The organism is Rhizobium sp. P2_G2, from assembly GCF_056403555.1.
This window is the reverse complement of record NZ_JBFUFF010000066.1, coordinates 1-40804: the sequence shown is the minus strand read 5'-3', so window position 1 is coordinate 40804 and position 40804 is coordinate 1. Positions and strand designations below refer to the sequence as shown.

Below are 40804 nucleotides of genomic sequence, written 5' to 3'. Positions count from 1 at the left end.
GTCTCTGCTTTACACCGAGATGATCGTCGCTGACGCAGCCATCCACGGCAAGCGCGACCGACTGCTCGGCTTCGATGCAGCAGAACATCCGGTGGCGTTGCAGCTCGGCGGCTCGGATCCGGCGAAACTCGCCCAAGCCGCACGCATCGGCGCCGATTTCGGCTATGACGAGATCAATCTCAATGTCGGTTGCCCCTCAGACCGCGTCCAGTCCGGCACGTTCGGCGCCTGCCTGATGCGCGATCCCGATCTTGTGGCGCGCGGCGTCGCGGCGATGAAGGCAGCCGTCTCCATTCCCGTCACCGTCAAGTGCCGGATCGGCGTCGACGAGCAGGATCCGGAAATCGCTCTCGACGACCTCGCCGCCCGCGTCCTCGATGCCGGCGCCGATGCGCTCTGGGTGCATGCCCGCAAAGCCTGGCTGCAGGGCCTGTCGCCGAAGGAAAACCGCGACATCCCTCCGCTCGATTACGACCGCGTCTATCGCCTGAAACAAAAATATCCGCATGTCTTCATCGGTATCAATGGCGGCATTGCCGACCTCGACCAGGCGCAAGCGCATCTTGGCCATGTCGACGGCGTCATGCTCGGCCGCGCCGCCTATCACGACACGGCGATCCTCGGCGAAGTCGATCACCGCTTCCACGGCGAGCCGGTCGCCGCGATCGACTGGCTTTTCATTCGCGATGCGATGATGGAGCACGCCGCCCGCCATATCTCCGCCGACGGCCGGCTGTCCAATGTCACGCGCCACATGATCGGCCTGTTCAGCGGTGTCGACGGTGCCCGCAAATACCGCCAGATCCTGTCATCCGACGCCACACGCCGAGACGCGGGACCGGAGGTGATTGCGCGTGCTTTCGCGGCGGTGGGGATCGGCGAGACCATCGTGCCCGCCTCTCCCGCTTTGGCGACGGCCTAACTCGCCTCCGCGCTATTCTTCTTTATTCAGATAGTCATAGAGTGCCCGCCGCTCCGTTTCGGAAAAATGCGAGAACTCGTTGCGTGCCGTCTCCGTCATCAGTCCGAGGTCGCGGCCGCCCTTACCTTTGCCTGTGGAGAACAGCGTCGAAAACTCATCGAATGTATAGCTCGATACCATCGTCCTGAGCGGCGGCGTCTTCATGCCAAAACCGTTGTCATGTTCGCTGTCGAGATTATGGCAATGCGAGCAGGTGACGCTGACCAGGTATTTACCGAGATCCGCCGGTCTGCTCTTGCCCTGTTCGAAGACACGGACATGGTCGGCCTCATAGGGGATCTGGTTGGTGGCCAGCGCGACGCGGCCGAGCGGACCCCATTCGCTTGCGCTCGGCTGGTGATCCGGCAACAGCTTGCGGCTTCGCATGAAGGTGATGATGGCGGCAATATCATCATCGGAGAGATTGGCGTAGGTGGCGGCCGGCATGGCGATGACGCCGGTGCCGTCCTTCTTGACGCCGCGGCGGATCAGCCGCTCCAATTCGCTGTCGGTATATTGCGGAATCATCCGCGTAAGATTGGGCGCCACCAGCCGGCCGACATTGTCGGCCTGGAAGATGACATTGCCCGCCTCGCCGTGGCAGCCAAGGCACATCATGCTGCGGGCCCGACGCTCTGCCTCGCCGGGCGCAAAGCTGAATTTCGTCGCATCGAAGGCGACGAGCGGCGCGTCATAGGTTCGGGTGCGCCTGAGCTCCGACATCACATAGACGCCGGAGACGGCAAGAAGCACGATCGCCGCGAGAGCCGTGGCAATTCGCAATAGCCATTTTCTCATCGATTCCCCCTCAAGCGACTTTCTGGGCCGACGCCTGCGCCAGCATGGATTCGAAGGTCGCATAGGCCGGCGCCCAGCCCTTGTGGTGGCGGAGTGTCCTCAACCAGCGACGAATGTTCGGATAGTCGGCGAAGTTCATGCCGGCGGCATAGCCGAGCGTCACGTTTGCAGCACCCACATAGTCCGCCAACGTGATCCGATCGCCACAGACATAGGCATTGGGACCGATCATGTGATCGTTGAGCACTTTCAGATATTTGTCGCTGCCGCTCTTGCCGATCGCCCGCACCGTGCCGAGCGTGGCTGGATCCATCGACAGGAAGGCCGGCAGGATGTGGGTATAGGAGAGCAGCGCGCAGTGATAGATATGGAAATTGGTCTTGAACCAGCTGACCGCCTCATCGACCTTGGCGCGATCACGAAGATTAGCCGAGTAAACATCCAGGCCACGCTGCTGCGCCAGATACTGGATGATGACCGTGCTCTGGGCGAGCCGGAAGCCGCAGTCCTCGACAAGAACCGGGACTTCGCGGTTCGGGTTGACGGCGCCGAAGCTGGCTTCATGGTGCTCGCCTTTGGCAAGCGAAATCTTCCTCCCCTCGAATTCGATGGCATGGTCATGGAGAAAGAAAGTGACGATGCGCGACGATGTCGACGCGGGATCGTAAATCAACTGCATTGTGAGCCTCATTTGTAAAACTTGTTTCGGAGCACTCTCCTGCTTTGCATTACGGATGAAATCAAAATTTCAATTTGCAAAATCATTCTGCAATAATGCATAACGACAGACATGGACTGGAACGATCTCAAATATTGCGCCCATGTCGTCCGCGAGGGCTCGACACTGGCGGCCGCCCAGGTGCTGAAAATCAGCCAGACGACGGTGATGCGCCGCATTGCCGCGCTCGAGAAAGTACTCGGCTACGAACTGTTCGAGAAGCGACGCACGGGTTACGTTCCCACCGATGCGTTGAAAGCGCTGCTGCCGCAGCTCGAAGCGATCGAGGCGGCGCATGCCGCCTTCGAAGATGAAGCGGCGCATACCGGGCGCAGTATGAAGGGTAAGGTGCGGCTGACGGCACCCGAATTGCTGATCACCCATTTCGTCGGCAGCGCGCTGGTCGCCTTTGCCCAGGAGCATCCGGAGATCGAGGTCGAGCTGTACACCAGCGACGCCCTTCTCAACCTGACGCGCGGCGAGGCGGATATTGCCATCCGCGCCAGCGATCCGCCGACCGAACCGTCGCTGTTCGGCCGCCGGATTGCCGGCGACGAATGGAGTATTTGCTGCAGCAGAGCCTACGCTGAGCGCAATGGAATTCCGCGTACGCTCGACGAGCTGCATCACCATCCGGTGATCGCAGTGATCGAGGGCCGCTTCGAAGGCCCGGTCAGCGAGTGGCTCAGATCGCATGTGCCAAAGGAAAGGTTCGCTTTCCGCCACAACAGCCTGATGACCATCTATTCCAACATGCGGGCCGGGCTGGGCGTCTCGCCCTGCCCCGATATGCTGTCCGCAGTTGATCCGGACATCGTCCGCTGCATGCCGCTGCCAGTGAGCAGCGGCAAGGAAGTCTGGGCGCTGGCGCCGCAGCGGCTGCGCAAGGCGCAACATGTGCGCATCCTCCTGGATTTCCTCGCCAGCCATTTGACGAACGCGTTGCGTCAGGGGGAAGCGCGGCTCACCACGCAGGCCGCGGTCTGGAGACATCCCGTCACCTCAACACAAGGCTGAACGTCTTTATTGAGCGGACCATGCCGCGATTCGTTCATTCAACCGCGGCCACYGACAGATATTTCTCGGGAACCGCCGATGCAGCTTTACCGACAAGCCCTCGATGCCTACCAGGCCGACGACCTCCCCTCCGTCTTCGCCCTGATCAACGAGGCGATGCAGTCCCCCGCCACCCGACACCCGGAAATCTTCGAACTGCTCGGCCACGCGCTGGTGAAATCCGAAATGCCCGCCGAGGCGGCGGAAGCCTATGAAATGGCCGCCGACCGGACCACGGACAGCGATGCCGGTTACCGCTATTTCAAACAGGCCATGCAGGCGGCCGACAGAGCCGGCAACGAGGAAAAAGCCTTCCTGCATGCCATGCAGGCCAACAAGCGCATCCCCGACGATCCGGACGTGATCTTCGTCCTCGTCAAGGCTTTTCGCGCCCGCGGCGAGGCGGAACTGCTGGAGCATTTCAAGAACCGGCTGACGGCCAGCGACAATCCGGAACATCTCAAACTCGCCGCCGAACTGATCAGCGCCGAAACCCGCAATCCCTTCAATCTCGGCCTGTTCAAAAAACTGATCGCCCACTATCCGGACGATCATTTCACCCATTTCAAGCTGATGTCGGTGGCGCGCGAATTCTGCGACTACGATACAGTCGCCGCCGAAGAGGCCTGGCTGGAACGTGAGATCAAAGCCGGCCGCGAATGGGTGTTCGAAGGCCAGACGCAATTCGCCAACTTGCTGCATTGCGAGGACGAGAGGCTCAACCGGCTGGCGCGCAACAATATCTGCATCAAGGGTGACCCCTCACCCCAGGCCACGGCCCGCCGTCGCACCATGCCGCATCGCTGGGATGAAAAACTCCGCATCGGCTATTTGTCCAACGATTTCGGTTCGACGCATGCCACGATGCGGCTGGTGCGCAACGTGCTCGAACTGCATGACCGCCAGCGTTTCGACGTGACGCTCTACTGCTACACGTCCGACAGTCTGATCGAGCGCGACGACGGCGGTCGCGCCGATTGGGGCAGGATCGTGCCAGTCCGGCCGCTCGGCGTCGAGGCGATCGCCGAGCGCGTTCGCGCCGACGGCATCGACATCCTCGTCGACCTCAAGGGACATACCGGTGATTCCCGCTGCCATGCGCTCAATCACAGCGCGGCACCGATCCAGGTCGCCTGGCTTGGCTTTCCCGGCTCGACCACGGGCGTCGATGTCGACTATGTCATCGGCGACCACGTCCTCCTGCCGGACAGTTCAAAGCCGTTCTACCACGAGAAATTCGTCCGCATGCCGGCGAGCTACCAGCCCAACGACCGCGGCCACCGTCCGCTGCCGCCGGCGGCGCCGCGCGCCGAACTCGGCCTGCCCGAAGACAAATTTGTCTTCGCCACCTTCAACTCCAACCGCAAGATTACGCGAAGCAATCTCGATCTCTGGGCCGAGATCCTGCGTCGGGCACCGGATTCAGTGCTCTGGGCGATGATCTATCACGATTTCGGCCGCACGAATTTTCGCGACTATCTCGCCAAACAAGGCGTCGCGCCCGATCGTGTCATCTTCTGCGACGCCACTGGTTATGAAGCGCATATTGCCCGCGCCCAGGCCGCCGATCTCTGCCTCGACAACTGGCCATACAATGGCCACACGACGACCTCGGACATGCTATGGGCCGGTCTGCCGGTGCTGACCAAGCGCGGCACGAATTTCGCTTCACGAGTCTCGGAAAGCCTTTTGAACGCCGTCGGCCTGCCGGAACTGGTGGCGCGCGACGAAAGACATTTCGCTGATTTCGCCGTCGAACTGGCGACGGGCCGCCAGCATCTCGGCAGCTTGCGGCGGCGTCTTGTCGCGGCTCGGCCGACGGCGCCGCTCTTCGATCCGCAGGCTTTCACCACGGCATTGGAAAGCGCCTACGCACAGATGGCCGAACGCGCAAAAAATGGCTTGCCGCCCGATCATTTCGATGTCTAATCGCGCGGTGTCCGTCGTCACAGACGCTCATAGGAAAACCGATCGAAATCGGCATATTGCGCCCTGCCGCTGGTGTCATAGGCGAACATGCCGACAAAGGCTCCCGTAAAGGAACCGTGCTCGCCAACGCCGCCTTCGTCCGACACCACGCCGCCATCCAGCACCGGGCCGAGCGACTGCCACGCCGTCTCGCCGTCGGCATGCCAGAAGAATTGCAAGTCGTTGTCTCGCACTTCTGCTGCGAGATGGATGCGGCCTGCCGGCAGCGCGATCCCATCTTCGACCGGAAAGGTGAGCCTGCCGGCCGGATAGTCTCCCGGGCATGACTGGATCGTCAATGACCGGCCAAGCTCCTCATGCCAGGTGACGGCAAGCGCGTGGAACTTGTAACGATTGTAGTAATAAGTCAGGCCGGCAGCCTGCTGGTAGGTGTCCGGCGCAAACTCGACCACCGTTTCGGCACGGAAGCAATGATCCTCCTGCCGGCGCGCGACAGCCGCGAATTCGCACCAGGAGCCGATGCTTTCCCGGCCATGCAGGCGCAGGTGCCCCGCGCGTTCACCGAGCGAAAACAACCGCTCCGGTTCCGGCGTCCGCAGCCATTGGAAATCCGCCGGCAGGTCCGGCGCATCGAAATCACTGACAACAATCCTGGGCTTTGCCTTGGTCTCCGCATTGCCCGGCGCAGGCACATCGACCGCGGGCACCAGCCCGCCATGCGCGAGCCGCAACCAACCATCCTCGCCCCAAACGCATTTCTGTAGGGCGGTCTCACGACCAAGCGTGCAGCGCCGCTGCGGCGGCAGCGGCCGGCCACAGAGATGGGTGACGTAGACCTCACCGTCGGGCGTCTCGACATATTGACCGTGGCCGGCGCGTTGCAGCGGCGCCTCCGGCGCATCCTTGGAGGTCAGCAGATATTTTTCCGGATGCGTTTCATAAGGTCCGGTGACGTCGCGCGAACGGCCCATGGCAATGGCATGCTCATAGCCGGTGCCACCCTCGGCGGCGGTGATGTAGTACCAGCCGTTCTTCTTGAACAGATGCGCGCCCTCGACAAGCCCAAGATCGGTGCCGCCGAAGATGTTGTGGGCCGGACCGACAAGCCGCTTCGTCTTCGCATCCCATTCCTGGCAAAGGATACCGTCAAAGGCCGGATGCCAGCCGGGCGTATTGAATGCCCTCTTACGATGGTTCCACTGCATCTGGATGAACCATTTGCGGCCATCGTCGTCATGGAAGAGCGACGGGTCGAAACCGGCGGAGTTCACATAGACCGGATCGGACCACGGCCCCTCGATCGACGCTGCGGTGACGATATAGTTATGCGTGTCCTTGAACGAGCCTTCGAAACGCTTGACGTCGGTATAGACCAGCCAGAACAGGCCGTCGGCATAGGACAGGCACGGCGCCCAGACGCCGCAGCTGTCGGGATTGCCGCGCATGTCGAGCTGCGCCTTGCGATTCAGCGGCCGGCTGACAAGCGTCCAGTTCGCCAGGTCGCGCGAATGGTGGATCTGCACGCCGGGAAACCATTCGAAGGTCGAAGTGGCGATGTAATAATCCTCGCCGACCCGCACGATCGACGGATCGGGATTGAAGCCCGGCAGAATGGGATTGCGGATCATCTTACCATCTCCTCCAACATGCGGTACGTACATCAGAATTCTGGCGAAATATGCCCGGACGTTTCCGCCCGGGCATTCGCGATTTATGCGCGTTCGGCCGACTTGGCCCAGAGATTGATATCTGCCTCCTTGGCGTAGACATCGATCTCTTTCAGCTCACCGGCGGTGAACTCGGTATTGTCAAGCGCTGCGACGCAATCGACGATCTGCGACGCGCGGCTGGCGCCGATCAGCGCCGAGGTGACGCGGCCGCCGCGCAGCACCCAGGCGATTGCCATCTGCGCCAAGGTCTGGCCACGCCGGCCGGCAATGTCGTTGAGCTTCTTGATATTGTCGATGATCTCGGGGCGGATGAATTCGCGCTTGAGGAAGTGGTTCAGTGCCGCGCGGCTATCGTCCGGAATACCGCTGAGATATTTGGTCGTCAGCATGCCCTGCGCCAAAGGCGAGAACACGATCGAGCCGGCGCCGACATCATCGAGCGTGTCGAGTAGCTTGTCATCCTCGACCCAGCGGTTGAGCATCGAATAGCTGGGCTGATGGATCAGCAGCGGCGTACCCATCTCCTTGAGGATTTTGGCCGCCTCGCGGGTGCGCTGCGAATTGTAGGAGGAGATGCCGACATAGAGCGCCCGGCCGGAGCGGACGATATAGTCGAGTGCGCCGCAGGTTTCTTCGAGCGGCGTCTCCGGGTCGAAGCGGTGCGAATAGAAGATATCGACATAGTCGAGGCCCATGCGCGCCAAGCTCTGGTCGCAGGAGGCGACGAGATATTTGCGGCTGCCCCATTCGCCATAGGGCCCGTCCCACATCTCGTAGCCGGCCTTGGAGGAAATGATCAGCTCGTCGCGCAAGCCGGCAAATTCGGTGCGCAGAATTTCGCCGAAGGCGGACTCGGCGGTGCCCGCAGGCGGGCCGTAATTGTTGGCGAGGTCGAAATGGGTGATGCCGAGATCGAAGGCGGTGCGGCACATGTCGAGCTTGCGCTCATGCGGCGTGTCGTCACCGAAATTGTGCCAGAGGCCAAGCGAGACCGCCGGCAGCTTCAGGCCGCTGCGGCCGACGCGGTTATATTTCATCTTGTCGTAGCGAGTGTCGGCGGGTTGCCAGGCGGCCATGAGTCTTCTCCAATTGTATGAGGAATGAGCCTGTTTAGCGCCATCGGGCTTTCCCCCACAAGAGGGAAAGCCGTTGTCACACAATTATCACCTGCTCAGCGCAGCAGCGCCTTGGCTTCGTCTATGCCGAAGGCTGCGGGCTGGCTACAGCTCGTCGCGATGTCGACTGCCCTGCCCTCGTCCGCCGATTTCAGGATCGAGGTCAGCACGTCGATCGTATGCAGCGACCGGTCGAGCGAGCAGCGATAGTCGCGGGCATCCTCCACGCCGGCCATCATGTCCGACAGGCCGACGCCGCGGTAATTGGCCTGCGTGCCCCAATCGAACTGATAGTTCTTGGCGGTCAACGGATGGTCCCAGACCTCGACTTCCTTGGGATCGCGATCCGTGCCGGCCACTTCGACCTTGCCGCCGAAGAAATTCGGATCGGGGACGAAGATCGCACCATCGGTGCCGTAGAGCTCCATGTTCTGGTGGCGGTGCGCCCAGACGTCCCAGCTCGCCATCAGCGCCACTTGCGCGCCGGAGACGAATTCCAGGATCGCATGCACATTGGTCATGACGATGACCGGCACCTTTTCGCCGCTGCGCGGGCCATTGGAGATGGTGCGCTCCTGCTTGGCCTTGTTGGCAAGGGCCGTGACGCGCTTCACCGGGCCGATCAGGTTCACCAGGTTGTTGACGTAATACGGGCCCATGTCTAGGACCGGACCACCGCCGGGCTTAAAGAAGAAGTCCGGGTTCGGGTGCCACATTTCCATGCCCGGTCCGAGCACATGCGCGGTGCCCGACATGATCTTGCCGACCCTGCCGCTATCGATCAGGTGGCGGCAGAACTGGTGCGAACCGCCGAGATAGGTATCCGGGGCCGAGCCGACGCGCAGGTTCCTGGCGGCGGCAATGTTGCGCAGATCCTCGCCCTGCTGCAGCGTCAGCACGAACGGCTTTTCCGAATAGACATGCTTGCCGGCTTCGAGCGCCTGCCGGGAGACCGGATAATGCGCCTCGGGAATCGTCAGGTTGACGACCACGTCGACATCCGGATTGGCGAGCAGGTCACTAATCTCCTGCGCCGGCACGCCGAACTCTTCCGAACGCGCCTTGGCGGCCGCCATGTTGATGTCGGTGCAGGCGACGATCTTGAGATTGTTGTAAAGCGGTATCAGCCGGAAATAAGCGGCAGAGATATTGCCGCAGCCGATGATGCCGACGCCATATTCCTTCGTCATGGGATGTTCCTCAGAATGTCTTGATGGTTTCGATCGAGCGGCTGGCGCAGCGCACCAGGTCGGACGGATTGTCATGCTCGACGACGAAATGCCGCGTCTTGGTCGCCTTGCAGGCGGACCACAGATCCTTCCAGTCGACGACACCATAACCGACATCGGCCCAGCCGCCCTCGTCGACATTCTCGCCAGCCGGCGCGATGTCCTTGACATGGATCGAGGTGATCCGGTCCTTGTAGTCATTGAGGAATTTCTTCGGATCGGCGCCACCGCGAATGACCCAGGCGACGTCGATCTCCCAGGAAAGTCCAGGAGCGGATTCAAACATGCGATCATGCGGCAAGGAGCCGTCCGGCAGTGCTACGAATTCGAAATCGTGGTTGTGCCAACCGAATTCGAAACCAGCATCCTTGAACGGTTTGCCCGCCTGGTGCAGCCGGACGCCCAACGCCTTCCAGCCATCCGCATCCTTCGGCCGGTCTTCAGGCATCAGGAAGGGCGCATAGATGGAATCCATGCCGAGCGTCTTCGCCAGTTGAATGACGCGCTGCGGCTCACTTTCGAGCTGGTCGATGCCGAAATGGCCGGTGGTCATCGTCAGGCCATTGGCATCGAGATCGGTCTTCAGCGCCTTGACACCATCGGCATCCAGCGACGCATAAATGCCGCCAAAGCCTTCGACTTCCTTGTAGCCGAGCGAGCCGAGCAGCGCCAGCGTGTCGGAAAGCGGCGGGTAGTTGCGGGCGCTATAGAGCTGGAAAGAGACGTCTGTCATAGGTTCGTTCCTTCTGATGCGGGCCGGGATTGCCCTGATGTTTATTCCGTTGCCTGGCAGGACTGCAGGTCGCGCACGATAAAGTTCGGCGTCATGCCTTCTTCCTGCGGCGTAAAGATGATTGTCCGGCTCTCGCCGGCGAGCATGTCGAAGGCATTGTCGGAGAAGCGGCCTTCGCAATCGGCCTCGATCATTATGAACAAGGACAGGCCAGCCGATGCCAGTGTGATCTCGTAGCGGCCATCAATCGCCACCACGGTATGGCTGAGCCCGGACTGCTCCAGGTCGAGCGCCTTATAGGTGTTCACCACATGGTGACCCCTGCTCCCGGCGCCCGACGAGGTATGGACATCCCAGAACAGCAGGTGGTTTTCCGGAATGGCCTGCAGCGGAAGCGAGGCCAGCGTCATCGCCTTGTCGGGACGGCAGGTGGCCTTGGCCGATTGCAGCGGCGACGCCTTGCCATCGAGCGAGACCGTATAGAAGGCCGCACCGATCTCGATATTGTCTTCAATATCATTAATCATCACCATATCGAGCACGTCACCACTCGGTGATGGGATGGCAAACAGCGCCACCGGCGCGAAGAAACGTCGCGCCTGGTAATGCATGGCCTTCCAGTTGCCGCCGTAGTCGAGGCTTGCCCAGGAGGCCACCGGCCAGGTGTCGTTGAGCTGCCAGATGATCGTGCCCATGCAATGCGGCTTCAGCGACCGCCAATATTCCACCGCCGTCTTGATCGCCAGGCCCTGCTGGATCTGGCTGAGATAAACGAAGTTGGAGAAATCCTTGGGGAAGCGGAAATAGCGGAACATCGTGCCCGCGATCCGCTCATTGCCGCCGGCATTCTTCTGGTGCACCTCCATCACGGGAGAGGCAATGTTGACGTCCTTCCTGTCGGCGAATTTCGAGATCAGCAGGTTCGACGTATAGGACTGGAAGCCGAATTCCGAGCAGAAGCGCGGCTTGACGGTGCGATAGTGATCGAAAGATTTATTCTCGTGCCAGACCGACCAGAAATGCATGTCGCCGGCACCATCGGCGTGCCAGGCATCGCCGAAATTCAGATAGCCGCAGGACGGGCTCGATGGCCACCAGATCGCTTCCGGATCGGCCTTGCGCATGGCCACTTCGATCGTCCGGTTCAGTCGGTCATAAGAGACGAGATAGCGATCGCGGTCCTTTTTCGACACGTCGAACCAGGTGAGCGCGCCGACCAGTTCGTTGTCGCCGCACCAGAGTGCGATCGAGGCATGGTGCTGCAGCCGTTTGACCTGATAATCGATCTCCTTTTCGACATTGGCCAAAAAATCCGGCGTCGAGGGATAGAGATTGCAGGCGAACATGAAGTCCTGCCAGATCAGCAAGCCGAGCCGGTCGCAGATATCGTAGAACCAGTCGTGCTCGTAGAAACCGCCGCCCCAGATGCGGATGATGTTCATGTTGGCATCGACAGCGGATTGCAGCAGCGCCTCGGTCTTTTCCGGGCTGGTGCGGGAGAAGAGCGCATCGGCCGGAATCCAATTGGCACCCTTACAGAACACTTCGCGGCCATTGATGCGGAAAGCGAAACGGTTGCCTGCCTCGTCCTTGTCCGTCAGATGCTCGATCTTGCGGAGACCGATCTGTCGGGTCACCGTGTCCCCCGGGATGCCCACCACCAGCGCGTAGAGATGCTGCTCGCCACTGCCCGCCGGCCACCAGAGTTTCGGCTTGGAGACGGAGAAGCTATGGCGGACGATCGTCTCGCCGATGCCGATATGGGCATTCAGGCTGGCCTTCTCGCCGCCGAAGTCGAGTTCCAGCGGCACGATCTCCGGCTCGACGGCAAACAGCGTGACGGCGACTTCGAGATCGACAGAGCCGTTTGGCTGATGAATTTGCCTTGTGGTGACATGCTCGATCCGGGCCGGATCGAGCTTGCGGAGCGCGATCGTGCCATAGAGGCCCGAGGGCGCCAGCGCGATGTTCCAGTCCCAGCCGAAATGACAGGCCGGCTTGCGCAGCATGTYGCCATAGGGGATCGGTGAGTTCGCGGCAATCCACGGCACTTCGAAGGGCTGTGCGTCATAGACTTTCTTGCCCTCGGAGATCGGCGAGTGCAGCGTCACTTCGATGACGTTCTCACCGGCTTTCAGCGTGCCCGAAACATCCGGCCGATAGCGCCGGAAGCAATTGTCCGCCTCGAGCACGACCACGCCATTGATCCGCACGGTCGCGACGGTATCGACGAAATCGAGGTCGAGATACCAGTGGCCGCCGATGTCGAAATCGGCAAGGCTGAAACTGCGCCCGACCGTCCATTGCCGCTCGGCCACCCATTGCACCGCGGTCTCGTTCTTGCCGAAATACGGGTCAGGAATAACGCCTTCGGCCTGCAGGGCGGAATAGATGTCACCGGGCAGTGCGATCGTCAGGTCCGGACGCTGGCCTTCCGCGGAAAGCGACCAGATGCCGGAAAGGTCGATGGGTGCGGTGTCGGGCATGGCATTCTCACGTCTCGGTTCACATCGTTCGGCGTCGTTAGATCATCGTCGGGAGGATGTGGCACCCCCCCTCTGCCCCGCCGGGCATCTCCCCCTCAAGGGGGGAGATTTGCAAGCGGCGCGCTCACCGCCCCATCGAAAACGTCGAGGTTGGCACGAGCGGCCGCCACGAGTCGATCTCCCCCCCTTGAGGGGGAGATGCCCGGCAGGGCAGAGGGGGGTAAACCCCACATTCCCCGCTAAATCCTCAACTCCGTCTCTGCATCGAACAATGACGCCAACCCCATATCAAAGGAAAGCTTAACCTTCGATTCAGCGGCATAGCGCCGGGCGCCGGCGATGCGGACGCCGACCTTGCTCAGCCCGGCGAATTCCATCCAAAGCAGGTTGTCGGCGCCCATCGGCTCCTCGATATTGACGACGGCGTCAAAGGTCTGCTTCGCCTGAACCTCGTCAACACCGATATGTTCCGGCCGTACCCCAAGAACAACCTTGCGGCCCGGCGTCAATTCGCTCTCGGCATGGTAACCGGAAAGCGGAATACGTACCCCGCCGGTGCTCACCACCGGTCCGCCCTCGCCCGTCTCGACGGTACCCTTGAGGAAGTTCATTGACGGCGAGCCGATAAAGCCGGCGACGAACAGGCTCTTCGGCTTGTTGTAGATCGTCGTCGGGTCTGCGAGCTGCTGGATGATGCCGCTCTTCATGATGGCGATGCGGTCGGCCAGGGTCAGCGCCTCGATCTGGTCGTGGGTGACATAGATCATGGTGTTCTCAAGCTGGCGGTGCAGGAGCTTGATTTCGACGCGCAGTTCCGAGCGCAGCTTGGCGTCGAGGTTGGAGAGCGGCTCGTCGAACAGGAAGACATCGACATCGCGCACCAGAGCGCGCCCGATCGCCACGCGCTGCCGTTGACCACCGGAAAGCGCTGCCGGCTTGCGGTCGAGCAGCGGCTGGATCTGCAGGATTTCCGCCGCTCGTGCGACGCGCTTGTCGATCTCGGCCTTCGGCAGGCCGGCGATCGAGAGGCCGAAGGACAGGTTCTTGCGCACCGACATCTGCGGATAGAGCGCGTAGGACTGGAACACCATGCCGATGCCACGGTCCTTCGGCTCTTCCCAGGTGACGTTCTTGCCCTTGATGAAGATCTGCCCTTCCGAGATCTCCAGGAGGCCGGCAATGCAATTGAGCAGCGTCGACTTGCCGCAGCCGGACGAGCCGAGCAGGACCAGGAATTCGCCGTCGTGGATCTCGAGGTTCAGGTCCTTGAGCACGCTGACGGCGCCGAAATTCAGCGACAGATCCTTGATGGAAACGCTGACACTGTTGGTGTTCATTCTCTCAACCTTTCACCGCGCCGGCGGCAATGCCGCGGACGAAGAGCCGTCCGGAAATGAAGTAGATGATCAGCGGCACAGCACCGGTGAGCAGCGTCGCCGCCATGTTGACGTTATATTCCTTCACGCCCTGGACGGAATTGACGATGTTGTTGAGCTGTACCGTCATCGGATAGGTGTCGGGATGGGTATAGACCACGCCGAACAAGAAGTCGTTCCAGATGCCGGTGATCTGGATGATCATCGAGACGACGAAGATCGGGATCGACATCGGCAGCATGATGCGGAAATAGATGCCCCAGAAGCCCGCGCCATCGACGCGCGCCGCCTTGAACAGTTCCGGCGGCAGCGACGAGAAGTAATTGCGGAAGAGCAGCGTATTGATCGGCATGCCGAAAATCGTGTGGACCACGATCAGGCCGGTCAGCGAGCCATAGAGGCCAAAAGTGCGCAGGATGATGACCACTGGGTAGAGCATGACCTGGTAGGGGATGAAGGCACCGATCAACAGCACCGAAAATACCGCTTCCGCGCCCCAGAAGCGCCAGTTCGCCAGCATGTAGCCATTGATCGAGGCGATCACGATCGACAGGATCACCGACGGCACGGTGATGCGCACCGAATTCCAGAAGCCTTTGCTGAGACCGGTGCAATCCAGCCCAGTACAGGCCTCCGCCCAGGCCTTTATCCACGGCTCGATGGTGAAATGCTGCGGCAGCGAGAAGATATTGCCGAGCCGGATTTCGTCCATGTCCTTGAGAGAGGTGGCGATCATCACGTAGATCGGCACGAGATAGTAGATCGAAACGATGATCAAGAGCCCGTAGACGAAGATATTGCGGCCCGAAATCAACGGCTTGGGCTTGGGGCCGGAGGGGCCTGAAAATGTCGCGTCCGTCATGCTTTCCTCCGGCGTCCGAATTCGAGATAGGCCCAGGGGGTCAGGATGATCGCCACCGACAGCAGCATCATCGTCGAAGCGGCGAAGCCCTGGCCGAGATTCTGGGCATGGAACATGTATTCATAGACATATTTTGCCGGCACTTCCGACGCGATGCCCGGCCCGCCTGATGTCTGCGCCACGACGAGGTCATAGACCTTGACGATGCCGGCAGCGATGATGACCAGCGTGGTGACCAGCACCGKGCGCATCATCGGCAGGATGATCGAAACATAGGTGCGCCACGTCGGAATGCCGTCGACGCGTGACGCCTTCCAGATATCTTCATCGATGCCGCGCAGGCCGGCAAGCATCAGGCACATGACAAGGCCCGTTCCCTGCCAGAGGGCCGCGATCAGGATGCCGAAAATGACGATGTCGGCATTATAGAGCGGATTGAAGTCGAAGCTCGTCCAGCCAAGCGAGCGCACGATGTGCTGCACGCCGAGGTCGGGGTTCAATATCCATTGCCAGACAAGGCCGGTAACGATAAAGGACAGCGCGAACGGATAGAGCAGAATGGTGCGGAACGTGTTCTCGAAACGGATCTTCTGGTCGAGCAGCACGGCGAGGACGAAGCCGATCAGCAGCGAGAAAACCAGCATGCAGGCGCCGTAGATGAACAGATTGCCGACTGCCACCGTCCACCGTGGCGTCGCCCACAGCCGCTCGTACTGCGCGAGCCCGACGAAATGCAGGCGCGGCAACAGCTTTGAATCGGTGAAGGAATAGACGACTGTCCATATCGTGCCGCCCAGGAAGACGACCAGGGCCGTGAAAATCAACGGTATAGCCGCGATCTTGGCGGAAAGATTGTGCAGGAGCCGGCTCGGGCGCCTGGCGGCTTTATCGGCCATGTGATGCCTCCGGAAACTCACCTCGGGAGGAAGCAGCCTCGCCGCCACCCGGAAAATGTCCCGGCAACCGCATGACGGCGCCGGGACCTTGGGAGGAGCTTGCGCTTACTGAGCGCTTGCGATGATGTCGGCGAAGCGCTTCTGCGCTGCTTCCGGCGTCAGTTCCGGCTTGGCGAAGAACTCGGCAAACAGGTCATTGATCTGCGTGTTGGTGTCTTCGGTCAGCATCTGGGGGGTATCGGGAATGATGTTGCCCTTGGCGAGGATGTCGAGACCCTTCTTCATGCAGTCATTGGCTGCATTGAGGTCGACGTCGCCGCGCACCGGCACCGAGCCCTTCTTCAGGTTGAAGGCAACCTGGGTCGCCGGGCTCAGCATGATGGAGGCAAGAAGTTCCTGCGCCTTGCTCTTTTCCGGGTCATTCAGCTTGGGGAAGTAGAAGGAGTCGCCGCCGGTCGAGATCAGCGCGTTGACGCCGAGACCCGGAAGGCAGGTATAATCCTTGCCGGCAACCTGCTTGGCCACCTGGAATTCACCCTGCGCCCAGTCACCCATGATCTGGCCGCCTGCCTGGGCGGTGATCACCATATTGGTCGCCTGGTTCCAATCCTGCACGTTGGATTTCGCTGCCATTTTGCGAGCATCGTCCGCCGCCTTGAACACTTTGGCAACTTCCGGGCCGGCCGCAAGCTTGGCGTCCTTGTCCTTGTAGACCTTCAGATAAATGTCCTTGCCGGCGATGGCGGGCATCAGCACGTTGAAGACACCGGAGGTCTGCCAGGACTGGCGGCCGAGCGCCAGCGGAACAATGCCGGCCTTTTCGAGCGCCGGAGCGTCGGCGACATATTCATCCCAGTTCTTCGGAACCGGCACGCCGGCCTTCTGGAAGGCGGCGTTGGAGAGCCACAGCCACTGCCAGGAATGGATGTTGACCGGCACGCAATAGACCTTGCCGTTGACCATGCATTCAGTGAGCAGGTTCTTCGGGCGGATGACGTCGGCCCAATGTTCCTTGTTGGCGAGATCGGTCAGGTCGCGCATCAGGCCGGCCTGCACCAGCTCTTCCGCCTGGCGGCCGTGGTTGAACATCGTCGCACCCATCGGATCGCCGCCGGTGATGCGGCTGATCATGATCGGGCGAGCCGTGTCGCCGCCGCCGGCAATAGCGCCGTCGACCCATTTATTCCCCGTCGCATCGAATGCCTTGGCAAATTCCTTCACCGCCGCGGATTCGCCAGCGGATGTCCACCAATGTGTCACTTCAAGATCGGTCGCATGCGCAGCGCCGGCAAGCGCCACCGAGGCCGCGAGCGCGGCTGCGAAATAACGGACTTTCATGAGTTTTCCTCCCTCACTGAAACGTTGCCGGAAAAACTTATGCGAAATGTCCGAACGCCGCAACAGGCTTCTGCAAAAAATTTTTCGCAGTCCGAAATAATACAACCAAAGGGTGATTAAACGGCAAGAATTTTCTTAAATCGTTTAAAATATGCGCATATTCCACAATACGAAAATGTGAATGAAACATCATAATATCAAATACTTATTTTGTACAAATGACAAATTTAAAATACATTTCCATCTCGCAAGCGCAAAATTTTTCCGCAATGCACGGCGGTGCAGCCTGGAATTGATTTTCTCTTCACGCCTAAAAAACCGCTCGACATTTCTCCTGTATCGTTACAGATTTTTGCCCGGGTGGAGGAAGGCATGGCGCAAATGTGCAAGTTCACCTAGACATCGCGGCATGCGTTCGGGAAGGCAAAAATGAAGCATAATCAGCACTTAGGTCACGGGCTGGCGCCGGGGGAACGGCCAACCCTGAAGACCATCGCCTATATGACCGGGCTGGGGGTCACCACTGTGTCGCGGGCGCTCAAGGATGCGCCTGACATCAGCCAGGAGACCAAGGAACGGGTGCGCCTGGTCGCTACCCAGATCGGCTATCATCCAAACCGCGCCGGCGTGCGCCTGCGCACCGGCAAGACCAATGTCATCAGCCTGATCCTCAGCATCAATGAAGAGCTGATGGGGCTCACCTCGCATATCGTCTACGGCATCACCGAAATTCTTGCGAGCACCAATTACCACCTGATCGTCACACCCTACGGCACCGACCGCGATCCGATGGCGCCGGTCCGCTACATCCTCGACACCGGTTCGGCCGACGGCGTCATCCTCTCCTCGACCGAACCCGACGACCCGCGCATCCGGCTGCTCACCGAACGCAATCTGCCCTTTGCCACCCATGGCCGAACGCAGATGGGCATCGTCCACCCCTATCACGATTTCGACAACGAAGCTTATGCTTATGAGGCGGTGCAGCGGCTGGCGGAAAGGGGCCGCAGCCGGATCGCCATCATCGAACCGCTGCCGCAATTCACTTTCTATCATCATATGCATGCCGGCTTCCTCAAGGGATTGCGCGAATTCGGCGGCACGCAGGTCGAACTGCCCGGCGCCAGTATTCACGATTCCTTGCAAACCATCTACGACGCCACACTCGCCATGCTCTCCGCCCATCCCGAGACCGACGCAATCATCTGCGGCTCCAGCGCCGGAGCAGTCGCGATCGCCTCGGCAATCGAGGCGAGCGGGCGCAAAGTCGGCACCGATATAGACATGGTCTCGAAACAGCCGGCCGACCTGCTGCGCTTCATGAAGCCGGAGATCATGACCGTGGCCGAGGACATAAGGCTGGCAGGCCGCGAACTCGCCAAGGCCGTCATCGGCCGGATCGAAGGCGTGCCGGCGGAGCGGCTGCAGAGCGTAAGCCTGCCGGATGGGAGGCTGGTCTATCCGAGTTGAGGTTATCCCCTCGCCTCTTCCCCACCTCGCCTGTGTCCCCGGATCGCGCTTGGTGGAAAACCGAACCGGCTGCGAAACCGCACCGCAAACCGGCTCTGCGATTCAAAGCCGGCGCTGGCCGCGATCATCGACACCGACATTGCGGAAGACTGCAACAGCCCCATCGCATGCGTCATGCGAATATCAGTGAGCACCTCGCGCAAACTCGTCCCCTCCTCCTGCAACCTTCGGCGCAGCGTTGCTTCGCTGACGCCGAGCGTGGAGGATATTTCGCCGGCGGACCAAGCGTGGTCCGGCCGCCGGCTGGCAAGCCTGCGGATGCGTGCCGCGTAGCTGTCGGGTGCGACGAGAGAGAATCGATGCCCCGATGCATTGAGCCAGGCGAGCAGTTCGGTGACCCGGTGCCGGATCACCAGATCGGGCAGATCGCCCTCGTCGAGCAGCGCAGCAACGGCGGTTTCAAACGCCTGGGACAGGCCGTCGCTCATCCGCCCGAGCAGATGCGCTGGAGAGATCGGCGCGGTGCCGTCCGGATCGCCGAAAGCGGCGATCAGGTCGGGATCGATGGTCAGCCAGCGCGCCTCGTAGTCACCGTCCCCGGCCGGGATATTTTCGAAATCGAAAACCTGCCCCTGGGCGATGGCGATCGCCTCGCCGGCCTGCAGCTCGAACTGATAGCCCGGCGACCGGATCACCTTGTGCCCGCGCCGAATGACGATGATCAGCGGCTCGCTCGTCGTCAGCGAGGTAAAGTTCAGCCGCGTCGCCTGGGTGATGTGGCCGGTGGCACCGATTCCCGGCTTTTGAGCGATCATGTGCCTGATTTGCTGATCCATGGATCATCGCTTTCATTCGTTGCAAGGCGCGCCGGCCAGCCTACCATCAGCGGCTGGCTTTAGCGACAACCGAGGCTTCCGCGAGCTTGTTCATGTTGGAAACGAAACCCACGAGAGCACCGGACGCATTGGCAGGCACCGGCAGCTTGTCGAGCGTCACGGCCTTTACGGTGATGCGGTATTCATGCGTCTGGCCGGGCGGCGGGCAGGCACCGAGGAAGGCGTTCATTCCGGCATCGTTCTGCGCCATGCGCGCACCCTTCGGCAGCTTGGACGGATCGCTACCCGCGCCCGCATCGAGCGAGGTCACGTCGGCAGGAATGTCGACGACTTCCCAGTGCCAGAAGCCGGAGCCCGTCGGCGCATCCTTGTCATAAAGCGACACGACAAAGCTCTTCGTGCCCTTCGGTGCACCCGACCAGCGGATGACAGGCGAGACATTGCCGCCGCTGCAGCCGAAAATGTTGGCATATTGTGCCTGCTTGAGCACGCCGCCGGCGAAATCGTCGCTCGCGACCTTGAACTCACCCGCTTGGGCGCCGCCAGCGACCAGCATGGCCGCAACGGCGTAAAAACCGAATTTCATCGTCATTCCTTTCTTCGGTGTCGATGAAGAAAGATTATCGGCCAGGCACCAGCCTCAATATGCCCGCTCCCGTCAGATTTGGTGCCGAAACGCTCACACCGGCGGCTGACCTTCTTCCGAATGCTCATCAGGGACAGGCATCCGCATGGACGCGAGATTCGTATATCCGCCTATCGGGCGAATGGCCTATAAGAAGAGGCGCGGGACCGACGAGGCAGGGCGGCATTCCATGCAGAAAACGGCGCAGACCACGGCCGACAACTCTTCCGGCATCAGGCTGGGCGAGGTCATCGCCGCATTGTCGCTCGCAACCGATCTTGCCATGGGCCAGCCGGTGGAATTCGCGCTCAGATCCTGCGTGCTGGCGACACGCATCGGCCGCATGCTGGCCATGGCTCCGGCGGAGCTCGATGAGATCTATTTCCAGTCGCTGTTACGCTATGTCGGCTGCAACGCCGAAACCCATGCGCTGACCGCACTCTTCGGCGACGAACTCGACTTCCGCCGCGATTTCGCGCTCATCGATCCGGGACGGGCCAGCGAGATGGCCGCACTGGTTTTCACCTATCTGCGCCGCGCCAATGCCGGCGCCGATATGTTCGGTTTCGTGGCAAGCGTCGCACGCGGCTTCCTCACCAGTCCTTCAACTGCGGCAAGCGCCATCGCCGGCCATTGCGAGGTGGCGCAACGGCTGGCCGAACGCCTGGGGCTCGGCGACACCGTCTGCCGCAATCTCGGTCAGATCTATGAGCGGTGGGATGGCCGCGGCCTGCCCGCCGGCCTCAAGGGCGACGCTATTGCGCCCGCCGTGCGCGTGGTCTCGTTTGCGCAGGATGTCATCGTGCTTCATGCCGCCTTCGGCGCCGACAAGGCGGTGGCGAAGATCGAGGCCCGGCGCGGCGGCGCCTACGAGCCACAGCTGGTCGACCGGTTCCTCAAGCGCGCCGACGAACTGATCGCCGGTCTCGACGACACCGGGTGGCAGGACGTGCTCGCGATCGAACCGCAGCCTTTGGCGATGATGACCAACAGTCAGTTCGACGAGGCTTGCCTTGCCATGGCGGATTTCGCTGACCTCAAGACACCTTACTCGGCCGGCCATTCCCGCGCCGTCGCCGCGCTCGCTCATGACGCGGCCAGACGCTACGGCCTGCCGGCCGAGGATGCGGTCGATCTACGCCGTGCCGGCCTGCTGCACGATATCGGCCAGGTGGCGATTGCCGCGCGTATCTGGCAGAAGCCGACCGGTTTCGCTGACGCCGAATGGGAACAGGTCCGCCTGCATCCCTATTACGCAGAGCGTGTGCTTGCCCGGCCGCCCGCGCTGGCGCGGCTCGGCGCCATCATCGCCCAGCATCACGAGCGTTGCGACGGCTCCGGCTATCATCGCGGTACCAATGCCGGTGCGTTGACGCCACAAGGCAAGCTGCTCGCCGCCGCCGAAGCCTATCAGAACAAGATCGAAGCACGGCCGCATCGCCCACCGCTTTCGCCGCAGGGAGCCGCTGATGCGCTCAGACGCGATGTCCGCGAGGGCAGGCTCGATGCCGACGCGGTCGCAGCGGTGCTTGCGGCTGCCGGGCATGCGGTGCCGATCAGAAAGCAGCAGATGGCCGGGCTGACGGAGCGCGAGATCGGCGTGCTGCGCGCCATCGCCCGTGGGCAGTCGATGAAGCAGATCGCCCACAGCCTCGGCATCCTGCCCAAGACCGTCGACAACCACATGCAGAACATCTACACCAAGATCGGCGTCAGGACGCGTGGCGGCGCCACCCTCTATGCTATCGAACACGGACTGGCGAGTGTGGAAATATAGGGAATCTTCCTCATGTCCGGCCCCGCAGGACTGCGTACGGTCCGGCTACGGCAATGGCCGCAACTGAGGAGGTTATCATGAGCAACGACAATATCGACGTCATCAAGGAATCCTACGCCGCGTTCAAGCGGCGCGACCTGCAGGCCGTGCTCGACAAACTGAGCGAGGATGTGACCTGGGGCATGATGGGCCGTCCCGAGGATGTGCCGATGGCTGGTGTGCGTCACGGCAAGGCCGGCGCTGCGGACTTCTTCCGCATCATGTCCGAAACAGTCGACATGACCTCTTTCGAGCCCCAGACCTTCCTGGCAGCCGAGGACAAGGTGTTCGTCTGGGGCCACTGGAGCTGGACGATGCGCAGCACCGGCATTTCCGGCGAGAACGAGTGGCTGCATGTCTTCACCTTCAAGGACGGCAAGTGCATATCCTGGCGCGGCCACAACGACACCGCATTGCTGGCCGCCGCCCTGCGCGGCGAGCCACAGGTGGCCACGAAAAAGGCCATGGCCGGCTGATCCCTGCCCGCCAGCGGCACGACGCTGCCTCCAGCACCTTCGTTGAAGGCAGCGAGCGCCATCGGCGGCGCAGATATCGACATGGTCCAAAACAGCCGGGTGGAGAGGCCGGCGCGACCATCACCCCACGATATTTTACTACATGATGATCTGGGCCGGGCAGGCTGCGTACCATTGGCGATGGATAAAGGCCGACATGTCCGGAGGAGGACGACTCGGCAGCGATGCCATCGCGCAGTCTATCGATGAGGAAAAACCCAAACCGGGAGGTAATCATGGTTAGCAGCAATATTGAAATTGTCCGCAGTCTCTATGACGCGTTCCTGCGCAGCGATACGGCAACGGTCATACAGGGCCTGTCGCCGGATTCGACCTGGGCATTCGTCGGCCGCGAGCAGGACCTGCCTTTTGCCGGCCTTCGCAAGGGTCGGGACGGCGCCGCCGAATATTTCCGCCAGCTGACGGACACGCTTGAGATAACGCTCTTCGAACCGCAGAAATTCCTCGCTGCCGAGGACAGGGTTTTCGTCTGGGGCAAGTGGCAGTGGCGCATGCGCCGCAGCGGGTTGGGCGGCGAGCAGGACTGGCTGAATATCTTCACGCTCGATGGCGGCCTGGTGACCGCCTGGCGAGGCCATGTCGACACGGCCCACCTTGCCGCGGCGTTCAACGCAGCTCCGGAAACCGTGATGCGAGCCGCGAGCTGAGCGCTTGTGCCGTCGAATGAGCCTATCGCCGGATGACAGCGCCGATCTGTTCGGCACTGTCATCATTGAAACAAGATTCGCAGATCAGAAATCGGCGAGCCCACTGCCCCACGGTCCGTGATGCTTGTCGACGCCGTCGACGCGATCGAAACCATGCGCGCCAAAGAAGTCGCGCTGCGCCTGGATCAGATTGGCAGTGCCGCGACCCCGGCGGTAGCTATCGAAATAGCCGAGCGCCGAAGCCAGCGCCGGCACGGCGAGGCCATTGAGGGCGGCCGTCGAGACGACGCGACGCAATGCGCCATCGGTTTCCTTGACCAGTGCGGCGAAGGCCGGTGTGATCACCAGATTGTCAGCGTCGGGCGCTGCGCGGAAGGCCGAGGTAATGTCGTCGAGGAATTGCGAGCGGATGATGCAGCCGGCGCGCCAGATTTGCGCGATGGTCGGCATCGGCAGCTTCCAGCCGAATTCCTTCGACGCTTCGGCCATGACCGCGAAACCCTGCGCATAGGCGCCGATCTTGCCGGCCAGCAGCGCCAGTTCGAGATCGGCGATCAGCTTGTCCTTGTCGGCGCCGGCGATCTTGCCGCTGCCCGGCAGGCCGAGGATCTTCTCGGCATTCTCGCGCTGCGTCTTGAACGACGACAGGCTGCGGGCGGCCACGGCTGCCTCGATGCCGGTCGCCGGCACGCCCATATTCTGCGCCTCGATCGCCGACCACTTGCCGGTGCCCTTCTGGCCCGCCTTGTCCACGATCATATCGACCATCGGCTTGCCGGTGATCGGATCGGTCTTGGAAAGTACAAGCTCGGAGATCTCGATCAGGTAGGACTCGAGCCGGCCCTTGTTCCACTTGCCGAAGATTTTTGAGCATTCCTCGGCCGAAAGGCCGAGACCATCGCGCAGGATGCCATAGATTTCGGCGATCATCTGCATGTCGGCATATTCGATGCCGTTATGGATGGTCTTGACGAAATGGCCCGCACCGTTCTCGCCGAGCCAGGCAACACAGGGCTCGTCCTTGAACTTGGCGGCGATGGAGGTCAGCACCTTCTCGACGCGTTTCCAGGAGTCTTCGGTGCCGCCGACCATGATCGACGGGCCGTGGCGCGCGCCCTCCTCGCCGCCCGACACGCCCATGCCGATAAAGGTCAGACCCGAATCCTTGAKGCCATCGAAGCGGCGGATCGTGTCGCGGAAATTGGCGTTGCCGGCATCGATGATGATGTCGCCAGGCGAGAGATAGTTGCGCAGCGTGGCGATCAGTTCGTCCACCGGCGCACCGGCCTGGACCATGATGATCACCGGCCGCGGCGGACGGATCGAGGCGACGAATTCTTCCAGGGTCTTGGACGGCACGATGCGGCCGGCGAGATCGCCCGCCTCTTCCATGAACGTGTCGGTTTTTGCCGGTGTGCGGTTGAAGACTGCGATCCGGTTGCCTTTTTCAGCGATGTTGAGCGCCAGATTGGAGCCCATGACCGCTAGTCCGATCAATCCGATTTCCGCCTGTTCCATGCCGGTCTCCCTTGCGATTTTGGCTGGATTGTTTGGCCCGGACTATAGCCGGGCCGACGCAAGAGGCAAGGCCGCGGAGGCGCCTTTCCGGCGGGAAAACAACAGTCTGCCAGCCGCAGGTCAGGCGGCTTTCGCCGTCTCGATCCTTTCGAAGAAAGTGTCGAGCATGAGCGCGCCATAGTCGGCATTCATATGGGCGAAGTCGGAATCTTCGTGCTCGACCACTTCCTGCCTGAGTCGCACCGAACCCTTGGCGAATTCCTGCCGTGTGAAGCAACCTTGCTCTATCGTCGAGGCGGGCTGTTTCAACACTGTGGCCGCAGGGCTGAAGGCGGCGGAGAGAATCTTGGAAACCCAATCCGCATAGACCCCGCCATCGACTTTTTTCAAGACCTTGCGCAGCAGGGCACTGCGCGGACGCTGCAGGACCGAAGGCGCCCAGAGCGGATCGGGCATCAGAAAGATCGGCTTGTTCGTCGCTGACGCCAGCATGTCGGCGATCCTGTAGGCGACCGTTTGCCGGTAGGCGCTGACGGCCATCGCATCCAGAAGCTGTTGCGACACAAACTGCCTGTCCGGCAGGTTGAAGGCATAGGTCGTTGTACCCTGCGTCACCATGGTGGCGGGCGAGAAATTGGTCCCGCAGGCCACGACACAGAAAATGTCGTAGGCCGCGAGGTCGATCTCCTCGCTGCCACCGGTGAAACGCAAGGCCTCGCGGACTTCGGAAGCGTCGGAAGTAAGCTTGCCGTCACGCAGTGCGAGACCCGAAAGCGTGCTCCGGATCGTACCGAATATGGTGACGTCACCGCGTCGGGCGGCAAACTTCTCGGACATCAAGGCAAGACGCAGTGCGGCGACATGCGAGTCGCCGATGAAACAGACGCGTTGACTCATTGGGCGAAAGCCTCGAGCAGAGCGTCTTCGCACACCACATCATCCTTGTTGCGACCTGCCTTTTGCTTCCGGCCAGCTTGGCGTGGCTTGTCCTCCCCGCCGCCCTTGCGCCGTTTGCCGGTGGCCGCAGGAGCCGCCTCGGGCGCGGCGAGGCCTGACTTTGGCGGATGTTCCGAGAAGAAGATCTTCATGACAGTCTCGACGCCGAAACTGCTCACCGAGCGCAAATTGCTCTCATAGAAGAAGGAACGCGCACTCGGCGAGGTGATGACTTCGTAAGAGGGGAAATAGTCGACATCGGCGAACTGGTCGGTCAGGGCGGAGCAGACGCTGCGCAGAATCGACTTGGAGCGCGTGGTGGCAACCAGGACATGATCCCCCGACGCTGTCGCCGTCAGCGGCACGGGCGAGACGGTGAACAGGAAGCGCATGTCCGGATTGATCTCCAGAAGCAGCCTGCGCGCTTCGACCATGTCATTATAGACATCGAAGAAATTGAAGTTGACGAAGCGGAACACCGACGGATCGAAGGTGCCGGCAATGACGCCCGGGCAGGTCGGGTAGACCGTGCCGCTGTCGATGCGTTCCCAGGCTTCGGTCAAGCCGAGCGTGAAAACGAAGACGTCGACGGCTTCGAGCATCGCCGACAGCTTGTCGAAATGGTTCCTGCGGTGCGCCAGTACCTCCTCGACGCTTTCAAGCCCGTTCGGCTCGACCGAGGGCCGCAGCGCATCGTAGAAACGGCCCTTCTTTTCCCACACATCGTCGGCTCTCACCGTACCGGAGCGGCAATCCTTGATCAGTTGCACGAGTTGCCGGGCGGTATAGATGTTGCCGTAGCGCGCCGAATAGATGCGGTAGCCATATTCCTTGGCCAGATCGTCGTCGATCCAGTTCGGCAGCGTTTCGACTTCGAGGATATTGTAGCCGTTCTTCTTCATGTTGGCGGCGACGTGCTGCGCGAAACAGGAACCGGCGGTAACGATATTGTCCTCGAAACCGATGTCGAATTTCTTCCGGTACATGCCCTGCATTGCGGTGGCATTGACGTCGGCGACGCCGGACCGCCAATAGTGCTCGGGCGGCAAATTGCTATAGGGATTGGACACGGCCGGTCCTCCTGATCATGATCTCGCTGAAGCTGGGTTTACAAACATATGCGCCCATCTTCAAGCACAGTGACGAGAGGTCGTGCGACTTGCTGTCGCGTCGGAAAACCGCGTTGGCAAATGCAAACCGGGACTGCGAGACGCGGCAACGCCGCTGTCATGGCAGTCCCGGCTTGGATATCGATATCGATCGATTACTTCACGTAGAAGATCCGCGAACCGTCGGCTGCATCCTTGGCAAGGATGACGTTCTTGATCGAAATGCCCTGAGCACGCAGCGCCTCCTGAGCGGCCGGGTTGCCGGCGATCTCATCCTGGGCGGCCTTGGCGTTGGCCTTGGTGCCGAAGGTCTTGATGAAAGCGGCGCAGGACATGCCGAGATCGCTGAGATAATAGATGCCAATGCCGCCGGCGGAAGCAGTGGAAGCGGTGAGGATGGCAGCGGCGAAAGCGCCCGCGGCGATGATCTTGTTGCGCATGGTGGACTCCAATTGTTCGAAATTTGTTGACGACAGGGCGACTCTTTCGTCCTTACGCCAAACAGCTAGGGAGCCCGTGGAAATGCTTCAAGTATACCAAAGTCTCAAAACTTCACGTAATCGTGAAAAGTAATGCTTTCTTATTGATTTTCCTCCGCTATTTTTGTCTGCGACAAAATACCCAATTATTTCAGTATATTGTAATAATTTCGTCATACGACTTGGTGGAATCAGCGCCCAAAAATTGACCATCCGGCTCGTTTGGCAAGGCTTTCCAAGGCTTTGGTGCCGGTTGCGGAATTGCCGTTCGCGTTAAGTCCGGGTGACCAGACCGCGATCGATGCTTTGCCCGGGGCGATCGCCAGGATTCCGCCGCCGACGCCGCTCTTGCCCGGCAGGCCGACCTTGAAGGCGAAATCGCCTGATGCATCATAGTGGCCGCAGGTCAGCATCAGCGCATTGATGCGCCGTGCACGCTCGGCCGACACCGCACTATGGCCGCTACGGGCGATGCGGCCGCTATTGGCGAGAAAGAGCCCGGCCTTGGCAAGCTGCACGCAGCTCATCGACAGCGCACATTGGTGATAGTAAACGCCGAGCGTCTTCTCGACGGGGTTTCGGATATTGTCGAAAGAGCGCATATAGTTGGCGAGAGCGGCGTTGCGGAAGCCGGTCATCTGTTCCGACCGCGCCACTTCTGCATCGATGATGATCTCGTCGTCATCGGCGAGATAGCGCACGAAGCTCAGGATCTCGCCGAGCGTCTCCTTCGGCTGGTGGCCTGACAGCAGCGTATCGGCAACAACAATGGCGCCGGCATTGATGAACGGATTGCGCGGAATTCCCTGCTCGTGCTCGAGCTGGACGATGGAATTGAACGCTGTTCCCGAGGGCTCCCGCCCTACCCGCTTCCACAGGCCCTCGCCGATGCGGCCAAGCGCCAAGGTCAGCGTGAACACCTTGGAAATGCTCTGAATGGAGAAGGCTTCGTCGGCATCGCCGATGCGGTGGATATCCCCGTCGACGGTGACAATCGCCATGCCGAATTTCTTCGGATCGATCTTGGCAAGCGCCGGGATATAGTCGGCCACCTTGCCCTCGCCGATAAGGGGCGCGATATCCGAATGCACGGCGGCCAGCAATTCATCCAACGGCACAGGCTACTCCATCGTTAAGCGTTGCGAGTCCTCTTAGCCGCATTTCGAGGCTGGATGAAGCGCCTCTTCACCGCGGCAGCAATACCGTGGAATCAAAGGCGCCGCCCGAACAACCGGGCGGCGCGATCGCAGTTGGTAATGCAGCCGATTATTCAGTCACGACGACCTTGGTATTGCCGAGGCCGTATTTCTGCGCCAGATCGAAGAAGATCGCGGCGTTTTCCGGAAGCAGCCGGATGCAGCCATGCGACGCGGGACGGCCGAGGCGCTTGACCTCATAGGTGGCGTGAATGGCATAGCCGCCGTTGAAGAAGATCGCATAGGGCATCGGCGCATTGTCATATTTGCGCGAGCGGTGGTGCAGCGAGGCGAGGTAAGCGCGCCACTGGCCGGTCGGCGTCACATAGCCTGGACGGGCGGTAGAGACCTTCCACTTGTATTTTTCCCAGCCGTTTTCCGTCACGGTCATGGTCTGGGTGGAAATATTCACCCTGGCAACGATCGTTCCGGCATGGGCGGCGGCCGCCGTAACACAGAACGCAAACAGGGCCGTAGCGGCCACGAGCATCTTACGCATAAAAGTCTCCCCTGAATGGCGCGAAATCCCCTACGCCTCAATCTGACAAGACCATGTTTAGCAGGAAGATGATGATATCCGTTTAAAAGGCTTGGTAAAGCAAGATTGAATCAAAGCAATCGAGCCCGGATTCATCTGCGCAGAACGGCAATACTTCCGTCCGTCAGAAGATCGCAATGAACAACATGGCGACGATCGCGGCAGCGACGTTGAACACGGTACTGGCCGAAGCATAGACGGCGATCGCAGCATCGATATCGTCCGGCACGACCGGGCGGCGTCCCGCGCCGTTCTGCAACGGCTCCTGTACCCGCTCGCCGGCATAGATGCGCGGGCCTGCCAACGCCACGTCGAGTGCGCCGGCCATGGCCGATTCCGGCCAGCCGGAATTGGGCGAACGATGCAGGCCATGGTCGGTGAGCGCCGTCGTCAGCGACCGATGTGCTGCGCAGCGGCCACGTTGGATGAAGGCGCCGGCGACGATCAAAAGTGCCGAAAGCCGTGCTGCCGGCCAATTGGCGAAATCATCGAGCCGCGCCGAAGCCCAACCAAAATGCCGGTAGCGCGGCGCTTTGTGACCTATCATCGAGTCGGCGGTGTTGAGCATCTTATAGGCAAAGATRCCCGGCAGCCCGAAGACGGCGTAATAGAGCGCCGGCGCCACGACGCCGTCCGAAAAGTTTTCCGCCAGCGTCTCGATCGCCGCACGGCAGACGGCCGCCTCGTCGAGATGCTCAGGATCGCGGCCAACGATCATAGACACGGCCCGCCGCCCGCCGGCAAGCCCACCACGCCTGATGCCGCGGGCGACCGCCGCGACATGGTCCGACAGGCTCTTCTGCGCCAGAAGCACCGCAACGATCAGAATCTCGACGATCGTGCCAAGCTTGCCGAGATGAGCAAGCAGGCTATGGATCAGCCAGCCGATCATCACGCTCGCCAGCAAAAGCGCGGCAATGGCGAGAATACCATAGGACCGGCGGGCACGATCATTGAGACCCTTGCCGTTGAAATTGCTCTCGAAGAAGGAAATCGCCTTGCCGAACAGCACCACCGGATGCGGCACTTTCGACCACATCCAGTCGGGATCGCCCACGACCCGGTCGATGACCAGCGCGATGGCAAGATTAATCAATGTCCGCATCTATGGCCTGAAGGACGCCAGCGCTGCCGCCAGCCTCCGGTCCCCCTGTTCATCCCCTGCAAGCCCGACCCTCAACCAATCCGAACGATAATCGAACTTGCGCACCAGTATATGGGAATGCGCGAGATGTTCAAAGAGGCGACCGGCATCGGAATGCTCGACAAGCGCAAACAGTTCGGTGCCGCCGGCGAGCTTGAGACCTGCACCCTTGAGGACGGCATCCAGGCCAGCCTTGCGCTCGAGGATTCGAGCGAGGATTTTGCTGCGGTCTGCGCGCATCCATTCGCGGGCGATGTAGAGCGCCGGGCCGGACACCGCCCAAGGACCAAGCTCGGCCTCGATGCGTTCCAGCATCGATGGCTCGGCGAAAACGAAGCCAAGCCGGAGACCGGCCATGCCGAAGAATTTGCCGAAAGAGCGGCTGACGGTGAGGCCTGTGAGTTCGGAGGCTTCGCGCGCGATGCTGAGTTCGGGGCGGGTATCGCCGAACGCTTCGTCGACGTGGAGGTGGCCGCCGCGGGAACGGAGTATCTTGTGCAGCAGAAGAAGTGTCTGCGGCGCATGCAGCAAACCGTTTGGATTGTTGGGATTGACGACGATCAGCGTCCCATGGTCGGGACGAAGATCGTCGGCCGACGCGAGATGATCGACGGCAAAACCGGCACCTTCGAAACAGTGGTGATATTCACCATAGGTAGGCGAAACGATGCCCACCAGCTTCCCTCGCTGCACCAGACGTGGGAGAATCTGGATCAGTGATTGGGTTCCCGGGATTGGAAGCGGGAGAGTGTTGGGGGTTCGGATCTTTGCAGGACCTGAGCCCGAAATACCCCCCTCTGCCCTGCCGGGCATCTCCCCCTCAAGGGGGGAGATTGGCAAGCAGCACGCTTCTTGCCCCAAATTACTGTTGAGTGCTGAACAGACGGAAGAAGATTGGGGCGAGGCAGCGCCCCATCCGATCTCCTCCCTTGAGGGGGAGATGCCCGGCAGGGCAGAGGGGGGCAATTCTTGCAGAAACCCTTCAGAAATCCACCCGGATGCAGCCCCCAGGTAAAACTCCCGCGCCGCCGCCCGCGCCTCCTCCACCAGCCCCTTGTCGGGCAGCCGGTTCCACACCTCCGCCGGGATCTCCGGCAAATCCGGCATATTCGGATTGATGCCGGTCGACAAATCCAGCCAGTCCTCGCGCGCGCCGCCATATTGGGCGATCGCCGCTGTCAGCCCACCACCATGGACGATGCCAGCCATCAGGCCGCAGCTCCGGCAAGATCGATCACATGCATATAGGATCCGGACACGTTCCCCCGGCAAAGCCCGGCCTGCCCGACCACCTCGCCAGCCGCGTCGACGGCATCGAACAGCCGCTCCGCCTGCCCTTCCTGCAGCACCGTTGAATAATGGAATTCATGCGCTGTCAGCGGCATGCCAGCAAATGGGCCGGCCAACCCTCTGACCTTGCGATAACCGAGATGCCGCTTGCGCGCCGCAAACGAGGTGCCGAGCGGCAGAAGCCCAAGCATCGGGTGGCTTTCACCCGCCGCGTCGACCAGAACCTCACCCAGAGTCATGTAGCCGCCGCATTCCCCGTAAATCACCGCACCATCCGCGGCACGCTCCAGCATGCCCTGACGGAAGTTCTCGCTACCACTCAGTCTGCCGGCATGCAGTTCCGGATAGCCGCCCGGCAGGAAGACGGCGTCAGCCGCGCTGTCCGGCGCCTCGTCACCAAGCGGCGAGAACCACGAAATCTCCGCCCCTTCCGCGCGCCAGCCATCGACCAGATGCGGATAGCTAAAGGCAAAGGCCTCGTCCCGCGCAATCGCGATCCGCTGGCCAATTGGCGGCACGCGGCAGAGGAGATTGCGCGGGTCGGATGCATGGCGCTCTGCCAGTTCGGCGAGCCGCGCGACATCGCAGGTCCTGGTAACCACATCCGCCGCATAGTCCATGAACGCTTCGATGCCGGCAATCTCGCCGGCCTGGACCAGGCCGAGATGCCGTTCGGGAAGGCCGAGTTGCTTGTCCTGGCCGATCACGCCGAGAATGGGAATGCCTGCGCCCGCAAGCCCGGCCCGCAGCATCGATTCGTGCCGCGCGCTGCCGACACGGTTGAGGATCAGCCCAGCGATTTCGACATCCGGGTCATAGGCCGCATAGCCGCGCACGACGGCACCCACCGAATGCGACATGCGCGCGCAATCGACCACCAGCACGACGGAGAGGCCTAGCATTTTCGCCAGGCTGGCCGGGGAACCGGTATGGTCGGCAGCGGCGTCGTAGAGGCCCATCATCGCCTCGACGATCATCGGTCCATCCGCTGCCGCCTGAGTAGCCAGCAGTTCGGGCCGCATCGCCCAGGGATCGAAATTCAGGCACGCGCGGCCACAAGCGATCTTGTGGAAGGCCGGATCGATATAATCGGGGCCTGCCTTGCCTGGCTTGACGGCGATGCCCTGGTTGCGAAGTGCCCTGAGCAGGCCGAGCGTCACGGTCGTCTTGCCCGAACCCGATGTCGGCGCCGCAATCAGGAGCCCGCTCATGCGGGATCCTTGAGCCCGCGCGATCCAAAGGGATCGCCGACCAGCACCTTGCCGGACAGCGCGCCGAGCCAGTCGAGCCCTTGTCGCAGCCGCACCACTTCGCCAACCACGACGATCGCCGGCGGTTCCAATCCGGAGGCTGCGATATCTTCCTCGGCGCGGCTGAGCGTCGTCTCCAGCACCCGCTGCGCCTCGGTCGCGGCATTGCAGACAAAAGCGACCGGCTCCGACAAGGAACGTCCGGCGGCAATCAGCTGTCGCGCGATCTCGCCCATATGCTTCATCGCCATATACATGACGATGACAGGCGAGCCGCGGCTCACCGCCTGCCAGTCGATACGATCCGGCATGAGGCCAGAGGAATCGTGGCCGGTGAGGAAAGTCACCGTGTGATTGATCTCGCGATGCGTCACGGGAATGCCGGCATAAGCGAGCCCGCCGATACCGGCCGTGATGCCGGGCACGATGCGGAAGGCAACGCCGTGATCGACCAGCGTCAATGCCTCTTCGCCGCCGCGCCCGAACACCAGCGGATCACCGCCTTTGAGCCGGAGGACACGTTTTCCCGCGCGCGCCAGTTCCACCAGCCTGAGCGAGATGTCGCGCTGCCGCGCCGACGGCTTGCCGCCACGCTTGCCCGCATATTCGAGGATCGCACCCTGGCGCGCCATTTTCAGGCAGGATTCGTCGACCAGCGCGTCATAGACGATAATGTCGGCTTCCCGCAAAGCCTTGACCGCGAGCAGCGTCAACAGGCCGGGATCGCCGGGACCTGCCCCCGTCAGCCACACGGTTCCGGGCAGGAATGCCGGAAGATCGGAAAAAATGTCGTCCATGCCCGTTCCTAAGCCGGCAAAGGGGAAAATGCAAACCAGGCTAAGGCATGCCGTCGCCTGGCCTGAGCCTCAAAACGGCATGACCTGATCCGCCGGCGAAGTCGGCATTCATTGCCGCAGCAATGTCTCCTCGACCAGCGCCATCAGCTTCTCTGCCTCGACGTCAACGCAGACCTCCTGGCTGGGTGCGTCGTCCCAGACGCTCTTGCCGAACACCATGCGATCCGGCTTCTGGATCGTCTTGCCCTCGCCCACACCTTCCGTCACCACACGGATCGAGCCGGAGCGTGTGGTGAACAGTTCGGGTGCCACGACATAGACGCAGGCGCAGGTGTCATGCACGACCATGCTGTCGGGTGCCTGGTTGTCGTAGAAGTCAATGTAGAACTGCGAGATCCGGTCAAGCAGTTGCATCTCCGGGCCGCCCTTGGCCGCGAGTTCCGCCAACTTCGAACGCGACATCGTGGTCTTGAGCGTGACGTCGAGGCCGATCATCACCACTTTCCACGGCGCGGTCATCACCACATCGGCGGCCAGTGCATCGCCATGGATATTGGCCTCCGCGGCCGGCGTGACGTTGCCGGGCACGTCGAAAGCGCCGCCCATGATCACCACTTCCTTGACGAGATCGGTGATCTCCGGCGCCTCATTCAGGGCATTGGCGAGATTGGTCATTCGACCGACGGCAACGATGGTGACCTCACCGGGATTTGCCCGAACCGTGTCGATGATGAACTGGTGGCCGGAACGGGGATCGAGCGGCACGCCATCGACCGTCGCCGGCAGGCCGATATTGCCAAGCCCGTCATCGCCATGGACATAGGTCGGATAGCGTTCGACTTCGTGGCCGAGCGAATATTTGTGGCCGTTGCCCTTGGCGATCGGTGCGGAAATGCGCCATTCGCGCTTCAGGAACTGGGCATTGCGTGTCGTGGTGTTGATTGAGGCATTGCCGAACGTCGTGGTGATGCCGATGAGATCAATGTCCGGATGACGTACCAGGAACAGAAGCGCCATCGCATCGTCAACGCCGGGGTCGGTATCGAAAATCACCTTATGCATTCGCTCAGCCTCTCTCTTCATCGGTAGCGGCGAGCATTGGCAAAGCCCGCAGGAAATTGCCAGAAATTTTTATCGGATGGTCAATGATTATGCGGTTTCGCGGCGATCGCTACCGTTACCTGACGACCAGTGGTCTTCTCGACGAGCAGCGCCGCCTGGGCGCCAGCTGCCGCTAGCGCCGCAGCCTCGGCAACGCCATGGCAGCCGATGCGGGCGAAAAGCGCTTCGGACGGGTTTTTCAGCCGCGGCGTTTCGTCTTCCAGCACAATCGCTTCGAACAAGGCCAGCGGCACCTGAAAACGAGAAGCAAGAGCGAGCAGCGCCGGATGGTGCCGCCGCGTTTCGATCGTGGCGATCTGCTGCAACTGTGCCGGATCGAGGCCAGCGTTGGCAATCACCGCTTCGGCCAGCATGATCACCTCCTCCCCGTCCGCACCCGCGGACAGGCCAACGCCGAGCCAGAAGCCATGAGCAAAGCTAGAAGGCATCGGCGCATCCGTAGCGAAAAAGATGAACGTCGCTGAGAAACATGTTTCGTTGATACCTTCCTATGCCGGCTGGTCAAGTGCGGCGATGCGTCTGCGATCCGGTGGAATGCTTGTCAGCTGCCCTTCGGTTTGCAATAAAGAAATCCACTGAATCGAGCCCCGCCTTGCCTGAACTCACCTTAGTCATGCTGATCCTGCTCTTCCTTGCGGCCTTCGTCGCGGGATTCATCGACTCGATCGCTGGCGGTGGCGGATTGGTGACGGTGCCGGCGCTGTTGCTTGCCGGCTTTTCGCCGATCCAGTCCCTTGGCACCAACAAAGTACAGTCATTGTTCGGCTCCGGCTCGGCGACGCTCGCCTATGCCAGCGGCGGTCAGGTCAATCTCAGGAGTCAATTGCCGATGGCGGTGATGTCGGCGCTCGGCTCGGCCATCGGCGCCGTGGCGACGACCTATATTCCCGGCTCGGTGCTGCAGGCCTGCATGCCGGTGCTGCTGATCGTCATCGCGCTCTATTTTCTGCTCAAACCCAATATCGGCGACGTCGACAAGCATCAGCGCATGTCAGCMTTCCTGTTCGGACTGACGCTGGTGCCGCTGATCGGTTTCTATGACGGTCTGTTCGGCCCCGGCACAGGCTCTTTCTTCATGCTGGCCTTCGTGACGCTGCTGGGATACGGTCTGCTCAAGGCCACGGCCCATACAAAACTTCTGAATTTCGGATCCAATGTCGGCGCCTTCGCCGTCTTCGCCTTCACCGGCGCCATCCATTGGCAAGCCGGCATTGCCATGGGTGTTGGCCAGTTCCTCGGCGCCCAGGCCGGCTCACGGCTGGCGATGAAGAATGGCGCCAAAATCATTCGGCCGCTGCTGGTCGTCGCCTGCATTGCACTGGCTATAAAGCTGCTTGCCAATCCTGCCAATCCGCTGAGGGTCTGGTTGGGGATTTGATTGTCACGCTCAGTCTCTGCCTCTAGGATTGTAAGGACGAAGGCGACAATGGCGACGACAGACCTGACCCTTGGTGCACATTGAGAAAACTTCATTGGCGAACAGATCGCCAAAGGCAGCTACAGTTCAGCAACCGAAGTCGTTCGCGCCGCATTCAGGGAAATGGAAATCCGCGAGGCCGAATTGCGGGTGCTTCGGGCTCACCTCGAAGAAGGATATCGGCAAGCCGGAGCCGGAGAGTTTGTCGATGATTTCTCTGTGGAAAAGCTGATCGAGGAACTCGACGCCGAATTACACGAAGACTCGCGCTGAGTGTCCCTGAGCGGCTCGACTAAAACTCCACCCCCTGCTGCCCTTTGATGCCCGATCGGAACGGATGCTTGATCAGTTCCATCTCGGTGACCAGATCGGCGATCTCGATCAGTTCATCCTTGGCGTTGCGACCGGTCAGCACGACATGCGTCATCGCCGGCTTCTCGGTCTGCAAAAATTCGATGACCTCGCCGACATCGATATAGTCATAGCGCAGTGCGATATTGATCTCGTCGAGCAGCACCATCGACCGGCCGGAGCGGATCAACTCCTTGGCTTTTTCCCAGGCGGCCTGCGCGGAGGCGACGTCGCGGGCGCGGTCCTGCGTCTCCCAGGTAAAGCCCTCGCCCATCGTGTGGAATTCGCAGAGATCGGAAAAATGCTTATCGATCAGCTCGCGCTCGCCGGTCGCCATCGCCCCCTTGATGAACTGCACCACCGCGCAGGGCATGCCATGGGCGATGTGGCGGAAGATCATGCCGAAGGCGGCAGTGGATTTGCCCTTGCCCTTGCCGGTATGGACGACAATCAGGCCTTTTTCGCCCGTCTTGGTGGCCATGATCTTGTCGCGCGCGGCCTTCTTCTTGGCCATCTTCTCGTTATGGCGCGCGTCGTCGTGATCGGCTATTTCGGCGGTTTCTTCGGTCAATTGATGCCTCTTTCCACAATGGTCGATACCTGGTCGAGCGGTCCGCCGCGCCAGAGATAGAGCGCCACCATCGGCCTGTCGGCCGTGCGCATGGCATGCCAGATTTCCGATCGATGATGAATGATCTCACCCGCCATGCGGAACTGGAACGGCGCCGCATCCATGCTCCACAGCGAATACTCCGTCAGCGGGATATAGATTTCCTCAGCGATGTGATGGTGGTCCGGGTAGATGGTATGCGGGCCGAGCATCAGGAAACCACCGGCCATTGTCTCCGATTGATAATGCCCGCGTGTGCCGAAAATCTCGACCCAGCCGTAATTGTCCAAAAATTCCTGGCTGAAATCCGAAATGCCATAAGTCTGGCGCCAATCGAGAAAGCCGGCCGTTTTTGCCAATGTATCGAGCAAGGATCGTTCGGCTTCGCCGGCGGGTGGACTGACGCCCGACAGGCCATCGACCACCTTCAGACGGGTGGGCGCCACGGGCCGCTCCACGTCAGGCCAGCTGAAATCGGCAAGAAAGCGCTTCACCGGCTCTTCACTCTTGCGGCCATCCAGATAACCGTAAAGGGCCTGGGCGATTTCCGAAGTCATCCTCATTTCTGCGGCTCCATCGCTGTTATTGCCGGCGCCAGATCGAAGCGGGCCGAATTGCTCTGTGGCGTCCAGAATTTCCGGTCGATCGCCTGCATCAGCTTTTCCTTGATGTCTTCGAGCGCTGCGGGATTCTTCTCCGCGACAAAATCATGGACGCGCTGGTCCATCAGGAAGGCGCGATAGGCGGCCTCGAAATGATGATCCTTGACTGCTCCCGTCGTCGCGGCAAAGGCGAACATGAAATCGACCGTCGCAGCGATCTCGGCAGCACCCTTGTAGCCATGCCGCATCACGCCCTCGATCCATTTCGGATTGACCACGCGGCCGCGCATGACGCGCGAAATCTCTTCCTCGAGCGAGCGCACCACCGGCTTTTCCGGGCGGGAATGATCGTTGTGATAGATCACCGGCTGCGTGCCGGAAAGCTCAGCCACAGCGGCCGCCATGCCGCCTTCGAACTGATAATAATCATCGGAATCGAGCAGGTCGTGCTCGCGATTGTCCTGGTTCTGAATCACCGCCTGCAGGGTGGCGAGCCGCGCTTCGAACAGGTCGCGCGCCTCGGCCCCCTCCTCGTCGCTGCCATAGGCATAACCGCCCCATTCGACAAAACTTTCCGCCAGCGCGCTGCGGTCGTCCCAGATGCCTTCGTCCATCAGCGCCTGGAGGCCGGCGCCATAAGTCCCCGGCTTCGAACCGAAGACGCGGCTACCGGCACGGCGCTTGTCGAGTTCCGCGGCCTCACGCTTCATTCGTGTCGCGATCGGGTTGTCAGCCTCATCCTCGTCGAGCGCACCGATCGCCCGCACAGCCTTGTCGAACAGCGCGATCTGCTCCGGAAAGGCGTCACGGAAGAAGCCGGAAATCCGGAGCGTGACGTCGACACGCGGCCGGCCCAGGACCGCAATCGGAATGATCTCATAACCCGTCACCCGCGCCGAGCTCATGTCCCAAACGGGCTTGGCGCCGATCAGCGCCATAGCCTGGGCTATGTCGTCGCCGCCAGTCCGCATGTTGGACGTGCCCCAGGCAGTGATGCCGAAAGAATTCGGCCAGTCGCCATGATCCTGCACGTAGCGTGTCACCAGCAGTTCCGCCGACTTCTTGCCGAGTGTCCAGGCGGTCGGCGTCGGCACCGAGCGGGTGTCGACGGAGTAGAAATTCTTGCCTGTGGGCAGCACGTCCGGCCGCCCGCGCGTCGGTGCGCCGGATGGGCCGGGCGAGACGAAACGGCCGGAAAGCCCGCGCAACAGGGCCTCGATCTCGGATGGGCCGCAGGCGGTGATGGAAGGCTTTAACCGGGTTTCGATCTCATCCATGACCTGCCGAACATTATCCCAGTCTGGCTGGCAGGCGGTTTCACCCGAGACCAATTTTGTCGCAAGCATTTCGATGCGCTCAACGGTGTCGCCGTTCGTGCGCCATGCGCTGTCTGAGAGATCGGCAAGGATGTCAGGCTTTGGGCCACTCCACGCTGTGGCCATGTCGCAGTCGAGAGGGTCGAATGCGGAAATACCCCCCTCTGTCCTGCCGGACATCTCCCCCTCAAGGGGGGAGATTGACTCGCGGCTTCCGGATTGCCCCAAATTCTCACTGGTAACTGCAAGCACGACCTCAGCTTGAGGCAGAGGCGGCACCCCATCCAATCTCCCCCCTTGAGTGGGAGATGTCCGGCAGGACAGAGGGGGGGCACCGCACGGCACTCCCTCGAATAAATCCTTTGCGATCGCCCGCTGCAAACTCTGCCCACCGCCCTCTCCCGACCCACGCGGCACTCGCGCGAGCGCCACCGTGAGGTCCGTCAGCAACCGCCCGTCCGGCGACACGCCGAACACATGCAATCCATCTCGGATCTGCATTTCCTTGAGATCGCAGAGCCAGGCATCGAGCTTCTGCAGCGCCGAATCCTCGTCCAGCCCGTCGATGCCGGCGTCATGACGCAGCCCGGTGTCGCCGGCGAGATCGAGGATCTGCTTCTTGAGCAGCCGCAGGCGCCGCGGATCGGTGCCCTGTGCCTGATAATATTCGTCGACCAGCGCTTCCAGATCCCTGAGATAGCCATAGCTTTCCGCCCGTGTCAGCGGTGGCGTCAGGTGGTCGATGATCACGGCCGAGGAGCGGCGCTTGGCCTGCGTGCCCTCGCCCGGATCATTAACGATGAACGGGTAGAGATGCGGTAGCGGGCCGAAGACGGCCTCCGGATAGCAATGCGCGGAGAGCGCCATGGCCTTGCCCGGCAGCCATTCCATATTGCCGTGCTTGCCCATATGGATCACCGCATCGGCGCCGAAGGCCTCGCGGATGAAGGCATAGAAAGCGAAATAGCCATGCGGCGGTACCAAGTCCGGCGAATGATAGGTGTCCTTCGGATTGAGGTGATAGCCGCGCGCCGGCTGGATGCCGACGAGCACCTGGCCGAAACGCGAAAGCGGCAGGGCGAATGCACCGTCGAGAAAGAACGGATCGGCCTCCGGCGCACCCCATCGCGCCATGACATCATCCTGAATCTGAACGGGAAGGCTTGCGAAGAACGCTTTGTAATGACTCAAGGAAAGCGCCTCACGGATCACCCGGCCATCCGTCGCCGCATTGGTCGGACCGTCCATGAGATGGCGGATCAATGCGTCGCCATCCTCAGGCAGCTCGCCGGTCACATAGCCGGCGTCGCGCATCGCTCTCAGCGCTTCCACGGAACCCGCCGGCGTGTCGAGCCCCACACCGTTGCCGAGCCGGCCGTCACGATTCGGATAGTTGGCCATGATCAGCGCGACGCGCTTGTCAGCATTGTCGATATGCCTGAGCCGCGCCCAGCGGGCCGCGAGTTCGGCGACGAATTCGATCCGGTCCGGTTCCGGCACCGGAGAGACAATGTTGACCTCAGCGCGCTCGTCATAGGTCGCGGCGCGCTTGAAAGAGACCGCACGGGTGAGCACGCGCCCATCGACTTCGGGCAGGGCCACGTTCATTGCGAGGTCGCGCGCCGAAAGCCCCATCGAGGAATTTTCCCAGCTTTCGCGAGAGGAGCCGGAGAAGATCACCTGCAGCACCTGGGCGCCGGTTTCGTCGAGCACAGTGCCGGTCTTCTCCGCGCCGGGAGAGACGACTGCGAAACTCGTGGCGTTGAGGACGACGTCCGGGGAGAGGTCGACGAACAGGGTGCGGATGAAGTCTGCAGAAAACGGCTCCTTGAGGCTGGAGACGAAAATCGGCAGGACACCAAGGCCTCGGGCGGTCAAGGCATCGACCAAGGCCGCAACGGGTTCCGTCTGGCCGCTTTGGACGAGGGCGCGGTAGAAGGTTATGACGGCGAGTGGCACGCGTTTGTCTTGGGCACAAGTGTACCCCCCCTCTGTCCTGCCGGACATCTCCCCCTCAAGGGGGGAGATTGGC

The 40804-nt window shown here is 61.3% G+C and carries 37 protein-coding genes; 9 read left to right on the top strand and 28 right to left on the bottom strand.

Annotated features, from left to right (window positions below):
• On the top strand, nt 1-922 hold a 922-nt coding region (dusA, locus tag AC1D06_RS30210; RefSeq protein WP_477989639.1), incomplete at its 5' end, for a tRNA dihydrouridine(20/20a) synthase DusA.
• A gap of 12 nt (nt 923-934) precedes the next feature.
• Here the strand turns inward: dusA and AC1D06_RS30205 are convergent.
• Nucleotides 935-1759 (bottom strand): c-type cytochrome, encoded by an 825-nt coding sequence (locus tag AC1D06_RS30205; protein WP_477989637.1) that lies wholly within the window; start codon nt 1757-1759, stop codon nt 935-937.
• A 10-nt stretch (nt 1760-1769) separates the two neighbouring features.
• Nucleotides 1770-2438 carry a glutathione S-transferase family protein gene (locus AC1D06_RS30200; protein WP_477878589.1) on the bottom strand — a complete coding sequence of 223 codons (669 nt, stop codon included), beginning with the start codon at nt 2436-2438 and terminating at the stop codon, nt 1770-1772.
• 111 nt (nt 2439-2549) lie between these two features.
• On the opposite strand from AC1D06_RS30200, the gene AC1D06_RS30195 reads away from it, so the two are divergent.
• Together AC1D06_RS30195 and AC1D06_RS30190 are read left to right on the top strand one after the other, a co-directional pair.
• Complete coding sequence (locus tag AC1D06_RS30195; protein ID WP_477989635.1) at nt 2550-3494, top strand: LysR family transcriptional regulator; 945 nt, start codon at nt 2550-2552, stop codon at nt 3492-3494.
• 78 nt (nt 3495-3572) lie between these two features.
• Entirely contained in the window at nt 3573-5462 is a 1890-nt protein-coding gene (locus AC1D06_RS30190) for an O-linked N-acetylglucosamine transferase, SPINDLY family protein (protein WP_477878587.1), read from the top strand.
• Nucleotides 5463-5479: 17 nt separating this feature from the next.
• Here the strand turns inward: AC1D06_RS30190 and AC1D06_RS30185 are convergent, their stop codons facing one another.
• The 9 genes from AC1D06_RS30185 to AC1D06_RS30145 all read right to left on the bottom strand — a co-directional run bounded on the left by AC1D06_RS30185 (nt 5480) and on the right by AC1D06_RS30145 (nt 17167).
• Nucleotides 5480-7090 carry a glycoside hydrolase family 43 protein gene (locus AC1D06_RS30185; RefSeq protein ID WP_477989633.1) on the bottom strand — a complete coding sequence of 537 codons (1611 nt, stop codon included), beginning with the start codon at nt 7088-7090 and terminating at the stop codon, nt 5480-5482.
• A gap of 83 nt (nt 7091-7173) precedes the next feature.
• Entirely contained in the window at nt 7174-8208 is a 1035-nt protein-coding gene (mgrA, locus tag AC1D06_RS30180; protein ID WP_477878585.1) for an L-glyceraldehyde 3-phosphate reductase, read from the bottom strand.
• 95 nt (nt 8209-8303) lie between these two features.
• Nucleotides 8304-9437: a Gfo/Idh/MocA family protein gene (locus AC1D06_RS30175; protein WP_477989631.1), complete on the bottom strand. Its 1134-nt coding sequence runs from the start codon at nt 9435-9437 to the stop codon at nt 8304-8306.
• A gap of 10 nt (nt 9438-9447) precedes the next feature.
• Nucleotides 9448-10209, bottom strand: coding sequence for a sugar phosphate isomerase/epimerase family protein (locus AC1D06_RS30170; protein ID WP_477878583.1), 762 nt, complete (start codon nt 10207-10209; stop codon nt 9448-9450).
• Nucleotides 10210-10250: 41 nt separating this feature from the next.
• Entirely contained in the window at nt 10251-12695 is a 2445-nt protein-coding gene (locus AC1D06_RS30165) for a beta-mannosidase (protein WP_477989629.1), read from the bottom strand.
• 239 nt (nt 12696-12934) lie between these two features.
• A complete protein-coding gene (locus AC1D06_RS30160) occupies nt 12935-14032 on the bottom strand; it encodes an ABC transporter ATP-binding protein (protein ID WP_477989627.1) in 1098 nt (365 codons plus the stop codon).
• A 4-nt stretch (nt 14033-14036) separates the two neighbouring features.
• Nucleotides 14037-14933, bottom strand: coding sequence for a carbohydrate ABC transporter permease (locus AC1D06_RS30155; RefSeq protein ID WP_477878580.1), 897 nt, complete (start codon nt 14931-14933; stop codon nt 14037-14039).
• On the bottom strand, nt 14930-15829 hold the full coding sequence (locus tag AC1D06_RS30150) for a carbohydrate ABC transporter permease (protein WP_477989625.1): 900 nt from the start codon (nt 15827-15829) through the stop codon (nt 14930-14932). Before AC1D06_RS30150 ends, AC1D06_RS30155 begins: the two co-directional genes overlap by 4 nt.
• Before the next feature lie 105 nt (nt 15830-15934).
• Nucleotides 15935-17167 (bottom strand): ABC transporter substrate-binding protein, encoded by a 1233-nt coding sequence (locus AC1D06_RS30145; protein WP_477989623.1) that lies wholly within the window; start codon nt 17165-17167, stop codon nt 15935-15937.
• Between the two features lie 429 nt (nt 17168-17596).
• On the opposite strand from AC1D06_RS30145, the gene AC1D06_RS30140 reads away from it, so the two are divergent.
• On the top strand, nt 17597-18637 hold the full coding sequence (locus AC1D06_RS30140; RefSeq protein WP_477878577.1) for a LacI family transcriptional regulator: 1041 nt from the start codon (nt 17597-17599) through the stop codon (nt 18635-18637).
• A 2-nt stretch (nt 18638-18639) separates the two neighbouring features.
• On the opposite strand, the gene AC1D06_RS30135 is transcribed toward AC1D06_RS30140, so the two are convergent.
• Together AC1D06_RS30135 and AC1D06_RS30130 are read right to left on the bottom strand one after the other, a co-directional pair.
• Nucleotides 18640-19473: a helix-turn-helix transcriptional regulator gene (locus AC1D06_RS30135; protein WP_477989621.1), complete on the bottom strand. Its 834-nt coding sequence runs from the start codon at nt 19471-19473 to the stop codon at nt 18640-18642.
• Nucleotides 19474-19519: 46 nt separating this feature from the next.
• Entirely contained in the window at nt 19520-20065 is a 546-nt protein-coding gene (locus AC1D06_RS30130; protein ID WP_477989619.1) for a YbhB/YbcL family Raf kinase inhibitor-like protein, read from the bottom strand.
• A 223-nt stretch (nt 20066-20288) separates the two neighbouring features.
• On the opposite strand from AC1D06_RS30130, the gene AC1D06_RS30125 reads away from it, so the two are divergent.
• The 3 genes from AC1D06_RS30125 (at nt 20289) to AC1D06_RS30115 (ending at nt 23097) form a co-directional block, all read left to right on the top strand.
• Nucleotides 20289-21875 (top strand): HD domain-containing phosphohydrolase, encoded by a 1587-nt coding sequence (locus AC1D06_RS30125; RefSeq protein ID WP_477989617.1) that lies wholly within the window; start codon nt 20289-20291, stop codon nt 21873-21875.
• Nucleotides 21876-21952: 77 nt separating this feature from the next.
• Nucleotides 21953-22390, top strand: coding sequence for a nuclear transport factor 2 family protein (locus AC1D06_RS30120; protein ID WP_477878574.1), 438 nt, complete (start codon nt 21953-21955; stop codon nt 22388-22390).
• Between the two features lie 275 nt (nt 22391-22665).
• The gene (locus tag AC1D06_RS30115; protein ID WP_477878573.1) at nt 22666-23097 is read left to right on the top strand and encodes a nuclear transport factor 2 family protein; all 432 of its coding nucleotides are present in this window, start codon (nt 22666-22668) and stop codon (nt 23095-23097) included.
• A gap of 84 nt (nt 23098-23181) precedes the next feature.
• Here AC1D06_RS30115 and gndA read toward each other — a convergent pair whose 3' ends face one another.
• The 12 genes from gndA to AC1D06_RS30055 all read right to left on the bottom strand — a co-directional run bounded on the left by gndA (nt 23182) and on the right by AC1D06_RS30055 (nt 34904).
• The gene (gndA, locus tag AC1D06_RS30110; RefSeq protein ID WP_477989615.1) at nt 23182-24615 is read right to left on the bottom strand and encodes an NADP-dependent phosphogluconate dehydrogenase; all 1434 of its coding nucleotides are present in this window, start codon (nt 24613-24615) and stop codon (nt 23182-23184) included.
• A 120-nt stretch (nt 24616-24735) separates the two neighbouring features.
• The gene (locus AC1D06_RS30105; RefSeq protein ID WP_477878571.1) at nt 24736-25512 is read right to left on the bottom strand and encodes a hypothetical protein; all 777 of its coding nucleotides are present in this window, start codon (nt 25510-25512) and stop codon (nt 24736-24738) included.
• Nucleotides 25509-26621 (bottom strand): GSCFA domain-containing protein, encoded by a 1113-nt coding sequence (locus AC1D06_RS30100; protein ID WP_477989613.1) that lies wholly within the window; start codon nt 26619-26621, stop codon nt 25509-25511. Before AC1D06_RS30100 ends, AC1D06_RS30105 begins: the two co-directional genes overlap by 4 nt.
• A 194-nt stretch (nt 26622-26815) precedes the next feature.
• Nucleotides 26816-27100: a hypothetical protein gene (locus tag AC1D06_RS30095; RefSeq protein WP_477878569.1), complete on the bottom strand. Its 285-nt coding sequence runs from the start codon at nt 27098-27100 to the stop codon at nt 26816-26818.
• A 230-nt stretch (nt 27101-27330) separates the two neighbouring features.
• Nucleotides 27331-28257, bottom strand: a complete 927-nt coding sequence (locus tag AC1D06_RS30090) for a glutaminase (RefSeq protein ID WP_477989611.1) — start codon at nt 28255-28257, stop codon at nt 27331-27333.
• Between the two features lie 148 nt (nt 28258-28405).
• Entirely contained in the window at nt 28406-28834 is a 429-nt protein-coding gene (locus AC1D06_RS30085) for a L,D-transpeptidase (protein ID WP_477878567.1), read from the bottom strand.
• A gap of 163 nt (nt 28835-28997) precedes the next feature.
• Nucleotides 28998-29978: an adenosylcobinamide-phosphate synthase CbiB gene (gene cbiB, locus AC1D06_RS30080; RefSeq protein WP_477989610.1), complete on the bottom strand. Its 981-nt coding sequence runs from the start codon at nt 29976-29978 to the stop codon at nt 28998-29000.
• Nucleotides 29979-31229, bottom strand: a complete 1251-nt coding sequence (locus AC1D06_RS30075; RefSeq protein WP_477989644.1) for a threonine-phosphate decarboxylase — start codon at nt 31227-31229, stop codon at nt 29979-29981.
• A complete protein-coding gene (locus tag AC1D06_RS30070; RefSeq protein WP_477989608.1) occupies nt 31226-32518 on the bottom strand; it encodes a cobyrinate a,c-diamide synthase in 1293 nt (430 codons plus the stop codon). Before AC1D06_RS30070 ends, AC1D06_RS30075 begins: the two co-directional genes overlap by 4 nt.
• A complete protein-coding gene (gene cobA / locus AC1D06_RS30065; protein WP_477878564.1) occupies nt 32515-33354 on the bottom strand; it encodes a uroporphyrinogen-III C-methyltransferase in 840 nt (279 codons plus the stop codon). The genes AC1D06_RS30070 and cobA overlap by 4 nt, the downstream gene beginning before the upstream one ends.
• 108 nt (nt 33355-33462) lie before the next feature.
• Nucleotides 33463-34416, bottom strand: coding sequence for a nucleoside hydrolase (locus AC1D06_RS30060; protein WP_477989606.1), 954 nt, complete (start codon nt 34414-34416; stop codon nt 33463-33465).
• Between the two features lie 80 nt (nt 34417-34496).
• Nucleotides 34497-34904, bottom strand: coding sequence for a cobalamin biosynthesis protein (locus AC1D06_RS30055; protein ID WP_477878562.1), 408 nt, complete (start codon nt 34902-34904; stop codon nt 34497-34499).
• Between the two features lie 185 nt (nt 34905-35089).
• Here AC1D06_RS30055 and AC1D06_RS30050 point away from each other — a divergent pair, with 185 nt between their 5' ends.
• Nucleotides 35090-35854, top strand: coding sequence for a TSUP family transporter (locus tag AC1D06_RS30050; protein WP_477989643.1), 765 nt, complete (start codon nt 35090-35092; stop codon nt 35852-35854).
• 93 nt (nt 35855-35947) lie between these two features.
• The gene (locus tag AC1D06_RS30045) at nt 35948-36166 is read left to right on the top strand and encodes a type II toxin-antitoxin system ParD family antitoxin (RefSeq protein ID WP_477989641.1); all 219 of its coding nucleotides are present in this window, start codon (nt 35948-35950) and stop codon (nt 36164-36166) included.
• A 19-nt stretch (nt 36167-36185) separates the two neighbouring features.
• On the opposite strand, the gene cobO is transcribed toward AC1D06_RS30045, so the two are convergent.
• From cobO to cobN, 3 genes are read right to left on the bottom strand one after another with little or no spacing between them, the layout of a single operon-like run.
• Nucleotides 36186-36815 (bottom strand): cob(I)yrinic acid a,c-diamide adenosyltransferase, encoded by a 630-nt coding sequence (gene cobO, locus AC1D06_RS30040; protein WP_477989604.1) that lies wholly within the window; start codon nt 36813-36815, stop codon nt 36186-36188.
• Nucleotides 36812-37417 (bottom strand): dimethylsulfonioproprionate lyase family protein, encoded by a 606-nt coding sequence (locus tag AC1D06_RS30035; RefSeq protein ID WP_477989602.1) that lies wholly within the window; start codon nt 37415-37417, stop codon nt 36812-36814. Before AC1D06_RS30035 ends, cobO begins: the two co-directional genes overlap by 4 nt.
• Nucleotides 37414-40779 (bottom strand): cobaltochelatase subunit CobN, encoded by a 3366-nt coding sequence (gene cobN, locus AC1D06_RS30030; RefSeq protein WP_477989600.1) that lies wholly within the window; start codon nt 40777-40779, stop codon nt 37414-37416. Before cobN ends, AC1D06_RS30035 begins: the two co-directional genes overlap by 4 nt.
• Nucleotides 40780-40804: the final 25 nt, after the last annotated feature.

What these genes read in the sequence shown, in the direction of transcription:
- AC1D06_RS30205 (WP_477989637.1), bottom strand. Translation starts at nt 1,759, where the DNA reads ATGAGAAAATGGCTATTGCGAATTGCCACGGCTCTCGCGGCGATCGTG.
- AC1D06_RS30200 (WP_477878589.1), bottom strand. Translation starts at nt 2,438, where the DNA reads ATGCAGTTGATTTACGATCCCGCGTCGACATCGTCGCGCATCGTCACT.
- AC1D06_RS30195 (WP_477989635.1), top strand. Translation starts at nt 2,550, where the DNA reads ATGGACTGGAACGATCTCAAATATTGCGCCCATGTCGTCCGCGAGGGC.
- AC1D06_RS30190 (WP_477878587.1), top strand. Translation starts at nt 3,573, where the DNA reads ATGCAGCTTTACCGACAAGCCCTCGATGCCTACCAGGCCGACGACCTC.
- AC1D06_RS30185 (WP_477989633.1), bottom strand. Translation starts at nt 7,090, where the DNA reads ATGATCCGCAATCCCATTCTGCCGGGCTTCAATCCCGATCCGTCGATC.
- mgrA (WP_477878585.1), bottom strand. Translation starts at nt 8,208, where the DNA reads ATGGCCGCCTGGCAACCCGCCGACACTCGCTACGACAAGATGAAATAT.
- AC1D06_RS30175 (WP_477989631.1), bottom strand. Translation starts at nt 9,437, where the DNA reads ATGACGAAGGAATATGGCGTCGGCATCATCGGCTGCGGCAATATCTCT.
- AC1D06_RS30170 (WP_477878583.1), bottom strand. Translation starts at nt 10,209, where the DNA reads ATGACAGACGTCTCTTTCCAGCTCTATAGCGCCCGCAACTACCCGCCG.
- AC1D06_RS30160 (WP_477989627.1), bottom strand. Translation starts at nt 14,032, where the DNA reads ATGAACACCAACAGTGTCAGCGTTTCCATCAAGGATCTGTCGCTGAAT.
- AC1D06_RS30155 (WP_477878580.1), bottom strand. Translation starts at nt 14,933, where the DNA reads ATGACGGACGCGACATTTTCAGGCCCCTCCGGCCCCAAGCCCAAGCCG.
- AC1D06_RS30145 (WP_477989623.1), bottom strand. Translation starts at nt 17,167, where the DNA reads ATGAAAGTCCGTTATTTCGCAGCCGCGCTCGCGGCCTCGGTGGCGCTT.
- AC1D06_RS30140 (WP_477878577.1), top strand. Translation starts at nt 17,597, where the DNA reads ATGAAGCATAATCAGCACTTAGGTCACGGGCTGGCGCCGGGGGAACGG.
- AC1D06_RS30135 (WP_477989621.1), bottom strand. Translation starts at nt 19,473, where the DNA reads ATGGATCAGCAAATCAGGCACATGATCGCTCAAAAGCCGGGAATCGGT.
- AC1D06_RS30130 (WP_477989619.1), bottom strand. Translation starts at nt 20,065, where the DNA reads ATGACGATGAAATTCGGTTTTTACGCCGTTGCGGCCATGCTGGTCGCT.
- AC1D06_RS30125 (WP_477989617.1), top strand. Translation starts at nt 20,289, where the DNA reads ATGCAGAAAACGGCGCAGACCACGGCCGACAACTCTTCCGGCATCAGG.
- AC1D06_RS30120 (WP_477878574.1), top strand. Translation starts at nt 21,953, where the DNA reads ATGAGCAACGACAATATCGACGTCATCAAGGAATCCTACGCCGCGTTC.
- AC1D06_RS30115 (WP_477878573.1), top strand. Translation starts at nt 22,666, where the DNA reads ATGGTTAGCAGCAATATTGAAATTGTCCGCAGTCTCTATGACGCGTTC.
- AC1D06_RS30105 (WP_477878571.1), bottom strand. Translation starts at nt 25,512, where the DNA reads ATGAGTCAACGCGTCTGTTTCATCGGCGACTCGCATGTCGCCGCACTG.
- AC1D06_RS30095 (WP_477878569.1), bottom strand. Translation starts at nt 27,100, where the DNA reads ATGCGCAACAAGATCATCGCCGCGGGCGCTTTCGCCGCTGCCATCCTC.
- AC1D06_RS30085 (WP_477878567.1), bottom strand. Translation starts at nt 28,834, where the DNA reads ATGCGTAAGATGCTCGTGGCCGCTACGGCCCTGTTTGCGTTCTGTGTT.
- AC1D06_RS30070 (WP_477989608.1), bottom strand. Translation starts at nt 32,518, where the DNA reads ATGAGCGGGCTCCTGATTGCGGCGCCGACATCGGGTTCGGGCAAGACG.
- cobA (WP_477878564.1), bottom strand. Translation starts at nt 33,354, where the DNA reads ATGGACGACATTTTTTCCGATCTTCCGGCATTCCTGCCCGGAACCGTG.
- AC1D06_RS30060 (WP_477989606.1), bottom strand. Translation starts at nt 34,416, where the DNA reads ATGCATAAGGTGATTTTCGATACCGACCCCGGCGTTGACGATGCGATG.
- AC1D06_RS30055 (WP_477878562.1), bottom strand. Translation starts at nt 34,904, where the DNA reads ATGCCTTCTAGCTTTGCTCATGGCTTCTGGCTCGGCGTTGGCCTGTCC.
- AC1D06_RS30035 (WP_477989602.1), bottom strand. Translation starts at nt 37,417, where the DNA reads ATGAGGATGACTTCGGAAATCGCCCAGGCCCTTTACGGTTATCTGGAT.
- cobN (WP_477989600.1), bottom strand. Translation starts at nt 40,779, where the DNA reads ATGTCCGGCAGGACAGAGGGGGGGTACACTTGTGCCCAAGACAAACGC.